At 42.2% G+C, this 57,671-nt stretch carries 52 protein-coding genes and 2 riboswitches (1 of these 54 running past the window's edge); of the genes, 14 read left to right on the top strand and 38 right to left on the bottom strand.

Annotation, left to right across the window (positions count from 1 at the left end):
- From ACI35L_RS10255 to ACI35L_RS10230, 6 genes are all read right to left on the bottom strand, one after another.
- Positions 1-827: the 5' portion of an anti-sigma-I factor RsgI family protein gene (locus tag ACI35L_RS10255; RefSeq protein WP_439802838.1), read on the bottom strand. It extends 418 nt beyond the left edge of the window; 827 of the gene's 1,245 nt are visible here — the first part of the coding sequence; the start codon lies at positions 825-827; its stop codon lies beyond the left edge, outside the window.
- Positions 824-1,579: an RNA polymerase sigma factor SigI gene (gene sigI, locus ACI35L_RS10250; protein WP_439802837.1), complete on the bottom strand. Its 756-nt coding sequence runs from the start codon at positions 1,577-1,579 to the stop codon at positions 824-826. The genes ACI35L_RS10255 and sigI overlap by 4 nt, the downstream gene beginning before the upstream one ends.
- A gap of 262 nt (positions 1,580-1,841) precedes the next feature.
- A complete protein-coding gene (locus tag ACI35L_RS10245; RefSeq protein ID WP_049671599.1) occupies positions 1,842-2,621 on the bottom strand; it encodes a TerC family protein in 780 nt (259 codons plus the stop codon).
- Positions 2,622-2,703: 82 nt separating this feature from the next.
- Positions 2,704-2,807: riboswitch (yybP-ykoY riboswitch) on the bottom strand.
- 94 nt (positions 2,808-2,901) lie between these two features.
- Positions 2,902-4,467, bottom strand: coding sequence for an aldehyde dehydrogenase family protein (locus tag ACI35L_RS10240; RefSeq protein ID WP_053103764.1), 1,566 nt, complete (start codon positions 4,465-4,467; stop codon positions 2,902-2,904).
- A 6-nt stretch (positions 4,468-4,473) separates the two neighbouring features.
- Positions 4,474-5,571 carry an SDR family oxidoreductase gene (locus tag ACI35L_RS10235; protein ID WP_049671600.1) on the bottom strand — a complete coding sequence of 366 codons (1,098 nt, stop codon included), beginning with the start codon at positions 5,569-5,571 and terminating at the stop codon, positions 4,474-4,476.
- 112 nt (positions 5,572-5,683) lie between these two features.
- Positions 5,684-7,267, bottom strand: a complete 1,584-nt coding sequence (locus ACI35L_RS10230) for a peptide chain release factor 3 (RefSeq protein WP_049671601.1) — start codon at positions 7,265-7,267, stop codon at positions 5,684-5,686.
- A 511-nt stretch (positions 7,268-7,778) separates the two neighbouring features.
- On the opposite strand from ACI35L_RS10230, the gene ACI35L_RS10225 reads away from it, so the two are divergent.
- Positions 7,779-8,609, top strand: a complete 831-nt coding sequence (locus ACI35L_RS10225; protein WP_439802836.1) for a formate/nitrite transporter family protein — start codon at positions 7,779-7,781, stop codon at positions 8,607-8,609.
- Positions 8,610-8,649: 40 nt separating this feature from the next.
- Here the strand turns inward: ACI35L_RS10225 and ACI35L_RS10220 are convergent, their stop codons facing one another.
- Positions 8,650-12,180 carry an AAA family ATPase gene (locus tag ACI35L_RS10220; protein ID WP_439802835.1) on the bottom strand — a complete coding sequence of 1,177 codons (3,531 nt, stop codon included), beginning with the start codon at positions 12,178-12,180 and terminating at the stop codon, positions 8,650-8,652.
- A complete protein-coding gene (locus ACI35L_RS10215; RefSeq protein ID WP_049671604.1) occupies positions 12,177-13,445 on the bottom strand; it encodes a metallophosphoesterase family protein in 1,269 nt (422 codons plus the stop codon). The genes ACI35L_RS10220 and ACI35L_RS10215 overlap by 4 nt, the downstream gene beginning before the upstream one ends.
- A 341-nt stretch (positions 13,446-13,786) precedes the next feature.
- Between ACI35L_RS10215 and ACI35L_RS10210 the strand changes: the two genes are divergently transcribed.
- From ACI35L_RS10210 to ACI35L_RS10200, 3 genes are all read left to right on the top strand, one after another.
- The gene (locus tag ACI35L_RS10210) at positions 13,787-14,428 is read left to right on the top strand and encodes a Bax inhibitor-1/YccA family protein (RefSeq protein ID WP_049671605.1); all 642 of its coding nucleotides are present in this window, start codon (positions 13,787-13,789) and stop codon (positions 14,426-14,428) included.
- A gap of 137 nt (positions 14,429-14,565) precedes the next feature.
- Positions 14,566-15,780, top strand: coding sequence for an MFS transporter (locus tag ACI35L_RS10205; protein WP_439802834.1), 1,215 nt, complete (start codon positions 14,566-14,568; stop codon positions 15,778-15,780).
- 225 nt (positions 15,781-16,005) lie between these two features.
- The gene (locus tag ACI35L_RS10200) at positions 16,006-16,941 is read left to right on the top strand and encodes an NADP-dependent oxidoreductase (protein WP_049672976.1); all 936 of its coding nucleotides are present in this window, start codon (positions 16,006-16,008) and stop codon (positions 16,939-16,941) included.
- Between the two features lie 76 nt (positions 16,942-17,017).
- On the opposite strand, the gene ACI35L_RS10195 is transcribed toward ACI35L_RS10200, so the two are convergent.
- From ACI35L_RS10195 to ACI35L_RS10185, 3 genes are all read right to left on the bottom strand, one after another.
- Positions 17,018-18,559 (bottom strand): solute symporter family protein, encoded by a 1,542-nt coding sequence (locus tag ACI35L_RS10195; protein WP_049671607.1) that lies wholly within the window; start codon positions 18,557-18,559, stop codon positions 17,018-17,020.
- Complete coding sequence (locus tag ACI35L_RS10190; RefSeq protein WP_049671608.1) at positions 18,556-18,900, bottom strand: DUF485 domain-containing protein; 345 nt, start codon at positions 18,898-18,900, stop codon at positions 18,556-18,558. Before ACI35L_RS10190 ends, ACI35L_RS10195 begins: the two co-directional genes overlap by 4 nt.
- Before the next feature lie 187 nt (positions 18,901-19,087).
- A complete protein-coding gene (locus ACI35L_RS10185; protein ID WP_439802833.1) occupies positions 19,088-20,488 on the bottom strand; it encodes a murein hydrolase activator EnvC family protein in 1,401 nt (466 codons plus the stop codon).
- A 704-nt stretch (positions 20,489-21,192) separates the two neighbouring features.
- Here ACI35L_RS10185 and ACI35L_RS10180 point away from each other — a divergent pair.
- Positions 21,193-22,191: an NADPH:quinone oxidoreductase family protein gene (locus tag ACI35L_RS10180; RefSeq protein ID WP_439802832.1), complete on the top strand. Its 999-nt coding sequence runs from the start codon at positions 21,193-21,195 to the stop codon at positions 22,189-22,191.
- A gap of 46 nt (positions 22,192-22,237) precedes the next feature.
- Here ACI35L_RS10180 and ACI35L_RS10175 read toward each other — a convergent pair whose 3' ends face one another.
- Genes ACI35L_RS10175 through ACI35L_RS10165 form a run of 3 tightly spaced genes read right to left on the bottom strand, consistent with a single transcriptional unit; the run spans position 22,238 to position 25,261 of the window.
- On the bottom strand, positions 22,238-23,065 hold the full coding sequence (locus ACI35L_RS10175; RefSeq protein ID WP_439802831.1) for a Ku protein: 828 nt from the start codon (positions 23,063-23,065) through the stop codon (positions 22,238-22,240).
- A gap of 46 nt (positions 23,066-23,111) precedes the next feature.
- Positions 23,112-24,317, bottom strand: a complete 1,206-nt coding sequence (ligD, locus tag ACI35L_RS10170; RefSeq protein ID WP_049671610.1) for a non-homologous end-joining DNA ligase — start codon at positions 24,315-24,317, stop codon at positions 23,112-23,114.
- Positions 24,314-25,261 carry an ATP-dependent DNA ligase gene (locus ACI35L_RS10165; RefSeq protein WP_049671611.1) on the bottom strand — a complete coding sequence of 316 codons (948 nt, stop codon included), beginning with the start codon at positions 25,259-25,261 and terminating at the stop codon, positions 24,314-24,316. Before ACI35L_RS10165 ends, ligD begins: the two co-directional genes overlap by 4 nt.
- Positions 25,262-25,387: 126 nt before the next feature.
- Here ACI35L_RS10165 and ACI35L_RS10160 point away from each other — a divergent pair, with 126 nt between their 5' ends.
- Positions 25,388-25,648 carry a hypothetical protein gene (locus ACI35L_RS10160; RefSeq protein ID WP_049671612.1) on the top strand — a complete coding sequence of 87 codons (261 nt, stop codon included), beginning with the start codon at positions 25,388-25,390 and terminating at the stop codon, positions 25,646-25,648.
- Between the two features lie 80 nt (positions 25,649-25,728).
- Here the strand turns inward: ACI35L_RS10160 and ACI35L_RS10155 are convergent, their stop codons facing one another.
- Positions 25,729-26,520 (bottom strand): SDR family oxidoreductase, encoded by a 792-nt coding sequence (locus tag ACI35L_RS10155; protein ID WP_049671613.1) that lies wholly within the window; start codon positions 26,518-26,520, stop codon positions 25,729-25,731.
- Positions 26,521-26,708: 188 nt separating this feature from the next.
- Here ACI35L_RS10155 and ACI35L_RS10150 point away from each other — a divergent pair, with 188 nt between their 5' ends.
- Positions 26,709-27,770 (top strand): AI-2E family transporter, encoded by a 1,062-nt coding sequence (locus ACI35L_RS10150; protein WP_049671614.1) that lies wholly within the window; start codon positions 26,709-26,711, stop codon positions 27,768-27,770.
- Positions 27,771-27,831: 61 nt separating this feature from the next.
- Here ACI35L_RS10150 and ACI35L_RS10145 read toward each other — a convergent pair whose 3' ends face one another.
- Positions 27,832-28,818 (bottom strand): aldo/keto reductase, encoded by a 987-nt coding sequence (locus ACI35L_RS10145; protein ID WP_049671615.1) that lies wholly within the window; start codon positions 28,816-28,818, stop codon positions 27,832-27,834.
- A gap of 184 nt (positions 28,819-29,002) precedes the next feature.
- Between ACI35L_RS10145 and ACI35L_RS10140 the strand changes: the two genes are divergently transcribed.
- Positions 29,003-29,902, top strand: a complete 900-nt coding sequence (locus ACI35L_RS10140; RefSeq protein ID WP_049671616.1) for an AraC family transcriptional regulator — start codon at positions 29,003-29,005, stop codon at positions 29,900-29,902.
- A 175-nt stretch (positions 29,903-30,077) separates the two neighbouring features.
- On the opposite strand, the gene ACI35L_RS10135 is transcribed toward ACI35L_RS10140, so the two are convergent.
- From ACI35L_RS10135 to ACI35L_RS10105, 7 genes are all read right to left on the bottom strand, one after another.
- On the bottom strand, positions 30,078-30,575 hold the full coding sequence (locus tag ACI35L_RS10135) for a hypothetical protein (protein ID WP_049671618.1): 498 nt from the start codon (positions 30,573-30,575) through the stop codon (positions 30,078-30,080).
- Between the two features lie 228 nt (positions 30,576-30,803).
- On the bottom strand, positions 30,804-31,253 hold the full coding sequence (locus tag ACI35L_RS10130; protein ID WP_231589537.1) for a hypothetical protein: 450 nt from the start codon (positions 31,251-31,253) through the stop codon (positions 30,804-30,806).
- A 37-nt stretch (positions 31,254-31,290) separates the two neighbouring features.
- Complete coding sequence (locus ACI35L_RS10125) at positions 31,291-31,740, bottom strand: (2Fe-2S)-binding protein (RefSeq protein ID WP_049672980.1); 450 nt, start codon at positions 31,738-31,740, stop codon at positions 31,291-31,293.
- Positions 31,741-31,782: 42 nt separating this feature from the next.
- A complete protein-coding gene (locus tag ACI35L_RS10120) occupies positions 31,783-32,616 on the bottom strand; it encodes an FAD binding domain-containing protein (protein WP_439802830.1) in 834 nt (277 codons plus the stop codon).
- Complete coding sequence (locus tag ACI35L_RS10115) at positions 32,613-34,937, bottom strand: xanthine dehydrogenase family protein molybdopterin-binding subunit (RefSeq protein WP_439802829.1); 2,325 nt, start codon at positions 34,935-34,937, stop codon at positions 32,613-32,615. Before ACI35L_RS10115 ends, ACI35L_RS10120 begins: the two co-directional genes overlap by 4 nt.
- Positions 34,938-34,948: 11 nt before the next feature.
- A complete protein-coding gene (locus tag ACI35L_RS10110; protein ID WP_049671621.1) occupies positions 34,949-35,572 on the bottom strand; it encodes a nucleotidyltransferase family protein in 624 nt (207 codons plus the stop codon).
- Positions 35,569-36,528, bottom strand: a complete 960-nt coding sequence (locus tag ACI35L_RS10105; RefSeq protein WP_439802828.1) for an XdhC family protein — start codon at positions 36,526-36,528, stop codon at positions 35,569-35,571. The genes ACI35L_RS10110 and ACI35L_RS10105 overlap by 4 nt, the downstream gene beginning before the upstream one ends.
- A gap of 381 nt (positions 36,529-36,909) precedes the next feature.
- Here ACI35L_RS10105 and ACI35L_RS10100 point away from each other — a divergent pair, with 381 nt between their 5' ends.
- Together ACI35L_RS10100 and ACI35L_RS10095 are read left to right on the top strand one after the other, a co-directional pair.
- Positions 36,910-37,470: a cysteine hydrolase family protein gene (locus tag ACI35L_RS10100; protein WP_049671623.1), complete on the top strand. Its 561-nt coding sequence runs from the start codon at positions 36,910-36,912 to the stop codon at positions 37,468-37,470.
- 39 nt (positions 37,471-37,509) lie between these two features.
- Complete coding sequence (locus ACI35L_RS10095; RefSeq protein ID WP_439802827.1) at positions 37,510-37,683, top strand: DUF1272 domain-containing protein; 174 nt, start codon at positions 37,510-37,512, stop codon at positions 37,681-37,683.
- 163 nt (positions 37,684-37,846) lie between these two features.
- On the opposite strand, the gene ACI35L_RS10090 is transcribed toward ACI35L_RS10095, so the two are convergent.
- The 6 genes from ACI35L_RS10090 to ACI35L_RS10065 all read right to left on the bottom strand — a co-directional run bounded on the left by ACI35L_RS10090 (position 37,847) and on the right by ACI35L_RS10065 (position 42,645).
- Complete coding sequence (locus ACI35L_RS10090) at positions 37,847-38,578, bottom strand: ABC transporter ATP-binding protein (protein WP_439802826.1); 732 nt, start codon at positions 38,576-38,578, stop codon at positions 37,847-37,849.
- Positions 38,548-39,360, bottom strand: coding sequence for an ABC transporter permease (locus tag ACI35L_RS10085; protein ID WP_049671625.1), 813 nt, complete (start codon positions 39,358-39,360; stop codon positions 38,548-38,550). Before ACI35L_RS10085 ends, ACI35L_RS10090 begins: the two co-directional genes overlap by 31 nt.
- A 68-nt stretch (positions 39,361-39,428) precedes the next feature.
- The gene (locus ACI35L_RS10080) at positions 39,429-39,926 is read right to left on the bottom strand and encodes a nitrous oxide reductase accessory protein NosL (RefSeq protein WP_439802825.1); all 498 of its coding nucleotides are present in this window, start codon (positions 39,924-39,926) and stop codon (positions 39,429-39,431) included.
- Positions 39,923-41,194 carry a right-handed parallel beta-helix repeat-containing protein gene (locus ACI35L_RS10075; RefSeq protein ID WP_439802824.1) on the bottom strand — a complete coding sequence of 424 codons (1,272 nt, stop codon included), beginning with the start codon at positions 41,192-41,194 and terminating at the stop codon, positions 39,923-39,925. The genes ACI35L_RS10080 and ACI35L_RS10075 overlap by 4 nt, the downstream gene beginning before the upstream one ends.
- 1 nt (position 41,195) lies before the next feature.
- Positions 41,196-41,444, bottom strand: a complete 249-nt coding sequence (locus ACI35L_RS10070) for a hypothetical protein (protein ID WP_049671628.1) — start codon at positions 41,442-41,444, stop codon at positions 41,196-41,198.
- The gene (locus tag ACI35L_RS10065) at positions 41,437-42,645 is read right to left on the bottom strand and encodes a helix-turn-helix domain-containing protein (protein ID WP_439802823.1); all 1,209 of its coding nucleotides are present in this window, start codon (positions 42,643-42,645) and stop codon (positions 41,437-41,439) included. The genes ACI35L_RS10070 and ACI35L_RS10065 overlap by 8 nt, the downstream gene beginning before the upstream one ends.
- A 155-nt stretch (positions 42,646-42,800) precedes the next feature.
- On the opposite strand from ACI35L_RS10065, the gene ACI35L_RS10060 reads away from it, so the two are divergent.
- Positions 42,801-44,069: an MFS transporter gene (locus ACI35L_RS10060; protein WP_439802822.1), complete on the top strand. Its 1,269-nt coding sequence runs from the start codon at positions 42,801-42,803 to the stop codon at positions 44,067-44,069.
- Between the two features lie 63 nt (positions 44,070-44,132).
- Positions 44,133-45,056: a serine aminopeptidase domain-containing protein gene (locus tag ACI35L_RS10055; protein ID WP_439802821.1), complete on the top strand. Its 924-nt coding sequence runs from the start codon at positions 44,133-44,135 to the stop codon at positions 45,054-45,056.
- Positions 45,057-45,097: 41 nt separating this feature from the next.
- Here ACI35L_RS10055 and cdr read toward each other — a convergent pair whose 3' ends face one another.
- The 3 genes from cdr to gntK all read right to left on the bottom strand — a co-directional run bounded on the left by cdr (position 45,098) and on the right by gntK (position 50,453).
- Entirely contained in the window at positions 45,098-46,738 is a 1,641-nt protein-coding gene (gene cdr, locus ACI35L_RS10050; protein WP_439802820.1) for a CoA-disulfide reductase, read from the bottom strand.
- Positions 46,739-46,950: 212 nt separating this feature from the next.
- A complete protein-coding gene (locus tag ACI35L_RS10045; protein ID WP_439802819.1) occupies positions 46,951-48,408 on the bottom strand; it encodes an amino acid permease in 1,458 nt (485 codons plus the stop codon).
- Positions 48,409-48,610: 202 nt separating this feature from the next.
- Positions 48,611-48,803: riboswitch (Lysine riboswitch) on the bottom strand.
- 102 nt (positions 48,804-48,905) lie between these two features.
- Complete coding sequence (gntK, locus tag ACI35L_RS10040) at positions 48,906-50,453, bottom strand: gluconokinase (RefSeq protein WP_049671634.1); 1,548 nt, start codon at positions 50,451-50,453, stop codon at positions 48,906-48,908.
- Between the two features lie 96 nt (positions 50,454-50,549).
- On the opposite strand from gntK, the gene ACI35L_RS10035 reads away from it, so the two are divergent.
- Positions 50,550-51,089 carry a peroxiredoxin family protein gene (locus tag ACI35L_RS10035; RefSeq protein WP_053103765.1) on the top strand — a complete coding sequence of 180 codons (540 nt, stop codon included), beginning with the start codon at positions 50,550-50,552 and terminating at the stop codon, positions 51,087-51,089.
- A gap of 125 nt (positions 51,090-51,214) precedes the next feature.
- Complete coding sequence (locus ACI35L_RS10030; protein WP_439802818.1) at positions 51,215-51,397, top strand: hypothetical protein; 183 nt, start codon at positions 51,215-51,217, stop codon at positions 51,395-51,397.
- A 39-nt stretch (positions 51,398-51,436) separates the two neighbouring features.
- On the opposite strand, the gene ACI35L_RS10025 is transcribed toward ACI35L_RS10030, so the two are convergent.
- From ACI35L_RS10025 to ACI35L_RS10000, 6 genes are all read right to left on the bottom strand, one after another.
- Positions 51,437-51,592 carry a hypothetical protein gene (locus tag ACI35L_RS10025; protein WP_156185634.1) on the bottom strand — a complete coding sequence of 52 codons (156 nt, stop codon included), beginning with the start codon at positions 51,590-51,592 and terminating at the stop codon, positions 51,437-51,439.
- Positions 51,593-51,716: 124 nt separating this feature from the next.
- Positions 51,717-53,387 carry a glycerol-3-phosphate dehydrogenase/oxidase gene (locus ACI35L_RS10020; RefSeq protein ID WP_049671636.1) on the bottom strand — a complete coding sequence of 557 codons (1,671 nt, stop codon included), beginning with the start codon at positions 53,385-53,387 and terminating at the stop codon, positions 51,717-51,719.
- A 158-nt stretch (positions 53,388-53,545) separates the two neighbouring features.
- Positions 53,546-55,036: a glycerol kinase GlpK gene (gene glpK, locus ACI35L_RS10015; protein ID WP_049671637.1), complete on the bottom strand. Its 1,491-nt coding sequence runs from the start codon at positions 55,034-55,036 to the stop codon at positions 53,546-53,548.
- A 51-nt stretch (positions 55,037-55,087) separates the two neighbouring features.
- Positions 55,088-55,927: an MIP/aquaporin family protein gene (locus ACI35L_RS10010; protein ID WP_049671638.1), complete on the bottom strand. Its 840-nt coding sequence runs from the start codon at positions 55,925-55,927 to the stop codon at positions 55,088-55,090.
- Positions 55,928-56,113: 186 nt separating this feature from the next.
- Complete coding sequence (locus ACI35L_RS10005; protein WP_439802817.1) at positions 56,114-56,668, bottom strand: glycerol-3-phosphate responsive antiterminator; 555 nt, start codon at positions 56,666-56,668, stop codon at positions 56,114-56,116.
- A 139-nt stretch (positions 56,669-56,807) separates the two neighbouring features.
- The coding region (locus tag ACI35L_RS10000) for a YhgE/Pip family protein (RefSeq protein WP_439802816.1) at positions 56,808-57,671 on the bottom strand (864 nt) is incomplete at its 5' end.

Genomic DNA, 57,671 nt, shown 5'->3' with positions numbered 1-57,671 from the left:
GTTTTGGGAGAAGCTTTCTTTTCATCAGTTGGATGTTCATTTTGTCGCTCTATTTGTCCCGATGACTTCTTATCGCTTGAAGCTTTATCCTCTTTTTTTGAAGGTGTCTCTGGACTTTCCTCTTTTGGAACAGCTTCTTTCTTGTCCACTTGTTTCTCTCGTTCTTTATCTGTTTGATCCTCTATATACGAGTCAGTTGAAACATCTTCATTTTTCGTCTTTTTCCTGTCATCAACCGTTGCTTTTTGAGTCTCTATAACCACAGATTTTATCCCTTTTTCTTCAACAGTGGACAGCTTTCTTTCAAGATGTTCTTCCAGGTTCTTGTCTTTATCAAGGACTACTGTCGAGAATACGATTTCATTGTTCTCTCCTAGCTTTCCTTCCTTTTGCATGAGCAAGAGTATTTGAGCGACCACAATAGCAATATCTTGATTCCGCCATCCCTCTAGAGCAGAGAGCATCTCTTCCCCTTCTTCATCAATACCTTCTATATCCAATACTTCCATCTCATCTGAAACGCTTAATTCAATGCTTGAGTCTACATCCATGCTGACATATGCATAAACCGTCGAGTCATTCATAGCCATTGGTAATAGGCTGAAAATCAATAAAATAGATACAGCCAATGCGAGCATTGCTTTAGCTGTTATTCCCTTCCTGGATGAGAGGTTATTTTTAAGGTTGGTTGCAGCTTGAGGTTCAAAGTAGACGAGGTCCCCAATTTGATTAAATTCATTGTCATTTTTGATTTCTAAAAAATCGCCATCAGGTGTCAATACCTTCAGCTTGTTTCCGGAAATATCCATAATGACCCCTTGCTTCAATCCTTAAGCACCCCCTTTAAGTAGTCACTCAAAAACTGGTAATCACCTGTAAGAATCAGCACCATTGCCACAATATAAATCCGGTTCCTTTCAATCGTCTTACGGGAAACATTCACCTTGTCTTCTAATTTTTTCAGCGGCAGCTTCTTCTTATGAAAGAGATACTCAAGCATGAGCGGATCCTCTGCCACAATTCTGGCAATGGAGACAGCATTCTTTCTCGCATCCGCATGCTTGGGCGACGCTTGAACCAATTGGCTGAAGGTAATCCCGAAAGATGTCAATATATTGGTAAAGCGTAATATTTCATCTCTTCTTTGCTCCGCATCGAGCTCTTCCTTATGGAATTCAATCGATCTTTCTGCTTCAAGAGGACTTTGTGCATATCCTTCCTCTGAATAAACTCCGAACTCTATCGATAGTTCTTGGTTTTTTCTTGATTGTGATCTAAGATGATCGATGACTCTACGCTTAATCATCGTATCAGCAAATGCCAATAACGCCGTCCCCTTTTCATAGGAGAATCGGTCTATTGCATCATTAAAAGCAATTAACCCTATGCTAAATTCATCATCTGTTTCTGTTATGTATCGTTTGCATACGGAGGAGACTGATTTTTTTATAAACGGTTTGTATTGTTCTATGAGGTCATTGCGTAGATCAAAATCCCCATTTTGTATTGAATGCATCATTTCTTCCAGACACTGACGTTTCCTCAGACTTGGAAAGAACATTCCTAACATAGAATTCACCCCACCCTGCACAAATTATACCACAGGATGTAAAAATAGGTTATAGAGGGAATAGATACATTTTTAAAAACCATGCACTTTTCTATAACTTTTTTCTGTACCCTATCTGGATGTTAGATTAGCTGCCCTCCTTTACTGATCATTATCAGCCTCCCTATATGATTCGATTGTCCTATTTAGTTAAAGGGGGTAGAGAGAAAATTTAGGTAATATTTCCTCATAAAAAAATCCGTATGCATAATAGCATACGGATTTTTTCCTATTAATCGATTTTGGAATCTTCGCCAACTTGTCTTTCTACTGATTTACCGGACACAAACCAGCCTACGACTACAATGGCTACTAAGACTGTCCAGAAGATTGCTTTCCACACAGTTGAATGCGGGAAGTGTTCATTTAGAATACCAACACTTGGGTGCGCGAGAGTAACGACTGCCAATTTCACACCGACCCAGCCGACAACTAAGAAGGCTGCTGTTTCAAGTGAAGGACGTTTGTTTAACAATACAACGAATTTCGTTGCAGCGAACCTCATAATAATCAATCCAACGAATCCGCCTAAGAACATGACAATAAATTGTCCGCCGTTAATACCGCCAATATGGAAGTTACCCACTTCAGGAAGAGTCACTGCAAGCGCAACTGCCGCAAGCATTGAATCAATTGCGAAGGCGAGGTCAGCAATTTCGACCTTCACAACAGTCATCCAGAAGCCGGATTGTTTTCTTTCCTTGACCTTGCCATTATCCGACTTAATCATATAATGCTTGATTAGATAGTTAATCATGATATAGAGTAAGTACGCCGCACCAATCGCTTGTATCTGCCATACATTTACGAGGAAGGAAATCAGGAATAATGAACCAATCCTCAATACAAAAGCTCCGACCAATCCATAGAATAAGGCTTTACGCTGCTGTTCCTTCGGTAAATGCTTGACCATAACAGCCATAACCACCGCATTATCAGCCGCTAGAATTCCCTCTAATCCAATTAGTACTAATAAAACCCATGCATACTCTAGTATTAATGCTGCATCCATCTAAATAATTACCTCCTTTATTTTCCAATCCAACAAAAAAGACCCCTGCCTAGTAATTAAACTTACTGGCAAAGGTCTTGCTAAGCATTTTTAAATCAATAAATGCCAACAAAGCCGATGGATACGATCCATGTAATGACGACTTTGTTTTAGGTTTCCCTAACGCTACTCCCCTTTGAATTGGGTTCATATTGGTTTGTATGTTTCATTATAGGTGGTATGCTCAACTTCTGCAAGTATAATATTTTTACAGTCTAGCAATCTGCAGGATAAGATAGAATTAAGATTTTGATTTAGTCATTCTAATTAATTTTAGATATTCCTTCAATACGTCATTAAAGGATCGAGACTTTCCAAAATTAGCAACAAGAAGATTACGGAATGACTCATATTTCTCTTTATAAGGGTACCATTGTATTTCCGATTTTTTGTATCCCAAATCCTCCATCACAGCTTTCTCATGACAGAACATTCGGATTCCATTCTCTCCATGATATCTTCCAATTCCGCTGTCCTTTACTCCGCCAAATGGCAGATTATTATTAGCAACCGTAATTAGCACATCATTAATCAAAACAGCCCCTGATTGAAGCCTCGATGAAATTCTCCGAGCCTTCTCCTTATCTCTAGACCATACACTCGCATTCAGTCCATACCGAGTCCCGTTAGCTATCCTCACAGCGTCCTCTTCATCCTCTGCAGAAATAATAGGCAATACAGGACCAAAGGTTTCCTCCTGCATAATCATCATATCCTCTGTCACCTGGGAGAGGATAAGGGGTTTTATGAACATGGAGTCAAGATCCCACTTGGATGGATGTTCCCCTGCAAGAAGGACAGCCCCTTTTTCAAGTGCATCCTCAACCTGTTGTTTAACGATGTCAATCTGCATGCGCGAGGTCATCGAACCGATATCATCATCCGCTCCGGACCCTTGCTTTAATTGATTCACGAGAGGCAGAAGCTCCTCTAAGAATGGCTCCATCACCATTTCTTCTATAATCAGCCGTTCTACGCTCATACATACTTGACCGCTGTTCGTAAAGGCACCCCAGGCAGCTCCCTCTGCCGCACGTTTCAGGTCAGCATCCTGCAAGACAATCATTGGGTCCTTGCCGCCAAGCTCTAAAGTGGTTGGAATTAAGTCTCTCGCAGCTGCTTGCTGAATAATCTTCCCTGTAGCGACAGAGCCAGTGAAGAAGATATAATCTGGCTTAGCATTTGTCAGGCTTGCCCCGAGCTCTTTTCCGCCATGAGCAACCTGAACGACATTCGGCGGGAATTTTGCTTTCTCAAAAAGGGATTCGATTAATATTCCCACCGCTGGTGTAACCTCTGATGGTTTCAATATCACCGTATTACCTGCAGCCAGTGCAGACAACATCGGGGATAATGATAGTAAGAATGGATAATTCCACGGTGAAATAACAAGCACCGTACCCATTGGCATGTACTCAACCATGGATTTCTTGCCCATCAATAGAAAGGGCGTTTTCACCTTTTGGCTTCTGAGGGTCTTTTCTGCATGCTTCTCAACATGAAGCATGGCATCAAGTGACGGCATAATATCAGCGACAAGGGCATCTGTCCTTACCTTTCCTACATCCTTGGCGATTAGTTCTGCAATAGCATCGATATCCTCTACTACTGCCTCTCGTAAATTTTTGATATAGGAAACACGCTCACGGACAGATAACGCACTCCATCCCCAGAAGGCCGATTTGGCCCTTTCCATCATATCAGCGGCTTGTATAGCAGGCGTTTCCTCGTATTCCATGATGAGCTCTCCAGTAGCTGGCGCATATACTTTCGTCTTTTCTTTATTCACAGCCTGCATACCTTTCATTCCTCCTTATGTAATCTCAATATGGTATTCTGTACGCTTCTTATTAGCCCTATAGTAATCAATCATAGGCATAACCCCGTCTTTAAAATCAGGGCAGCTGATCCCGCTCCCTTCAAGGTCACGCTTGGCATTGCTGCAGTCAAAGTACCCCTTCCAGGTGAAATAATCAAGTGATTCCACTTCCACACCAAAATATTTCCGAACGGGTTTGATCTTTAGCATCGCTTTCGTCAGTATGAAAGGAATATAGCCTTTCGGTTCCTTTCCATTATACATGGTGGAAAACATCCGATAAACTTCGGTAACTGTATACGGTTTTGGATCGGTTAAATGATAGGTTTTCCCTTTTCCTTTATCATTCAAGCTTAAGTAAGCGGTTGCCTGAATGATATAATCAACTGGAACTAGATTAATGACACAAACCGACTTTGTAATAGAAGGAATGATTGGCATGAAACGAATCTTATCAAGAAAGTTCAAGATAAAATATGGACCGTCAAATTTGATGGTTTCCCCTGTCGTCGTACTCCCCTTTACAATTCCGGGACGAATAATCGTAACTGGCAATTCAGGCATCAATGACCGAACAAGCACCTCTGCCTCATATTTTGTCTCTTCATAATAATTCTTAAATGCTTCTGGCCTGACCAGTTCATCCTCATAAAGATTCCCTTCCCGCCGGCCGGCCACATATGCCGTACTGAAGTATGTATAGCGCTTAAGATTGGATAAGGACCTGACGAATTCATTCATGTTTCTTGTTCCATCCACATTGACTGAATAGGCAATCTCTCTCGGCACAGCCAAATCATAAATGGCAGCTAAATGGAAGACATGGGTAATATCCTCTCTGTTGAAACCGATTTCATTTCCGGTCATATTTAAATTCGGTTTAGAGATATCACCCGCTACAAGCTGAAATTGTTCTTCCCCTAAATGAAATTCCTGCATAATTTGGTATCTTTCATTCTGCGCTTTTTCGACCTGGGAGGGAAGAACAATTGCCACAAGTTTATTGAAGCTCTTATCCGTATCCAGCAACTCCCGTATAAGCTGATTTGAAATAAAACCAGGAAACCCTGTAAAAAAATATACATGATCCATCTCCTAAACCACTCCCTTAAGACTTTACACCATTGTAAGAACATTCGGAAAAATATGTCAACTGTTTTTCACCATGAAAAAACTGCCTCTTTATAAAGAGGCAGCAATGTAATTATCTTTCATGCTGATCCATTGGATTATATAATTCAATATCTGGATTCTTCTCCTGGAACCAACGCAAGGCGAAATCATTTTCAAACAAGAAGGCATACTGGTCATAACGATCACGGACCAGCAAGCTTCTTGAGCTAGAAAGCTTCTCATCAACCTTCTCATTTGTCGTCCACCGTGCAATCTTATCTCCCATGCGCTCCATTATAACTTCAGTATTATATTCATTCTTCATCCGATGCTCAAATACTTCAAACTGAAGCTGACCTACCGCACCAAGGATATATGATTCAATCCCCACTGTTTTGAAGAGCTGAATAGCGCCTTCCTGGACAAGCTGGTTAATCCCTTTATGGAAGTGCTTCTGCTTAAGTACGTTTTTCGCACTAACTCTCACGAACATCTCAGGCGTAAACTGCGGCAGCTTCTCAAAGGAGAAGGCCTCCTTGCCAGATGTTAGCGTGTCTCCGATTTGGTAGGTTCCTGTATCGTATAGACCGATAATATCACCAGCAACTGCCTCTGAAACATTATTTCGCTCCTCCGCCAGGAACTGAGTAGAATTGTTGAGCTTCATCGGCTTTCCTGTCCGGCTTAACGTCACATTCATGCCTCTTTCAAACTTACCGGAGCAAATACGGAAGAACGCAATGCGGTCACGGTGCATTGGGTTCATATTTGCCTGAATCTTAAAGATAAAGCCAGAGAACATTTCCTGAACAGGCTCTATCGGTCCAACAGAGGATTCCCTTGGACTAGGCATTGGAGCAAATTCTAAATACGTATCCAAGAATGTTTGAACGCCAAAATTCGTCAAGGCACTTCCAAAGAATACAGGAATGAGTTCACCTTCTAATACCTTATCACGGGAGAATTCATTCCCCGCTTCATTTAGGAGCATCACTTCTTCAAGCGTTTCCTCATACAAAGCTTCATCCAGGCCTGGGTGGTGGTTTCCTTCTACTTCTCCGTCCTCGTTAAGCGGGATGAAACGATCCTCTTCTTCTGCCTTGAACATTTCGATTCGATTGTAGAAGCGGTCATAAATCCCAAAGAAATCTTTCCCCATGCCCATTGGCCAGTTCATCGGATAAGATTCAATACCAAGCACCTCTTCAAGCTCAGCAAGCAGCTCAAGCGGGGTTTTCCCTTGGCGGTCCATTTTATTAATAAAGGTAAAGATAGGGATTCCTCTCATGCGGCAAACCTTGAAAAGCTTCAAGGTCTGCGCCTCAATCCCTTTCGCTGCATCAATAATCATGACGGCACTGTCGACTGCCATCAATGTACGATACGTATCTTCACTGAAGTCTTGGTGACCTGGGGTATCGAGAATATTGACCCGAGTTCCCTTATAGTCAAATTGCATAACACTGGAGGTTACGGAGATTCCACGCTGCTTTTCAATCTCCATCCAGTCACTTGTTGCGTATTTTCCTGTTTTCCGTCCTTTAACTGTCCCAGCATCACGGATTGCACCGCCGAACAACAACAGTTTCTCTGTTAATGTTGTTTTCCCCGCATCCGGGTGGGAAATAATCGCAAAGGTTCGTCTAGATTCTATTTGCTCTTTTAAATTTGTCATATATGCCATCCTTTATATAAAAGTCCATCTTTCCACTATACCATGCAGGAAATCATTATGTGAATAATTGCCTCAATAAATCCTTGGTCAAACAGACATATTTTCTCACATCAAGTTAAATATAGTCAATTGGCTAAATCAATAGTAAAGGACTATTTTCCGGGCAAATTATGTTTAGGGCAAAAAGGCATTAAAAAAAACGGGCCGATAGCCCGTCATTAATCTTTATGCTACTCGCTTCTTTTTCCCAAAAAAACGTTTAGACAAATAGCCAATAACAGCTGGTGCTGCTGCGACTAGAATTCTTTTCATGACTCTATTCTTCATCAGTATCACCATCCTTTAAGGAACATTACCCGTAATCAAGAATTGGTAATCATACCATTTAAAAGGATAAGAAGAATTTACTATTAATTTTTTACCTTAAATAGAATTGATAATTTAGGACATGTATAGTAGGTTAATTAATGCTTACTAAATATCTAATTATCTACACCAGGAGGACTACATTATGGAAGAACAAGGTCTGAAGTATTTTGTGGCGCTTGCCCACAAGAAGAAAAGACTATTGGATCATTATCCACTTCATTATTTTATTCGAGCTATGCTGGCAGGTATCTTTGTCGGATTCCTAATTGTCACATGCTTCCGTACAGGTGAATACTTCCGTGTGGCTGATTCGCCATTCGCTTACCTTTTCCCGGCATTATTCTTTGGTATCGCCTTGATTTTGATTACATATGGCGGCGCTGAATTATTTACGGGCAATACTTCCTATTTCACGGTTGCTTATATGCGTAATGAGGTTCAATTACGTGATATTGGACGAAACTGGATTGCTTGTTATTTAGGGAATGCGGCTGGAGCTATTTTCTTAGCCATTCTCTTTTATTTCACCGGTATTTTCAGCCATATTCCAAACGATCATTTATTACATGAGATTGTTTCTTATAAAATGCACGGATCCGTTACGGCCCTTTTCTTCAAAGGAATTCTTTGTAACTGGCTCGTATGTTTAGCGGTATTCTTGCCAACGCAAGTGAAAGGCGATGGAGCAAAAATGGCGATGATGGTTCTTGTCGTATTCTTGTTCTTCAGCTCCGGTTTTGAGCACAGTATCGCAAACCTTTCTTTATTCTCTATCGCGTTGATTTCTCCACACCCTGATACAATCTCCATTGGGGCAGCCATTTATAATCTGATTCCAGTAACAATCGGCAACATTGTCGGCGGCGCTGTCTTCGTTGGTATGCTGTATCAATTCTTAAGCAAATCTGCTACAAAATTAAGCTTAGAGGATAATCTTAATCGCGTAGATGAAATCGCAGAAAAAGCAAAATAATAATCACCAAAAAACGAGCAGACATAATCTGCTCGTTTTTTTATCCTTGCATGACAGCTTCCTTATTAATTTCTATGAACTGATAATCTGTTTCGTTTAAAGTATCTTCTATCAGTTCGACTAAATGGGCATGATGAGTAAAGAAGATGATTTGTGTTGCTTTTGATAATTCTGCCAGGACCTCGAGTGTAACCTTAGAGCGTTTATTGTCAAAATGAACGAGAATATCATCCACAATAAACGGAACCGGTTCGTTGTCCTCACAATATTTCTCGATGCTCGCAACACGCAAAGCCAGGTACAGCTGATCCATTGTACCATCGCTCATTGCATCAATCCCAATTTTCTCTCCATTCCTGATTCCAAGAAGAACTTCCTCATCCTTCTCATTATAATCAACGGTAAGTCCTTCAAAGCTATACTCTGTCAGGCGGGCAAACAATGTTGAAGCCCTCGTTAAAATAGGATTTTGATTCTGTGCTCGATAATATTCTATTCCCTTTTGCAAGATCATAACAGCTAGTCTCTTTTCGACGTATTGCTCACAAAGGGCTGAAAGGTCTGCTATCACTGATTCCCTTTCTTCAGTCGCCATAACAGACGTAACTGAACTTCCGTGAATCTTCTCTTCATACTCTTTCTTACAAACCCCAAATGATTGGTAGGCAGCAGAACAGTTTTCATCGAGCTCCTTTTGCTCAAGCTCCAATTCTGTCAAGTGCCCTTCAAGATGCTCCATATCTTGCTCTGCAATCTCCTGCTCAAGTTCATCAATGGACCCGCTTCCTGCTATTTCCTGAAGAACGAGATCGAGCTCATTGATCCTTCTCGTTAAATCTTGCTTAGCTGCATATTGCTCCTCCACAGCCTGTAATTCATCCACTGTCTGAACACCGGCAAGTGAGAGTAGGCCACATAGCGATTCTTCAGCTGCTTGCTGCTTCTGAGAGGCTGTTTCATACCCAGCCAAGCACTCCTCTAACTGACGATTCCAATCCTCTTTATCACGTTTATTCTGCAGCTGCTTCTTTAATTCATCCGCCAGCTTATAAACCAACGATTGAATATTGCCTTGTTTCGGCCAGTTTACCTGATCAAGAAGATAGCCGATTTTCTGTTCAAAATCTTGGACAAACATTCTGCTCGCATTCATTCTCGCACTCAGTTCAATCCATTCATCATAAAGCTTTACACACCGGTCATAACGTTCGACTCTTTCAAGAGCCGTATCCGTTGGACACGTCCCATCAAGCTGAATGGGACATACCGCTTCCGCCCACTCATCCTTCCAGTCTACGTATTGGCGATTCTTCTCTTTCAATTCATTCTCCATCTCGAGAAGAGCTATTCGCTTATTCTTCCAATCAGATTCCAATGCCTGTTTTTCAAGGCTGCGGGCTGATTCTTTATCCTTAAAGACAGTCGCTTCCTTTATCCAGCGGGCCAATGAGTAATCTTGATAGGATACATTCAACTTAGTAACAGATGCCAACGCATCATACAGCCTTTTCTTCAGCAGTTGACTCTGCTCGTTCAGCTTGCTGCAGGCATGCTCTTTCTTTTGGCATTGTGAAAGCAAATACTTTATTTCTCTATACTTAGACATCCATGCCTTCATTTCTTGCGGAGAAAGGGGCGTAATCCCATTCTCTTGCCAAAGTGCATTCCATTTGCCATATAATTGACGGCCCACATCATCTAGGTGTTCCAGCTTACGTTTGTACCCTTCCATACGGTTTACTGCTTCATCTATATCATTCAAGTATTTCTGCTTCATGCCCACCTTCGCAGACTCATGTCTCATAACATCTGCCAATTCATCCGCTTTTTCTAATTGGGATTCATAAATGTCGGTAAGCTTGTTTTCTCCTGCATAACGGGCAATTTCCGCTTCCGTCAACTTCTGACCATCTAATGTACGGCGAACCAGTTTCCAACTCTCATCCCGATTTCGTCTTGCTTTCTTTAGGTTTTCCTCTGTTGGGATAACTGTACTCGCTTCAAGATCACGGAGAGCAGCACGGGCGGAGGAAAGCAATTCTTCCTCCGTAACAAACTTTTGTTTCCAAGCAAGAACATCTTCCTTGTATGTCTTCTCTTCTTTCATGAATTGCTCAATCGTCTCTTCTAAGATTGGTATATGAAGTCCGGCAAATTCCGTCCTTCCTCCGTTCCAGAGCGGCAAAGTCTTTAATTGCTCATCAATGGAATCCTGCATATCTTTTAATTCAGCTTGCAATTCAGCAATCCTATCCTCAAGTTTCCCTTCATCATGAGCAGCCGCTAATGCAGCTTGTAAATCATCAAGTGAATGAAGCTCGCCATAATTCTCCCATTCCTGTTTCTTCAAAGAAACAACTTCTTCCATTGCCGTAATCCGCAGGCGCAGCTCAGAAATAGAACTTTTTAGGATTCGATGGTTTTCATGCAGGGAACGAATTTTCTCTTTACGTGCAGGCTGAATTCGAAGATTTTCCATTTCTACAACCTCCATGCTCATAAAGCCCATATTCTGAAGGAGATCATCTAATTGTTTTCGGCAGACTTCAGCCCGCTCTTTCAGATTCTCATAATCACGTTTTTCTTTCTCATAGGCACCAATATCACCGTTTAAGGATTGGATAACGGATTCTTCTTTCAATATGTTCTCATCAACTGAAAGCTGGGCCAGCTTTTCCTTTAGCTTGTCCGCTTCTGCCCTTGCTGTTTGTGCCGTTTCTGCACAAGAGCGAATGATTTTGGATAGTTCTCTCCTTTGGAGGGAACAATCATGAGGAAGAGTTGGAATCGATTCATAGGGGGCTAATTTGTCCAATAATAGCTTTCTTTCAGCAAGCTTAGGTGAAGCTTTGCGCAGCTTCTCAAGCTTATTAATTCGAGCGGAAACTTGAGCCTGTTTCTCCCTCAATTCTGAAATAACAGCCTTTCCATCTGTGTATTCCTTCTCCAATTCCTTCCATCGCCTTGCCAGCATGAGAGATTCATTGGCTTTCTTCGTTAATTCCTTTTCCTTACGAATTAGTTCATTAATCGGCGGTTTTGACCCACCTGCCTTATAAAGTTCCTTGCTGGCTGAGTCTAGCTGCCCCATAACTTGTTTAATTGCATTGATGCCGGATGCAGCAGCAAAAAGACTCTCACCAACATGCCCATTACTCGCAAGCAAGGCTTCTCCGCCTTCACGCAAGGTTTCATGATTCAAGGCGAACATAGAACGAAAGGTATCTTCTGATAAGACATTGATATACGGTACCAATGAGTTATCTGGAATTGCTTCTCCATTCTCATCTAGAAGGGTCTTTGTCTTCCCTTTTCTCCGATAGAACTTGATCGTATCCCCTGCTGCATTCGAAATGGTTCCTCCTATACGAAGCTTTGTATTCGGGTGCAGGAAAGAATCCTTAGAATTGTGAGGAATGCCGTATAAAAGCTGGGTAATCGAGCGCAGCAAGGTACTTTTCCCTGCTTCATTATTGCCGTATAACACATGAAAGGAATGTCCTTGATCAAACGGGATCGAATAATTCGTAAAATGCCCAAAGGCCTCAATTTCTAGCCTGTCAAACCTCATGAATGTTTCCCCCTGTCCATAAGCAATCCTTCATTAATGATATCTTTAGCTGCTTGAATTTTTTCTCTCAAAGCATCTGCCGTATCTGGTATAACGGGCTCATCGCCGCGTTTCAGGTCCATAGGAAGCGCATTATGAAGCGATTGAAATTCCTCCTTGATTTCTTGAAGCATCTCTTCATATGACATGTCATCAAGCCACTCCAATATTCCTGTAACCGGAGTTGAATTGGACGCTTCTGATAATGAATTCAACGCAGTTGTCTTGAGCTTGACCTTTTCTATCCATATATCTCCGTTTCCAATTGAAAAAGCCATTGAACGCAAATCATTCAGAACCCTGTCCCTATCACTTGCCAGCTCAAAATGGAGAGGGGTTTGTCCATTCAGAATAAAGCGGAGAGCGAGCATCCTTCCATCCGCCAAATCATAGGCCTTTTCGATTTCTTGCTCGATTTGTGCCATCCACTCTTCATACTGAGTGACTCCAGTTAAATCCGCATCAATTACCTCCCATCTGAGAACATCAAGAGGCATATGAGTCATATCTTTTAATGTACCGCCCTCGACCTCAACAAGTGTACAGCCTTTCGGACCCGTTTCTTTACTATGTCGGCTTTGAATATTACCAGGAAATAAGATAACTGGCTCTTTCTCACTCAGATATTCTCTCTTATGAATATGGCCAAGTGCCCAATAATCGTACCCTTTTCCTTTCATATCCTCAATCGAGCAGGGAGCATAGTTTTCATGCCCTTCCCGGCCGCCGGCAGAAGTATGAAGAATGCCGATATTGTAATAGCCATCCACACTATTGGGATATCCTTTGACCAAATTATCAAGAACCGCTCTCGTGCTGAATCCTTGACCATGGATGACCACGCCGATATCATCCAGCTTCACGCTTCCGCATTTCTTCACATCAAACATATGAACATTGTCAGGCAGCTTAATTTCCTTCGTGATTACACTTGCCGCATCATGGTTTCCTTTGATCATGAACACGGGAATCTGCTCTTTTTGAAGCCGTGCCATTTCACTGGCAAAGTATAATCCCGTATTATAGTCCTTCCAATCACCATCATACAGATCTCCTGCAATGATGATAAAATCCACTTGCCTTTCAATGGCTAAATCAACGAGATTGGTAAAGGCTTCACGGGTGGCGCTTCGTAATCGTCCAACCGGAGCGCCTTCATATCGAGACAACCCTTTTAATGGACTGTCCAAATGAATATCGGCGGCATGAATAAATGTGAAATCCATTATTCCTTTTCCTCCTTATAAGCAATCATCAAGTTCTCTTCACTCTTAGTGATAGAATAACATAGATTTTAGTCCAATTATCTATCTGGAAACAAAAGACAGAACATATGTTCCCATCTATCTCGTAGTATACCCTCTTTTATCTGTTTATGCATCACGTTCATCCAAAATATTCTCCTTCATTTTCCAAGAAGCAGGTTATACTTGATTGAAACTTTTATTGATAGCCCTTCGTATATACTCTTACATAGGTAAAATATCGTGGCAATACGTGCTTATCTATAAGAATTTAACTATGGTGTAAGATAAACAGAACCAATCATCATAAGGAGTGAAAGAAAATGAGTACATATATTGAATCAAATCGGTATACTCTTCCAAAAGTACTTCGTACATTTACACTGTCATTGGCTGTTTCTTTGTTAGGATTTATCGTCGGGAATTTTGTTCCGCCCGCCTTATTCCTGCCAATCATGATTTTAGAGTTCGTTATGCTAATCGCGGCTTTCTTTGTCCGAAGAAGAAAAATGCTTTCATACGGATTTTTATATGCCTTTACCTTTATTTCAGGAATCACCCTGTTTCCGATCGTCACTAGCTATTTAATCACGATTGGAGCAAAGCCTGTTCTCATGAGTCTTGCTGCTACTGTTGCCATTTTCGGAGGACTTTCCTTATATGCTTCAACAACAAAACGGGATTTCTCCTTTTTGGGAGGCTTTCTAACTGCTGCTTTGCTAGCACTTATTGTTATCGGCATTTTCAACTTGTTTTCACCCTTATCCTCAACAGCGACTCTTGTTTATTCCTTTATCGGCATTCTTGTGTTCAGCGGTTATGTCATTTTTGACGTAAACAGGATGAAGCAATATGGGGTATCAGATGAGGCTGTGCCATTAATGGCGTTAAATCTATATCTGGACTTCGTCAACTTGTTTATATACATCCTTCAGTTTATTGGAGTGCTCTCTTCAAGAGATTAAGAATATCCACCTGTTTTCCGCCGCTTTTGCGGCGTTTTTTTATTTGCCCAGTTTTGCCTGCATATCGTTGTACATACTTTTTATCATTCTACGCAAATTATTAAAGCAGTGAATGAAAGTGAAATGAGGGTGCAATTATGAGTTCTAATTCTGATCAGTCAAAAGTGAGCATATGGTGCCTGGCCAGCATTGCTGCTGTTCCGCTCATTATGACACTAGGTAATTCCATGCTAATTCCTGTTCTGCCCATATTGGAGAAAAAGGTTTCCATATCCTCCTTCCAATCGAGCCTGATCATCACAAGTTATTCGGTGGCCTCAATATTGCTTATCCCGATTGCAGGATACTTATCGGATCGATTTGGGCGTAAGATGATTTTACTTCCCAGCCTTGCCATCACATTTATCGGAGGACTCGTATCCGGTTTTGCCTCCTGGAAAATGAGTGATCCCTATATGGTGATTATCATCGGCAGAATCATCCAAGGAATTGGTTCAGCCGGCGCTTTTCCAATCATCCTTCCACTTGTGGGTGATTTGTATAAGGACGATGATGAAGCAAGCGCCTGCTTAGGAATTGTGGAGACATCCAATACATTTGGCAAAGTATTGAGCCCGATTCTTGGCGCAGCCCTTGCCCTGTGGATATGGTATATCCCCTTCTTTTCTATTTCTGTCTTCAGTTTAATTAGTTTTTTGATGGTTCTATTCTTTATTAAAGTTCCAAAAAAGAAGGATGAGCCTCCTAAGCTCAAAGATTTTTTACAGCAGGTTAAAAAGATTTTTCATACCGATGGAAGATGGCTCTATAGTGTGTTCATTACCGGTGCCTTTATCATGTTGATTTTGTTTGCAGTACAGTTCTATTTATCAAATATCCTTGAATCTAAATATGATATCCATAACATTAAAAAGGGATTTATTTTAGCCATTCCTTTGTTCTTTTTATGTATAGCCTCATTTATCACAGGAAAGAAGATCAAGGATAATATTAAAGCCATGAAGATATTGATTATCATTTCCTTGGTGATTTCCTGTGTTTCCATTTGTTTCACCTCTCATATCGATAATCTCTATTTACTTATAGGCGTTTTATCCATATTTGGAGCAGGGCTTGGAGCGATTCTTCCCTCATTGGATGCCCTTATTACCGAAAATATTGAAAAGGAACAAAGGGGAACGATTACTTCCTTCTATAGTTCCGCCCGTTTTTTCGGGGTTGCTGCTGGACCTCCCCTTATGTCCTATTTCTTGAAAGAAAATGAATCCTATCTTTTCTATTCATTCAGTATCCTATCTGTTCTGCTTATCATTCTTATCGCCAAATGCATTAATGCAGAATCACCTGCATAAATCATTTGCTGTCTAATATGGGCTGACTCGATCATCAGGGTCAGCTTTTTATTGGGCAGGAAACCTCCACATCCCAAGTAATTTGCCGCCTCAGCATAAACATGTGAATTTCCGCTATTCATGTCCTAAATCTCATGATTACTCTCCTTATAAAAGGGAATGAAGAAACAAGAGGATTTAATTACCTCATCACATACGAGGAGGGTATGCATGCATAAGAATAATATGAAAGCCGTTGTAATCGAGGAATACGGCGGATTAAACGAACTGAAGGAAAAAGTCATTGATAAACCAATCCCCCTAGATAATCAAGTTCTTGTGGAAGTAAAAGCTGCTTCAGTTAACCCTATTGACTGGAAACTCAGAGAAGGCTATCTGCAGGACCGTTATGATTTTGAATTTCCCATCATACTTGGCTGGGATGTTGCAGGTGTAGTAGCCGATGTTGGAAAGCATGTTCAAGGCTTTGAAATAGGCGACCGTGTTTTTGCACGGCCAGAGCTGACCCGTCTCGGTACATATGCCGAATATACCGTAGTGGATGACTTATTGCTCGCAAAGATTCCCGATAATCTATCCTTTGACGAGGCTGCCTCTATTCCTTTAGCCGGTTTGACAGCCTATCAGGCTTTATTTGATGCGCTCGAAATCATGGAGGGACAAAAAGTCTTGATTCACGCTGGGGCGGGCGGTGTCGGCACCTACGCCATCCAACTGGCGAAACTAAAAGGAGCTTATGTCGCCACAACAGCGAGCAAGAAAAATCATGGCTACTTAACCTCATTAGGGGCTGACCAATGCATTGACTATAAGACAGAATCATTCGAAGAAATCTTAAGTGAGTATGACGCTGTATTTGATACGGTAGGTGGGCAGACCCTTCTAAATAGCATGAAAGTTCTCCGTAAAGGCGGAAAAATTGTTTCCATCGTGGAACCTCCCTCTGAACAAAAGGCTGGCCAATATGGGATTAGAGAGCAATTCCTCTGGCTTATCCCGAGAGGAGACCAGTTGCAGGAGCTTGCCTCCCTTTTAGGGGAAGGACGATTGAAGCCCGCTCCGCTTGAAACCTTTCCTTTCTCCGAAAAAGGAGTCAGAAATGCCCAAGAGCTCAGTGAATCCGGCCATACAAGGGGCAAGATTGTCATCAAGATGGGCTAGACTATTTCTTGGGAAATCAAAGAAAGGAGGAGAAACATTATCTGTTTCTCCTCCTTTCTATTATTTAGGCTGTTTCTCACATGCGGTGAATGGTATCCATTCCCGTATTGGATTTAACCAAAATTTCATCATACTTCGCTTCATCCACCTTCTGCCTTGATAAGATTGTTCCAATATAGCCAGCAATAAATCCTAGCGGAATGGATACAAGTCCAGGCGTCGTCAATGGAAATAGTGCTTCCCCAGTCAGAATAGCTGAACCATCCGGACTAAAGACGTTCGGACTGATCAGCACCAGTCCTACGGAGGAAATTAACCCGACAACCATGGCACTGATTGCACCAGTTGTGTTGAACTTCTTCCAGTAGATCGTAAAGAGGATGACCGGCAAATTAGCACTCGCTGCGACAGCGAAGGCAAGAGAGACAAGGAAAGCAACATTCAAGTTTTGAGCTACTAAAGCCAGCAAAATGGAAATGACAGATACCCCAATAGATGCATAGCGCGCCATCTTGACTTGTTCCTTTTCGTTCGCTTTACCTTTACGAAGGATTTCATTATAGAAATCATGGGCAAACGCTGATGCACCGGTTAGAACCAATCCAGCTACAACAGCAAGGATTGTTGCAAAGGCAACAGCAGAGACGAAGGCAAATAGCATATTTCCGCCCAATGCCTGTGCGAGAAGCGGCGCAGCCATATTACCTGCTGCATTCGCTGCAACGATATCAGTCGTGCCAACAAAGGCGGCTGCCCCAAAGCCCAAGAATATGGTCATGACATAAAAGGCTCCAATAATCCAAGTTGCCACAACGACTGAGCTTCTCGCTGCCTTGGCATCCTTCACCGTGAAGAATCGGACCAAAATGTGCGGGAGCCCAGCTGTACCTAATACAAGGCCCATTGTTAGCGAGAGTGTATCAAGCCCCTCCGTATATTTAACTCCAGGATTTAAGAAAGCCTCCTTCAGCGGAGTCGCTGATCTCATGGATTCAAACATATAAGGGATGCTGTAATTAAACTTTGCCAGGACGATAATCGAAATGATAAATGTCCCCGTCATCAAGAGAAGTGCCTTGACGATTTGGACCCAGCTTGTCGCATGCATACCGCCAAAGATAACATATATAGTCATCAAGGTGCCGACAATTAAAACGGAGGTTGTATATTCAATCCCTAATAATAATTTTATAAGTGCTCCTGCGCCAACCAATTGAGCGATCATATAAAAAATAGAAATTGCCATTGTATTAAAGGCTGCAAACCCTCTAATTTTCTTCGTATCAAAGCGTGCTGCCAGCATATCTGCCAACGTATATTTACCAAGATTTCGAAGAGGCTCCGCCACTAAATATAGAACAACTAGATAAGCAACCAAAAAGCCAATGCTGTAAAAGAACCCATCAAACCCAGCAAGAGCAATTGAACCGGCAATTCCTAGGAATGATGCTGCTGACATATAATCCCCAGCAATGGCCAGACCATTCTGCCAACCGGTCAGACCACTTCCTGCTGTATAAAATTCGCTTGCATTGCTCGTTCGTTTGGATGCCCAATAAGTGATCAATAGTGTAATGAAAACAATCCCAAGAAACATTGTAAAGGCAGCTACATTCATTTGGACGTCTCTCCTTTTCTCATCTGAAGAATCTTATCCGTAAGTATGTCAAATTGTCCAGCCTTTTTGGAGTAAATCATACATAAAGCCCATGTCATGATAAATTGTCCAAAAGCAAATACCCACGCCCACGTAATACTTCCATAAAACGATTGATTAAGAACAGTGGAATAAGAGGTCATAAGCGGCAATGCGAAGTAAAAGACTAAGAAAAACAATGTGAAAGGAATGATGAACCGTTTTTTAATTTGCAGCAGTTTCTGGAAATCAGCTGATTGAACAATAGCCGAATAATTCGTTCGGCTGCCCTCCTCCTTATAAGTCGGTTTCTTTTCTCCCATATATCCGTCTCCTTTCCGGCTCCCTTTAGGGAAGCGCTTCCAAATTTACGGAATATTTATACTATTTAGTACAAGCAAATTATACATCACTGGGATAATTAGGTAAATAAGAAATTTATCATATACACGCATCTTTTCTTGCTGAGAATAAACAAAAAAGGAATCCGGAGCGGATTCCCTTTTCATCTTAGAAGTATTTACGCGGATTAACCGCATTTGATTTATTGATATTCCAAGGTCCTTCATGAATTTCAAAATGTAAATGCTGGCCATAGGATTGTCCTGTATTCCCCATCAAGCCAATTTGCTGACCTTTCTTGACGGTTTGTCCATTACTAACCATACGTGAACTTAAATGCGCATACACAGTGGTATATTGCTTGCCATTAATGTAATGCGTAATGAAAATCGCATTTCCATAGGAAGATGAGAAATAAGATCTTGAAACAACCCCATCTGCCGCCGCCATAATCGATACAGAACCAGATGCAGCAATATCAATACCGTTATGGTTTGTACCCCATCTACCGCCGAAGCCAGAAGAGAAATACCCTGCAGCTGGTTTCATGAATATGCCGGATGCTGCGCTGCTGGATGGTGCTGGTGCAGCAGTATGACTAGAACTTGAAGTGGAACTAGAACTTGATTTAGAGCTTGTACTTGACTTAGAGCTTGCGCTTGATGAACCAGCATTCGTGCTTTTGCTTGAACTTGAGCTTTGGGAAGATTTCTTCTTCGCTTCTGCTGCTCGCTGTTTAGCCAGCTCAGCTTGGCGTTTTTCCTCCGCGGCCTTTTGTTTCGCAATCTCAGCTTGACGTGCTTCCTCTTGCTTAATAGCCTTCTTGATAGCCGCCTTTTGGCCTGCTAGAATGTCTGCCTCTTCTTCCATGCCAATTTTCTCTTTCTCAAGCTTTTTCTGCTCGGCTTTCAGCTTCTTCATAAGTTGATTTTTCTCTTTTTTCTGCTGTTCTTGCTTGGCTTTCATTTCTTTCACTTCAGCCATCATAGATTCAAGATCGCTTAGTTTCTGCTCAACAGATTTCTTCTTATCTTCCAATGCTTTCTTATCTCGCTCTTGTTCAGCGATCAAATCTTGGTCTGCATCCATAATAGTTGATACAGCACTTAACCGCTCAACAAATTCGCCGAAGTCACTTGCTCCAAGCACGACCTCGAGATAGTTCATGTTTCCGCCTGTTGCTTGATAAGAACGGGCACGTTCCTTCAGCAGTTCATTACGCTTTTCAATCTTATCTTCGAGTACCTTGATTTCTTTTTTCAATGTTTCGATTTGTTCTTTCGTTTTAGCAATCTTTGCCGTTAACTTATCAATTTTGTTCTCGGTTTCTTTCATTTGCTTTTCAAGCTTTTCGAGCTGTGATGCTAAATCTGCTTGTTTACCTTTTACATGATCAATCGATTTCTCGGCATCCTTAATATTGGAATGAACCTTAGAACGATTCTCTTCAATCTGGCTTTCCTTCTTCTTCAATTCAGAAATGGATTCAGCTGATGCAAATCCTGCTGAGAACAATGAACCGGCTCCAACAACTACAGCCATGTTCAAAGCAATTAATGACTTCTTCAAATGATGATCCCCTTTCAATAAAGAGCCGCCTCTAAGACCCTTTCTCTCTATCTAACTCAAAAACTCTTCTGTGCTTGATGGTTTTAATAGACTCTCAGACCTATATAGAGTCCATCTGCTAAACCAATCTCACCCATTAAAGCTTCTTTCAACAATCGACAAATATCAACAACATATTCCAATAAGTCCAATGTTTGGTACGGTCCTTATTATATCAATCTATAATTTCATTTCCACCATATAAACATTACAGTTATATTTCATGGAATCTTTTGTCTGTAAAAAAATTAATATAATGTTGAATTTTGAGGATTTATTACTACTTATTTTATACTTTGAGGAAAAACTTACTATAATGAAAGGAATATAAGACTAAGTCTATCGAATCAAAAAGGGGAACTCAAATTATCAGCTCGACAAAAATAAATAAATTCTGACAAATTGCATCTGTCATTTTTCTTCTTATTCTCCTCCTATTCAGGTGAATTACGCTTCTAGCACATCCTATCACACTCTATATTTTCCGATAAATTGCATGCACCTAGATGTAAGATAATCAGTATTTTATTTACTTCAGAAAAATAGGTGAATCATCTACTCTATAAGTGAAATATTTCCTGTATATATTTGACATTACTTATAGTGAAATAAGGGTATCTTCTATATACTAGGAATACAATAAATATAGGAAGGGAGTCATCTAGTTGACTACTAAATTTAACGCCCTTGTCGTAAACAAAGAGAACGAACATTTCTCGATAGATGTTCAAAAGCTGTCACTTGACGATCTGCCTCAAGGAGAAGTGCTCATCCGCACCCATTATTCGAGTGTAAACTATAAGGACAGCCTGGCGACTATTCCAAATGGAAACATCGTTAGCCATTATCCATTCGTCCCAGGCATCGATCTTGCAGGAGTGGTGGTTTCTTCTAATGATTCACGTTTTAAGGAAGGGGACGAGGTTATTGCCACCAGCTATGAAATCGGCGTTTCTCATTTTGGCGGATATAGTGAGTATGCCCGCATTCCTGCCAAATGGATTGTACCCGTTCCGGAAGGCTTGACATTAAAGGAAGCGATGGTCATCGGGACAGCCGGCTTCACGGCAGCTCTTTCTGTTCAACGGCTGCTTGATAATGGAATTACGCCTGAAAGCGGGAAGGTTCTCGTTACCGGTGCAACAGGCGGGGTTGGAAGCTTTGCCGTATCCATTCTTTCCACCCTTGGATTCACGGTAGAGGCAAGCACAGGCAAAGAGACTGAAGCTGAATTCCTTACCAGCCTTGGCGCCTCTTCCATTGTCCCGCGAAATGAAGTGTTTGATGGAAAGGTACGAGCATTAGGGAAACAGAAATGGGCGGCAGGCGTGGATCCGGTCGGCGGAGAGCCGCTGGCTGCTTTGTTAAGCCAAATTCAATATGGAGGCTCTGTTGCGGTCAGCGGCTTGACTGCCGGAACGAAGCTCCCTGCAACTGTCTTCCCATTTATCCTGCGCGGAGTTAACCTGCTGGGTATTGATTCCGTTTATTGTCCAATGGAAAAGAGACTTGCCATTTGGAACCGTCTGGCAAATGACTTTAGACCAGCAAGCTTTGATGTATTCATTCAAGAAGAGATAACTCTGCAAGAGCTGCCAAAGAAAGTCTCTATACCACTGCAAGGTCAGGCAAAAGGACGAATTATTGTCAATTGCCAAGCATAAGAAAAAGCAAAAGGGAAGCCTGTCTTTATGGACGGGCTTCCCTTTCTTATGATGTCTCTCTTTTCTTTCGCGGCGTACGTTTTCTTGCCGGCTTTGTCTGCGGCTTTGTTTGGTCTATGGAAGCTTGAAGAGCTGCCATCAAATCCACTACATTCGATTTCGGTGCATTCGATGCTGCCGGTGTGACCGTTTGCTCTGCCTTTTTGCGCTCGATCAATTCAAGGAGGGCTGAGCGATACTCATCATGATATTTACTAGGGTCAAACTCAGTCGTTAATTGGTCAATCAACAGGATAGCCGTATCCAGCTCCTTAGGGACGACCTCCTCCACCATCGGGATATTCGGAACATCTGATGCCTTTCTGACCTCACTCGGGAAATGGATGGTTTCCATCAATAATGTCTGCTCATATACCCGAACGACAGCCATTGACTCCTTTGCCCGTATAGTGATTTTGGCAAGGCCTACTTTTCCTGAATCCTTAAGGGCTCTTCTCAGCAAAGTATAAGCCTTAACCCCTCCTTCATTTGGAGAAATATAATAGCTCTTCTCAAAATAAATGGGATCTATTTCTTCAATCTTTACAAAATCGATGATTTCAACAGCCTTCTCCTCTAATTCCTTCTTGATGGCCTGCAGCTCTTCCTCATCAAGAACCACGAACTTCCCCTTTACATATTCATATGCCTTCACAATATCCTCCTGCGGGACTTCCTCCCCGCACACAGAGCATACCTTCTTGTACTTAATTGGAGCATGGCACTTTTCATGCAGAGTGCGCAGCGGCAGATCTTGATTCTCGGTTGCAGCATGAAGCTTAATGGGAATGCTGACAAGACCAAAGCTGATGGTCCCTTTCCAGATTGTATGCATAAGAACACCTTCTCTTTTTTTCTTATGATATCCAAAACCTGCAGATTCATGATGAGGTTGATTGAAGGACTTCAATCAATTCCTTGATCTGTACTCCTTGATTGACCGTAAAATATTCAGCAAAAGGATCTATCCCCCTTATCACCCTTTTTTGGACTTCCTCCAGCAAATAATCACCCGTCTTCATTCCTTGTCGTACCTCCTCCCAATATAGGGGAACAGCAATCCCAGGCTCCTCCGTTTCCCGTGGTGAGTAAGGGCAAATGATGGTCTTCTTAACATCATGCTGGATGTAATCTACATATAAGCGGCCCCTTCGATTTTTTTTGAGCCGCTCCACAGTAAATTGCTCGGGGAATTGCTCAACAAGATAGGAGGCAATAAATTCAGTAAATATCCTCGTTTCACTGTACGTGAGGATTCCATCATTAAGAGGTAAATGAACTTGAATTCCCTTACGGCCGGATAATTTCACGAAGGATAAGAGGTTGAAGTTATCGAACAGCCTTTTCATCTCAAGGGCTGCCTTGATAGCAAGTGTCAAATCTCCAAGCGCGGGCGGGTCAAGGTCAAAAACAATCTCACATGGATAGAGTGAATCCACGGTATTGAATGGAATGTGAAACTCAATAGCTGCCTGGTTCCCAAGCCATAACAGTGTTTGTGCGTTCCCGCAGATTATATGGGAATCATCCTCCACTATCACCTTCTGAACAAATGCTGGTGCATGCTCTGGGGCGGCTTTCTGATAGAACCCGCTCGCCCCCACTCCTTCCGGGTATCGCTTAACCGTAAGCAGCCTTCCAGATAGGAACGGAAGCATCCTGTCTTTCACAGCCAGCAAATATTCCATATACCGCTCCTTTGTGACAGAATGACATGGCCAGATTTCCTTTTGCGCATTTGTCAGCTGAACGGGTTCATATTGAGCTAGGAGAAGATGAACCCACGTACATGCATGCCAGTCATGAGTGAATAGCAGCCGCTCAAAGCGCGGTTCGTGCAGTTTCCCATTCTTTACAGTCTTGAAGCTGATTTCTACACAAATGCCAGGCGGCACAGAAAATCCTTCTGCCTCTTCCCTGCACCCTCTCTCCAACAGAAGCTTGATAAGGGCATCCTTTTCCTCCTGCTTGAATCTCTCCTTCACAACTGCTATCGTTTCCGTTTTTTGATGTTTTAGGACAGCCACAGAGATAAGCCCATTTACCCGGTCAAAAGTCTGCAGAAAAGCTGCTGCATGGTATCTCATTGACTCCCCTCTTTCTCAAACCGGCAATCAAGCGGATTTCTTTCGACAAAGGAATCTAAGACAGGCTGACGCAATGTTCTGGACTCGGACCATTCAAGAAATTGTACCTTTACCGTAAAAATTGGACTTACCCATTGACAATCCTTTGCTTCATGAATGGCCTTAACAAAAGGAGAAAAAGCCTGTTTGCTTTTTTCAAGATAATGCTGGATGGTTTTCCAATCCTGTGCATTATAACGACCCCTGCCTGCCTTGCCTATATAATGAAGCTGACCGTCAGAGTCATATAAACCGAGCAAAAGGGAGCGAAGTCCGCTTCCCTTTTGGATATAACCGCACACAACAGCAATCACGTCCTGGTAGTTCTTGATCTTTTGCCAGCGAGCATCCTTGCCCCCTGGTAAATAGCAGGCATGCAAGTCTTTGCAAAGGATTCCTTCAAGGCCTTGCTCCTTCACAGCGTGGAGCAAGCCTTCACCTTCCTCGAAATTCTCGGTCAATCGGATATGCTCTGTTTCCTTAACGATAGACCGGAGCATTTTCTGCCTCTCATATAGGGGCTTATCCATCATGGATACCCCATTCATATAAAGACAATCAAACACCATATAAATAATCGGAATCTCTTTCTTTTTAATCTCTATCTCTGCACCGCCTCTCAATCGATCACGTTTCATAACCTCATGAAAGGACGGTTTCCCGTCCACAAGGGCAATCACTTCACCATCTAGAATAAAGCTATCAGCCTTAGAATAGCTTTCAGTGTCCAGCAATTCAGGGTATTGAATGGTACGATTGTTTAAATGGCGATTAATAACCTCTGTCCCAGAAATGGACTTATAAACGAGAATTCTCACACCATCCCATTTCACCTGAAATACCCAATCTCCACTTAAGGGTATTTCAGCAGCTGCGATAGGTTCAAAAGGGATGATTGGTTTCATAGCTGTCCCTCCTTTGTCTCGTAATACCGTTAGTATGGAGCTTTAATGAACGGATTATTTTATAGGTTTACAAATCAGGCAGATTTGTCCTATTATGGCAAAAAGAGAGTCGGGAAGTGATCATTCATGAAAACTGTACTTATGTCTATGTTTTTATCTATCCTGATCAATATCCTGTATATGGCAGGCGTTCTAACCTTGGCATATGTTCAAACAGTCCGCTATCAGCCTGATATAACGGAATATGAGAATGTCCATTTCCTCGACAGCTCAGTCGCTTTCGGCTATTCTGGCGGTTTCTTCTCAACTTTCATCCTCATGACCATTATTGGGACATTCATCGTATGGTGCATCCTAAAACTTGTTATCAAACTGCGAGCTGAATGAAAATCAACGTAAAAAAGGACTTCAGAAAATTGAAGTCCTTACATATCCTATTAAAATAAGTCCTGTTCATGCCAGATAGTTTAGAGCAAGGATTCTGTACCGTCCACATATATCTCCGTTCCGGATATATGGCTTGCTTCATCTGAAGCGAGAAAGGCTACCAAGCTTGCGACTTGCTCCGGCTGTCCCGGACCGTTTGCCAGCGGCTGCATACCTTCTGGGTATTCAATTGGAATCTCGATTTCCTTCACACTTTCGGATTTATCGGTAGAATCATCAATATTTGTTTCAATCGCCCCTGGACAGATGGCATTTACGCGGATTTTATAACGAGCAAGCTCCAGTGCCGCCATCTTCATGAAGCCAATTTGGGCTGCTTTTGAGGTACTGTAGGCTGCCATCCCAAAGCCGGCAAACCGCCTGTTTCCATTAATTGAGCTTGTAATGATGATACTGCCTCCGCCGCTCTCTTTCATATGAGGAATGGAATATTTCACAAATAGGAACGTGCTTCTAAGATTCGTTTCAATCGTCCTGTCCCAATCAGCGACATCGAGGTGTTCAATAGAGGATAAGGTTCCATTAATTCCTGCGTTGCAAAAGAGGATATCCAATCTGCCATACTTCTCCACGATATCATTGACTGCCTCTTTAATTTGATTCTCATCCCTTACATCTACCTCATAAATACAAGCGCCGCCGCCGCTCTGTTCAATGGATGAACGAACGGAAGCAGCCCCGGAATAATTGATATCCAACAGGCATACATGAACGCCGCTGTCCGCTAATTTTTTTGCTGCAGCGGCTCCAATACCAGATCCGCCGCCAGTCACAATCGCAACTTTCTCACTTCTTTGCTCTACATTACCCATTTAAACATTCCCCCCATCAGTGTATACACTTATTTATCCAATTAGCATAAATCTAAAACGTGCCACATATTTGTTTTACTGAGAATGTTATCTGCCTAAATAATTTTGCTCGCCCTCTTATAAAGCAAGCATCTTACAGGTATAATTGAATTATTCAGGAGTGAGCCGAAAGGAGTACCAGCCGTCAAATGTATTCAGTCAACCAACTAGTTAAAAGCAGAGGATTTATTCGCTTTCTAACTTTTTTAATTCTCATTATACTCTTTTATACATTAAGAGACATGATTAATTTGATTCTATTTACCTTTATTTTCATCTTTTTAATGGGCGGATTAGAACGGTTTATCTCCTCTACATTAAGGAAAACGCTTCAGTTTAGGGTACGTCCTCAATTGATTATCCTAATTCTCTATTCCGTTTTAATCACTTCCATGGTCATGGTTATTTATAAATACATACCCATTATCACCATGCAGCTGACGGAATTAGTGCAAGCCTTAATAGCCTTCTATAAGGACCCGCCGGATAACCGTGCCATTGAAGTGATTATCAGCGCGATGAACAAGCTGATTTCTCCAACCGATATTGAACAGAACGCCAGTGCCATATACACATATGCTGCTGATATCGGCAAAGTCAGCCTTCAATTATTTATCTCAATCCTATTAAGCTTGTTCTTCTTATTGGAGAAAGAGAAAATCGGCCGTTTCACCAGCACATTCAAAAACAGTAAGCTGGGGACCATTTTTAAGGAGCTTGAGCATTTAGGCACTGTGTTTGTCAATTCCTTTGGGAAAGTGATCGAAGTTCAATTCTTGATTGCTTCCGTTAATGCTGTCTTATCACTGATTATTTTGTACTTCCTTGGTTTCCCGCAGCTGCTTGGCCTAGGCATTATGATATTCCTGCTTGGCTTAATCCCTGTTGCAGGTGTCATTATCTCATTAGTTCCCTTATGCACGATTGCTTATCAAATTGGCGAGGGTATGCATGTCCTGTATGTGATTGTCTTAATTGCTGCCATTCATGCGCTTGAAAGCTATATTCTTAATCCAAAATTCATGTCAGCCAAAACCCATTTGCCGACGTTTTACACATTCCTTGTCCTTGTTCTGGCTGAGCATTTCCTTGGAATCTGGGGATTGATTCTTGGTATTCCGATCTTCATCTTTATTCTTGATATGCTTGAAGTTCCCAATATCAGCAGCTCCGAAACGAAGAAGGAAGAGAACAAACCCGTCATTGAATGAATATGTCCATAGAAAGAGGGAGATAGGATGCATCACACATTCTATCTCCCTCTTCGTTTAATCATTTTAAGGCAAATCCACTTACCGGATGCGGAAGATACGATTCCTCCAAGAAAGACATTTCCTCATCTGTCAGCTTAATAGACAAGGCTCCTTTGGCATCTTCAAGATGGCGAAGCTTTGTGGCACCTATGATTGGGGCTGTGACAGGCTGCTTTTGAAGCAGCCAGGCTAATGCGACCTGCATGCGCAGGACACCTCTTCTTTCCGCGATTGATGCTACACGAGTAATAATCTCATTATCAGAGTCTTCCATCGTGCCATACTTTGCCTTTTGCACTTGGTCGGTCTGCGAGCGATAGGTTGTTTCTCCGACAGCCCTTGTCAACCTGCCAGAAGCAAGCGGGCTGTATGGGGTTACCCCGATTCCCTCACTTTCACACATAGGCATCATCTCCCGCTCCTCTTCCCTGTATAAGAGATTGTAATGATTTTGCATGGAAACGAATTTCGTCCAACCATTGGATTCAGCTACATGGTTTGCCTTTAAGAATTGCCACGCCTGCATGGATGAGGCGCCAATGTATCTGGCCTTCCCTGCCTTTACAACATCATGAAGTGTCTCCATCGTCTCCTCAATCGGAGTTTGGTCATCCCAGCGATGAATGATATAAAGATCCACATAATCGGTACCAAGCCGTTTGAGACTGTGATCCAGTTCATTTATGATAGACTTTCTGGACAGTCCGCCTCGGTTTGGTCCCTTCTGCATAGGGAAAAACACCTTCGTCGCAAGAACCACCTCATCACGTGTTGCATAATCCCTTATCGCCCGCCCTAGTATTTCTTCACTCACGCCTCCTGAATAGGAGTTTGCCGTATCAAAGAAATTAATCCCCATCTCTAAGGCTTTCTTGATGATCTGACGGCTTTCTGCTTCATCCAGCAGCCACTTATGTATCCAATTCTCTTTATCTCCAAAGCTCATGCATCCAAGGCAAAGCCGGGAAACATCAAGTCCTGTACGGCCCAGTTTTACATAATCCATTTCTATTACCTCCGCTCTCTAAGAAGATACCATTAATCCTTGTTCTATTATGTACCATTCATATTGAAGAGCAGTAGCATATTTCTCTCAAATGCTTGCCTATTCCTCTCATCTTCTCTTTACAGAATGAATCAACCGCAGATAGAATTAAACCATAACTTATATATAAACAAGGAGAAAAAAGATGCTTGTACATCCTGCATGTGAACTACAGCTTGCCCAATACTTATCAAATCATCTCAACGAAGACGGTGTCTTCCAAACCATTGTACCGACCATGACATTCATTCGAGAATCGTTGCCATCTGAGCCCATTTACCGAGTGAATGAGCCTTCTATTTGTATCGTTGCACAAGGAGAAAAGCAGGTGTTCCTTGGTACTGAAAAATATCGCTATGGGCCTTCCTCCTATATTGTCTCATCCATTGACTTACCCTTATCAGGGAATGTCGTCAAAGCATCTGCCGAGAAACCATATCTAGCGATGAAGCTAGAGCTCAGTCATCAAGACCTCTTTGATATAGCGGATATGCCGCATACAAATCAGTCCCAAAACTTAGATCAGAAGCAGGCTCTGTACATTGGACGCGCGGACAGATTCCTCCTTGATGCTGCCATCAGAATGGCCAAGCTTACCGAGACACCTGAGGATATTGCTATGCTCTCACCTCTTTACAAGAAGGAAATCATTTATCGGGTCTTACAGGGACCTCATGGTGTAAACCTGAGGCAGCTTGCCAAGGCGGGCACACACATCCGTCATATTCAGGAGGTTATTTCCTATCTGCTCGACCATTATACTGAGCCTATAAAGGTTGAAGAGCTTGCTGGAAGCGTGAATATGAGTACAGCTACCTTCCATCGCCATTTCAAGGAACTGACGACCATGAGCCCTCTCCAATTCCAAAAACAGCTTCGCCTGCAGGAAGCCAGACGGCTGTTGTTTACCGAAAGAGCTGATGCGAAGGAAGCAGCCTATCAGGTGGGATACGAAAGCCCAACACAATTTAGCCGGGAATATGCCCGCCTGTTCGGAGTACCGCCGAAGGAGGATGCCAGGCGGTTTAAAGAAATGGAAGCATAAAGAAAAGAGGGAAGATGCCCTATCCCTCTTTCCTTCTATATCCTTGCCGCATGATAAACGATAAAATGCCACATCCAAACAGAGTGTGACTGAACTTATTGATATGCTTAACTCTCCTCATAAAAAGATTCCGTCCCTATTTTTGCTCCAATTAAAAATACGTGACATGATAACTTCATAGAGGAATTACAATCGTTTTATAACCGCCTGTCGCCATAAAAAAGAGCTCGAGATTTTCAAATGAATCCAGAGGGATTTCAATCTGTTGATTATTCAAAATGGCGGCAATATTCATTAAGGCTACCTCACCTTTTTCTATAACAACAAAATCATCGCTGTTGAGACTATTGGAATGAATCATTAGGCTATCAGCAGCCATTCTTTGTTTTTTACGTTCATTGATAAAGAAGGCTTTAATATCATAGACCGTTAATCGGTCGCCTACATTTTCTATTAGTAAGGTGATATTAACCTTTAAACCGGTTCTTTTACCGAATATATTTGTAAGTATGCTTGTTGTCGCCTTTTCCTTCTCAAATATATCCCATTTATTTATATAGAATGACTGATTAGCCGATGCCGATAATGTATCTATAATGGCTAAAAAATCAGCTAACGTAATCGTTTTTTCAATTTCATTTGAATTGGACTCCCTTTTATGTGACACAGTCATTGTCCTTCCATCCTAGTAATTCTCTTTGCTCCATATAGGACAATTAAAAATAACTATATAGTAATTGAATTACATGAATCGTTAAAAAATGCCTACAAAACTCCTAGAGCAATTCACCTGATTCTTGCTTGGTAAAAAAGAATATAAAGAGAATAATTGGCAAAGCAATTAAAAATCTCCCCGATAGAACCGTTTTTTCTTTTTCCTGCTGATTATGGTCCATTTCAATCACTCCCACAATGTATTGGATAATAATTCCGGCGGGACTGTATAATGTTCTTTGACTACCGAATGGAAGAGCTTATAATTATCAAGCATAAGTGTGGATGGGGTAACTTTCGGATAGCCAAATAGAGGGCCGGAAACATTTATCGTAAATTCGCCTGACGAAATAAATAAACCTGTTATCGTGATTTGATCTGAAAGTAAAAGAATAGCCAATAGGATGTCAAGTATATCTACAATACCTTGCTCTATTGCCAGATTATTTTTTGTCAAAATTCTAGAACTGCCAAATATAGGACCGCCGACAGATATCGCAAATCTGCCCGGTTTCACAAATACACCTATAATCGTAATTTGCTTCGTCAACAATAAAATGGCGGTTATAATGTCCATCACTCGATGAAGGGCCATTATTGCTTTACTGTTCTCATCATTCATATTCTCGTTATTCAAGATGAATCACACCCTGTAATCCATCGTATTCACGCTTTTACCTATTGCTACTCCTTTCATCACGATGGATCACCGATTTGATTGCTTTTTCAATTTCAGCATAACCCGTACATCGACATATATTGGAGGAGAGCCATGTTTTTATTTTTTCATCTGCAGGGTTCGGGTCATCCATCAATAATGCTTGGCAATTCATAATAAAACCAGGGGTGCAATATCCGCACTGAAAAGCAAAATGTGTAACAAATGCTTCTTGAATCGGTGTATGATTCAGTCCTTCAATCGTGATAATTTCCTTATCTTTTGCTTCAACAGCAAGCATTAAGCATGATTTGGTTGGTCGTTTATCAACCATTACCGTACAGGCACCACAATCACCATTAAGGCAGCCTGGCTTAGCACCGGTTAAGCCAATTTTGCGGCGCAATACTTCCAGTAATAGTTCTGTTGGTTCAACTTCTTTATAATAAGGCTGCTGATTCACCATTAATTTCACAATATGCTTCTGGCTGTTTCGTTTATCGTCCACTTATTCACCACCAAGCTTTTTAAAAATTGTGGTCAATGTATTTTCCAAAACGAATAATCTGTAATCTTCAGAACCCTCAATATCATTTAACAACGGACCAGGGATTTTTTGCAGGGCGGCTTTTATTCGTTCTCTTAAAGAACGGCTGCGGTCATTAAGAATCTGTTCCATTGTTTCAGAACGAAACGGAAAAGAACAAACTCCACTAAAGGCAATCCTGATAAAACCTTCTATTTTTAGAGCTGCAACGGTGACTAGCGGATATCCTGTATTCCATTGTTGTCTTACTTTAATGCTAATTGACTTTGCTTCTACATAGTCTTTTTTGGTAGCTAAGCTTACTAAAAGCTCCCCTTCCTCCAGCAGTAAATGCTTATTAAACATATCGTTTATCTTTCTCTTTTGTAATCCAGATTCTCGGGCTGTAATACAAATACTATCAGCAAGCAAGAACGGAAGAACAGCTTCGCGATAATAGATTTGGCCGCATATATTACCGCCAAGGGTAATGGTGTTATTCGAGGTATGATCGGCTATTTCTTTTGTAACACTTGATAATAAAGGGAATGAACGGTTTTTTTCAAATTCATTTAAACGTAATGCCGCACCAATGAAGAGATGTTCTTGATCATAACGAAACAGATTACATTCCGGTATTTTTTTGATATCAATGACGGCATCTGGTTTGACTAAGTTCAATCTGCCTAAAGTGATAATTTCTGTTCCACCACTAAAATAATAAGGGTTTTTGCCTTCTTTTTTTAGATTTCGATATAATTCAACGGCTTCCTCTATCTTTACGGGTTCATAGTAATCAAAATCATAGGCGATCATTCCCCCAGCTCCTTTGCCACACTTCTCCAAATCAATTCAGGCAGTAAGGGCAATTTATTCAAAGAGGTAGATGCAGCGGTGGATAAGCCATTCGCTAATGCAGCTGGCATCCCAAGCAAACCATGTTCTCCCAGCCCTCTGGCTCCATAAGAGGCTTCTACGTGAGGAGTTTCTAGAAACCGACAAATATACTGTGGGTGCTCTCCATACCTTAATGGTCTATACGTTCTCAGCTGAGGATTTTGAACTCTCCCCCATAAATCAAAATAAAAGGTTTCCCGCCCTGCAAAGGCTATCCCCATACTCATGGCGCCCATCACTTGCCCTTCTGCCATTTTTTGATTCAATACTTTTCCAGCATCAATCACCGAAATCGCTTTTCGTATTTTATATCGATGATTGAGGGGATTGTATTCGATTTCTATCCCTTGAGCACCAACCGTCCATTCTGGTCCTGGTTTCCCAGCCCCTGTTTCCTTATCTAAAGTGGTAATGCCCGGAATGATATAACTCCCTCTCCCAATAATTTGCCCCCCAATGGCATTCCCTCCCGGATAAGAATAGCCATAGGCCAACTCTTTATAGGATAAGGCTTTAGAAGGCTCTTCCCTCCAATAAACCGTTTCATTTCCAATCTCCATATCTTCAACAGGAGCCTTCAATACAATGGAAGCAATCCTTTTCAATTGATTGATGACATCCTGACAAGCATGACTGACCGCTCTGCCTGCCATTAATGTTCCTCTGCTTGCAACGGTCTTCCAATGCTCCGGTGTGCTTTTGGTTAAGACGTCCATTTGAACAAACACTCGGGAGATATCCATTTTCAATTGATCAGCAACCATTTGTGCTAAGATTGTCTTTGTCCCTGTCCCAATCTCAACAACGCCAGAGATCACATTTACGCTCCCGTCCGGATTAAAGATAAGGATAGCGCCGGAGCTTGCATTCGGATCAATGGTGGAGTTTTTCCATATGCAGCAAATCCCTTTCGCCCTTATTTGTGTTTCACTGATTCTTTTATAATTTCCTTCCTCCCAGTTCATTAATTTCTTCAGTTCTTTTATACAACCAGGAAGATTGCCAACTGTACTTGAATTCAATTTCACTTGAGTAGGTGTCTCATCACCTGGCTTGATGGCATTTATTTGCCTCAGTTCTAGGGGGTCTATCTTTAATTTAAGGGCTAAGATATCCATTGTCCGTTCAAATGCAAATAACACCTCTGAGTGAGCAAATCCACGATAAGGTGCCGCATATGGGTGATTTGTATACATACAAAGGGAATCACAATACACATTGTCAATACGATAAGGACCAGTACAATCGACTGCACCGGCACGGCTTAAATCTGTTGCTTTATCAGAGTATGCTCCCCCGTCCCACAAATAGGTGATTTCAGCCACCTTAAGCAGTCCATTGCGGTTAGCTCCCAGCTTAACTCTCGCTTCAAGACCGATATGTCCAGGGGAAGTCAGCATATCTTCTTCACGGCTATTGATCACCTTAACTTTCCTACCGCCAACTGCTCTTGACGCAATATACGCTAATAGTTCCAACTGGATGGATGCTTTTCCTCCATATGCACCGCCAACCAATGGGGTATGCACGGTAACTTTGCCTATTTCCACTTGAAAGTACTCACTGATTAATCGTTTAATCATAAATGGCGCCTGTGAAGAGGAATGAATGATTATTTCACCTTCGCCTGTAATTTCTGCGAGTGAGCATCTCGTTTCCATAGCCGCATGGTCGGATGGTTTAAAGGAAAAAACTTGTTCAACCGTCACTTCACTTTCCATCCACCCTTGATCTTTATTTCCCTTTCTGATTTTCGAATGGTTAGCGATATTTGTTCCTGGTATAGGGATGACATCAGGTATTTTCTTATACTCCCCTAACCGTTCGTGAAGGATTGGAGCATTATTTTCAAGTGCCTCGGTTGGAGAATTGACAACCGGCAGCGGCTTATAAATAACATGTATGAGGTCAGCAGCCGCTTTGGCAATTTTCTTAGTTTCAGCAATGACTAATGCCACAACTTCCCCGTGGTAACGAACTTTCTTAAACGCTATGGGATACCGGTCTCTTATTTCTTCCCCGGTTAAGGGTAAATCCTGACCTGTTACAATGTTGTGCACCCCAGGAACAAGCATAGCCTGACTAATGTCCACATCCTCTATCCATGCATGCGCATAGGGACTGATTACCTTTTGGACATAAAGAATATTTCCTGTATCTAAATCTGCGGTATACAGCGCTTTTCCAGTCACTTTATTCCAGGCCTCTTTGCGAATGACGCTTTGACCAATCGTATCCATGGAAGTCTCCTTTATTCATTTGATTCTTCTAGGCTCATTGATTGTATATTTTGTGTCCAAAATAAATATTCATCTATCGTGTCAATATCAACAAATATCTTTCTATCCAAAAAAGGCACTAACACTCCTTCTTGCCTTTTTTCCATTAGGATTTGCTTAGCACCTTGATCTCCCTCAAGTTTATATAAATCCTTAAATAATGTTTTTGATAGCAAAATCGGCGGTCTCATAGATTCATCCATTAATGGAGCAACAAATGACCTGGTATGATCTTGTTTATAAATATTGATTAATTGATTAATTATCTTAGTAGAAATAAAGGGCTGATCGGCGAGTAGAATCATAATGGCGTCTGACTGATATTCAATAGCCTTATCCAAGCCAGCTTTAATTGAATCAGATTGATTGGGCCCCTCTCCCTCTATCATGGTGACCATACATATCTCATCTTCAGCCGTTTTATATGGTAAGGCATTCACCTGATTAGAGATGATAATAATCTCATCAAGCTGTGAGTGAATTGCTTTTTCCAAGGCCCACATTCCCAATAAATGATCTCCAAATGGCAAGGATAATTTATTCATACCCATGCGCAGACTGTGACCGGCAGCTAAATAAAGCCCAGTGATCTTCATTTCGTTTTTCTCTTTTCGTTTCGAATATGAATCAGTTCTGCAAGAATGCTAACAGCAATTTCGTATGGACCTTCAGCACCTATGGACAACCCGACTGGTGTATACACATTACTTGGTATGTTTGAATCCAGCAGCTTTTTCGAGCGTTCTTTCGTCCCCATAATTCCGATGTAATCTAGGCTCTGTCCTATCAGTTTTTGAAGGATGTTTTTATCATGTAAGAAATGATGAGTCATAAGCACAATATAATCATTTCTTTTAAGGTTTATTTTTTTTATAGCCTCCAGGGGATGCGCAGTAATATATTGATCTGCCCCCGGGATGTTTTGCTTATTACATAGTGATACTCTAGAATCAATCAGTATCACGTGAAAATCACAATGGCGAGCCATGTCCACCAATGGCCTGGCATCTATTCCTGCTCCAAAGATAATCAGTCGTGTTTTAGGTTCAATCATATGTGTAAATACATATCCGGAGCCATTGGATAGCAGTTTTTGTTCTTGAAAAGCTTCTGGCTGATGATTTGAAGCCTTAAAAACAGTCTGTTCCAATTCATATTGGCCGTTTAAGTACTTTTGATGGATGGTATATAATCCATCATTCAAATTGGCGAGGATTTCAGTTAATCGTTGCTTCAATTCTTCATCGATGTATTCAAGAGTGAGATAGAGAATGCCATTACACCCGTTCCCAATACCCCAACCTTCAGCGTCAGCCATATCATAAATAAGAGTCAGGGATTTTTTATCCTGGAATACATTTTCTGCCTGAAGCATCACATCTTCTTCCAAACAACCCGGACTAATGATTCCGACAGAGGAGCCATCATTCTTAATTAACATCGTAGTGCCTTCGCCTAAATAGGCGGATCCTTTAACATGTATGACCGTTACCAAAACGCATTCCCTATCTGTTTGACTTAATTCTTTTAGAATCAGAGCAAATTGATTCATTCACTCTCTCCATTCATCCGCTTATTTTATACATTATATTTATGACTACCGAAGCATTTCATGACTTTCATTCCTGAAGACTGTTTTCGTGTTAAGTTTACCTGTGATATTCATCAATCTATCGCCAAAAGGACGTGACTGGCTCATTATCTCGACCACGTCATGGAAGGATGGAAAAATTTACGAATTGTTGAAGATTAATAATGAAAACATGATATGATTTAATCGTCTGATCATTCACTCAGTATCAGTCAAACTTCGTTTAGGGGGTAGGTATTATGACAATCAATAGAAATGTTCACTTCAAAATTCACAAGGGGATTACGACTAAATAGCCAGTATGATTAGCGTTTCCCCACCTAATCGAAAGGGGATAATGATTTGAATCAACTATTATTAATCATTGATGCTCAACAAGAATTAATAGATGGAAATCAAGAAGAAAGTGAAGTCTTTAATAAAGAATCACTCATTAAGAATATTAACTTACTGATTAAAGAAGCCATAACATTGAACGTTCCCATTGTATTTGTCAGGGATTTAGATGTTGCTGAGGGTAAAGGTAAAGGGTTTCAGGTTCACGATGAAATCAATCTGCCTGCAGATTTAAGGTTTTTTGATAAAACGGCAACGAATTCCTTCCATGGAACAGGCTTATTAGATCACTTAAAATCTCAAGAGATAAAACATATTATTATTGCAGGTTGTAAAACACAGCATTGTATAGATAGCGCAGTCAGAACAGCCACTATTAATGGTTTTGATGTTACATTGGCCGGCGATGCCCATTCAACAACAGACAGTGACTTTTTAAGCGCAAAACAAATTATCAATCATCATAATGACACTCTTCATGGACATGACAATAATGAGCACTTTTCCATTGTTAGGAATTCAGCCGAAGACTTGTTTAGTCCAACTCATGACTCATACAGGGACTAGATAAATCGCGCTATTTACCTTGCGAGAGAACAGAGAAAAGTGAGTGTTGCGATAACATCATTAAGCGAAAACTCAACTGCTTATATTTGCGTTTACGAATGTACATTTTGCAAGCCCTGTACTGAAGTGATGAAACAAATACGCACTGATTGTGGCAGTGAACTTGTTAAGACCAAAATAAAAAGAATATATCTGAACTATTTTTTTAGATAAGCAGGGCAAGTACCCTGCTTATCTTTGCTTTGAATAATCAATCTTTTTATCTGCTTTATTCGTTAGAAAACTGCCTGTCCTTCATAATCAACACCCTTTGATCATCTAGAAGAACATTCATCATAATCAATAAAACCATGGCATACCGCCATGGCCTCACCTATCAATTCAACCGATACAACTCTAATAACCGCCTTGTGAATCCGGGGATGTCCTTCGCATCATTGACAAGGGACTGGGCCAGCTTCCCTTCGTGGATAAACATGATTCGGTCACCAACCTCTGCTGCGACATCCATCATATGAGTGGAGAAAACAATCATCATGCCCTTCTTCTTCAAGGTATGAACCAATTCGACGAATTCATTTATCCAGAAAGGGTCCAGTCCATTTGTCGGTTCATCCATGATGAGCAAGTCCGGATCAGCAAGGATTGCTTGCCCAAGCAGCAAGCGCTGACGCATCCCCTTAGATAAAGCCTTAACCTGCTCGCTCCTTTTCTCTTCCAACCCTATTTGCCCCAGGACTTGTTCGATTCTGTCATCAGCCACCATACGCAAAGAGGCATAGAAACGAAGGAATTCCCAGACACTCATCTCTCCTTGCGCTAGAAATTCATCTGGCATATAGCCAATATCAGCTACATAGGCCATCTTCTCCTTCATCATCTCAATGCCATTCAATGCGACAGAGCCTGCGGTTGGCCGTGATATTCCAGCCAGAATATTCAGGATCGTGCTTTTGCCGGCTCCGTTCCCTCCGCAGAGGACAACGCATTCTCCCTCTCTCATTTGCATGGAAAAAGGATGAAGGGCATATGTTCGTTTATATTGTTTGGAAACACCGTTCACCATTAGCTTTCCGCTTAATTGGCTCTCCTTTTCTTCAGCTTCCATATAGCAAGACCTCCTAACAGCGCAATCACTGCAAACCCATAAAGAAAAATCACTCCCCAGACAATGCCTTGTTCAAATAATGGAACAAGGGAATCATAGGCAACCCCGAAGATAGAGCCCGCATTCAGCTTCGATGCGAGGAAAAAACGGGTGAATTCAGCTGGATTGAGAAACATAGCTGTCTTCATGAATGTTCCAATCATGGGATAGGGCAGTACACTCGTTATGGCAATCAGCAGAGTTGGCCATATCATGATGAGTACGAACCAAACCCCGACAGAATGGGTTAAAGCCTGCCATCTCGTTTTGACAAAGGAGCCAAGGAATAATCCAATACAAAGAAAAAAGAGAATAAGCTGGAGTGAAAATAGATAGAGTACGATCATCCATTTCAACGAGATGGAAATGCCTGTAATCAAGCCCAACAGCATACTGAGCCAATAGGCAAGCGAAAAACCAACAGCCTGAGCAGTAAACTGTCCCCCCAGCTTCCCAAAAAAGTATGAAGACATCTCAAGCGGATAGGTGCATAATAAACGCCACTGCCCATTCTCCATTTCATTGGCAATGGAAAATGACCCATAAATAAGCATAAAGAGCGGCAATATATACAGCATGATATTAACAATCGTACCCGTAATATTCGTGTAGCCAGATATGGACCCATTGGACCTTTCTAATGCAATTAAAAGGCTGATGACAAACAGCCAAAGAATGAGAATGCTGTAATAGGATTTCTGTCTTGATGTTGTTTTCCATTCAGAGCCCCAGATTGTCCACATGGATGAACCACCTCCTAAACAAACAGGCAACCAGCATTTGGCTGCCTGCATTATTACATTCAAGCTCTTTACATGTTATGATCGCCAGATTTCATTTCCTTGACCCATTTATGGTTTTCAAGGTCAGAATAGGACATTACTTTCGCAGAGTGACTGTCTGCATAATCCTTTGCATCATCTGCATCTTCAAACGAGATAACATGGAATGACATTGGTGTCTCTATCTCCATTCCATACACATATGTGGCATCCTCTTCGTCTACCCATTCCTTCGAATTGAAATCACGTACAAAGCCTTGTTCGATATTCTCATCTGGATTTTTTTCCATCCATTTGTACATACAGCCAATATCATCGAATTTCATATATTTACCATCAGCCAAGACAAGCTCAGTGGCATATTGGTCATCAGGCACTGACATATTACAGTTCACACATATGTCTGTTTCCGGATCGATTGCTTGCGGCTCAACCTCATCTTTGCTGCAGCCTCCTAGAAACAGCAATACCCCAATCGAACAAACTGATAGTATAGATAAACCAATTCCAATCCATGTTTTTTTCATGATTTCTTCCTCCCTATCAGAAATAAACTGGCACTTACTCCAAACATTGCTGTCGCTATGGCCCATACCTGCCAAGGGCTTCCTCCCCTTGTCACTTCCATGGCTTGCGGTTTCATCAGCGGGTCCTTATCCATCAGCAAATCCCCGCTAGTGCTCTTAAGCATCTTCTGCAAAATCAACATACCGGGTGATTGAAAGAATAATTGATATTCCGGTACTTCGTCAGTCAAGGATAAGAAATATGGATCGGCTTCATAAGGCAGATCACTGTATTGATCCCCATTTACATCCACCTTCACGGCTGAATCCCAGTAATTTCCATTCACCTCATTTTGGCTGCTTTTGATGGCTTGTGCCTCGTTTAAATTCAATCGAAAATCATTTTCTGAAATAATATTATTCGCAGACTCTAGAAACTGAACCGCTATATAATTCGATAAGAAGAGATTGTCCTTCACTTCATTGGCATCAGCTTGTTCAATAAATAAGCCAATTCGGTTATTAATCAGCTGATTTTCCGCAATACGCACACCTGTAGAATCATATAACAGTAAGCCTTGTGCATGAACATTCTCATTGTTATTCTTGAACTCATTCCCTTCAATAATTCCCCCGCTTGCCCCCATTACCATTGCACCAGTAAAGCTATCAGCCACTTTATTATCTATAAGCGCAGCTTCTTCTGAATACATGATATGGAAGCCGTAATGTGACTCGCTGACCTGATTACCCGTAAAGGTGTTTCGGTCACTGTCCTCAACGTAGAATCCATCCTCCACACGTTTAATGCTATTTTCCGCAAAGACATTATCATTGGATTCGTTCAAGTCAATGGCATGCTCCCCGAACTGTCCGGTAATCGTTGTCCCTTCTATCTGTACTTGACTTGCTTGATCCATCCTGATGGCTGTCGCGCCTGTCACAATGTCCAAATCAAGCAGCTTATGTCCATCACCGGTCAGTTGAACCGCTGCAACAGCTTTATCTGACGACGTCTTGATAGTCAGATTACGTACTGAAACATCTTGCCCGCTTATGGACACAGCTGTTTCTCTGCCGCTGTATTGAATGACCGCTCCTTTCTCGGCCTCAATCGCAATAGGCTTGGACAATTCAATTGGTCCTTCATATGTCCCGCTTGGAATGATCAGCTTCCCCCCGCTGGGTGTTTCATTAATTTGTTCCTGAAGGCTTGTCTCAGCGGACATTATTTCTGCCGGCAGCAGCCATAAGCCCGCCATTAAAAAGAGGATCCGCAAATAGTTCATATTACAACCCTTCCTTTTCAAAGCCATCGTTCCATACTGAAATCCCATGCACACACAAACCTCTTATCCCTACTAACCTTATATTTATTTTACTAAAATAATATTTAGACAATCCAATATAATGACTTATAGAACGTATAAATTCCCAGAAGAGAAAATCACCACAAAAGACCCAGAGCCATTTAGCCCATTCTGCCTTTTTAACAGCTTCCCCTTTTCCATTAAAATAAAAGGGAACTGATTCAGTCATCAGTTCCCTTTTTTTCAGCAAGGCGTTTCTTTACCTTTACTGCATGTTGATAATAAATTGATTTCGGCATTCTTCTCAATTGCTTTTCTGCATGGTCAATCTCCTTTAATGCCTCTTCCTCTCGTCCCATCTGTTCATAGCAAAGGGCACGATAGATTCCGGCAGATTGCAGCATGGCAATATCAATTGGATGAATAAGGTAATCAACTAATTTAACTTGGCTTAAAGAAATAAGCGCTTCTTCAATCCTGCCAAGACCAAACAAGGTTCTGCCCATTTCTAAATGATAAAGCGGCTCTAGGAACATCCCTTCAGCTGAATATAGCTCCAGCTCTGCCATTGCGCTAGAAGGGTCATGCTTAATCATATTGTGGTACATCGCTCGCAGCAAAGGCATTATTTTAATCGAAGCCTCATTTTCTGTAAAGACGGCATACTGTTCTGATTTCTTAAGGAGCCGTAAGTACTCCTCCCCATCATTGTTTCGGAGTGCCTCATTTGCTGCAATCCGGTAAATATTATCCATTTGATAGTAAATATTCGTCTTATTTGCCAGTTTAATCGCACTTTTCAGCTTTTGATGTGCAGTTGTATATTCTTCAAGTGCCATAAGATCAATCGCTTCATCCAACAGCAGCTTCAATTGAAAAACCGTATCCTCTTCAAGTCCGTTTCCCGTGTATTCCTTTCGAATTCGCTCTAATGTATGATAAGACTCTTTCCAATCAAGCCATTCATCGCGGCAATATTCATGATAAGCCCAAAGGATTTTCGCGCTGTTTACATATAATCCGTTCGCCTGATAAAATTCAGCAGCCAGGTCCGCATATCTCTTTCGGTCTTTCTTTCTCAGCTTATAACCGGCTTCAGCATACAAACCGTATAGCTTTGCCAAGACCAAATCAACATCCATATTCACAGGCAATGTATCGGCAAGCCTTTGGTCAATTGTTTCATAATTGCCTTCCTCTTTCAGTGCTTCCATTTCAGATAGCAGGCCTGTGTAATCTTTCTTCTTATCTACTAAATCTGAGACTTCACATCCAAGACGGCCGGCCAAATACTCGAGTGCTGCCATAGAGGGAGCAGCTTTTCCATTTTCAATCTGGCTAAGCATTCCTTTTGTCAGGCGTTCTCCAGCCAGTTCACTTTGCGTCATTCCACGTGCCTTACGAAATTGAAGGATTTTCTCACCAAGCATTCTGCCACCTCCTTATATGGAAAATTATATAAGATAAGTTAGTTGCCAACAACGAAAAGTTTAATAATTTTAAACTTTTCGTTGACTTCCTTAATTTAGCAATCTTATAATTAGTTTAATCCAATTAAACTTCAATGGATGAAGGAGGAACAAAAGTGAATCTCGCCCTCTCTGCCGAGAAAAAGGAACGATTAGCCCAAAGAAATATCTTGTTATTTGTCATTGGAAAATTCATTTCACTATCCGGCGCCAGCATTTATTCATTTGTCATCGGGCTTTATATCTTAAAGGTCACCGGTCTTGGCACGAGTTTTGCCCTTGCCTTGGTCTGTGCCTCATTGCCGCGGATTCTATTCGGCCCGATTGCCGGCACTATTGCGGATAAGGTGAACCGAAAGATGATCATCATCGTATCTGAGGTCACTAGCGGACTATTGATGGTGTTTATTTTAATCTATGGACATTTTTTTGGACTGCCGCTCGTTTTGCTTTATTTATCCGAAGCCATTTTAGCCATCACCTCGACCTTCTTCTCAGTAACAGCCTCTTCTACGCTTGCATCTATGGCAGGTGAGCACAACATCCAAAAGGCCGGCTCTTTAAATCAATCTGCCTCTTCTCTGGCAGGGATTGTCGGGCCTCTTATTGCTGGTATTCTGTATGCATTCCTGCCAATCGACCTCATCGTATTATTAACAGCAATCACCTTTTTTGGTGCCGGCATCATCGAATACTTTATCAAGTTTAATCTCTTTGAGAACAAATCAGCTCCTGTCCAGAAGGAACGCTTTTTTCACAGCCTGGCTGGAGGACTTCGCTACCTCAAGGAAAACAATCTTCTGTTCAGCCTGCTGAAGATGGCTTTCTGGATTAACTTTTTCTTTGCCGGAATTAATGTCGCAATCCCTTATATCTTGAATACAACCTTGAATTTTTCCTCGCAGGCATATGGCACAACGGCAGCTATGGTTTCAGTCGGTGCCCTGGTTTCCTCTTTGATTATCTCGAGGCAGAAGGAACACAATCAAAAAATACGAATGATTCGTAACGGCTTCCTGCTGCTATCACTGCTGGTCATCCTGATTGGAATCCCGCCAATGCTTGGATCCGATTCTTCCATGTTTAATATCAGCTACTACCTTATCCTGCTTGGACTAATTGGTGCGTCCATCATGATAATCAATATCCCAATCATGGTTCTGATCCAGCGCACGACGCCAAACGAAATGCGCGGCCGTATCTTTGGACTTGTTGAAACGATTTCAGCGGCCATTGCCCCCCTTGGGATGATTCTATTTGGGCTATTGCTTGACTATATTCCCTCCTTTTATGTCCCATACATTACGGGCGGTGCGTTTCTTTTCATTGCTGTATTCAGTCTCAGCAAGCTCTCTGAACCAGCGGAGGCAAAACTTGCCGGATAAGCAGGAATATCAACCTTACTAACCGAAATCCTTACTAGCACCATAATCAAAGGAGGTCATTCCTTGCCGACATATACTGATTTTTCAAACAAGCAGCAGGAAATCATTACATTGTTCACGAAGGGGGCACACGCTGAATGTTCTCAATTGCTCCATCAAATGGAACACGAATTTCCACTTATGCTAGATAAGCTTGCCTTTTGGAAGGCAAGTCTCCAGCTGGCGGAAGGGAAGAAAAAAGAGGCTATCATGACCTTGCAGCAAGCTTTTGACAAAGGATATTGGATTAATCCTGATATGTTTCATATGGATGATGAATTTAAAGCTCTCGAGCACTCGGCCGATTTCAAAGAATTAATTCGTCAATTTGATGAGGCACTCGCCAGAAAGAAAGCATCCTCAAGAGCGCTTATATTGGAGAAAGGAAATCCGGAGGCTAAAACAGGAATCTATGCCTTACATATGAGATACTCGAATGCTGAGATTTTTTCGGAAGTGTTTCTGACTCCTGAAACCGCAAAACAATACGCCTTTGGGTTTGCCCAATCCTCTCAAGCGACAGGCAGTCATGCTTATGTATGGGATGATGAAAAACAGGCGAAAGCAGATATCGAAGAAACGTTAAGCCTGTTTCAAAAAAATCATCCAATTAACGATTTGATTATTGCAGGCGGCTCACAAGGAGGAAAGCTCGCAGTTGAACTTGGATTAACCCATCCTTCTGTCAAAGGATTTATTGCTGTCATCCCTTACATAAAAGAAATGACTGTGATGGAAAAACTAGCAAAGGCCCACGTAAATGATGCAAAAGGTGTAATCATCGCTGGTGAGCAGGATGCTGCCTATGGGCAAACCGTAAAGCTTGTACAGCTATTAGAAGATCATCACATCCCGCATAAATTCATTTCTATTAAAGGAATGGGACACACAATTCCAGAGGATTTCACCAAATATCTTAAGGAAGCAGTCGACTATATCTTAAAATAATGAAAAAAGGAGCAGAGTGATAACTGCTCCTTTTCTTTCTCTTATCGATGGACGATGGAATACAAATGATAGCCCCCGTCTAGATTCTTCACGCTTATTCCATTGCCTTCAAGGATACGTGCAGCTAAGTAGCCGCGCATGCCCACTTGGCAGGTAACATACAAGTCTTTATCCTGTGGAATTTCATCGAGGCGGCCGCGGAGTTCATCAATCGGGATGTTCACTGAGCCTTTAATAGCGCCCTTGGCTACTTCTCCTGGAGAACGAACATCTAGTAAATATCCTCCGTTAGCGACAATCTCGTCGATTTCATGCCATTGAACCGTTTCAGCCATACCTTCCATAATATTGGTGGCGGCATATCCAGCCATATTGACTGGATCTTTTGCTGAAGAATAAGGCGGCGCATAGGCAATCTCGATATCCGTCAAGTCAAGAACCGTCATATTGCCCTTAATAGCTGTCGCGATAACATCAATTCGCTTATCAACCCCATCTTTACCAACAGCTTGTGCGCCGTAAATCCGCCCGCTCTCCTTGTCGAAGATCAGCTTTAAATTAATTTGGGCTGCACCTGGATAATAGCCCGCATGACTGTTTGGCGTCACATGAACGACCTCATACGGCACTCCCTGTCTTTTCAACATCTTTTCATTGCTGCCGGTTGAAGCGACAGATAGGTCGAACACTTTGGCAATGGATGTTCCGAGAGTTCCATTGTAGACCGCTTCTTTCCCATGAATATGGTCAGCAACCAATCGTCCTTGACGGTTAGCCGGCCAAGCCAGCGGGATATAAGTATCGGTACCATGGATATAATCCTTCACTTCAATCACGTCACCGACAGCATAAATGGATGGGTCAGAGGTTTGCATATGCTCATTGACTTTAATCGCGCCATTTCTCCCAACCTCAAGACCTGCTTCCTTGGCAATCATGCTTTCCGGTTTCACGCCGATAGCAAGCAAGATCATATCGGCATCGAGTTCTTTTCCACTATCTAAACGAACCTTCTTTCCTCCATCCAAAATGGCGGATACATTCTCTTCAAGAAGGAGATGAACGCCCTTTTCACGCAGGTGAGCATGGACAATTTGAGCCATTTCATAATCAATCGGAGCCATCACTTGGCTGCTCTTATCAACAATGGTCACGTCTACTCCGCGCTCATGCAGGTTCTCCGCAATCTCAAGGCCAATGAAGCCTCCGCCAATGACAACCGCCTTCTCAGGTTTCTCCCTATCAACCTTCTCTTTAATTCGATCGGTATCAGGAATATTCCTCAACGTGTAAACATTATTCGCATCACTAATCCCTTCAATTGGGGGCTTGATTGGACTAGCACCTGGAGAAAGGATTAATACATCATAGGACTCTGTATATTCTTCGCCTGTAGCAACTTTTCTTGCCGTAACGGTTTTATCCTCGCGATTGATCTGAATAATCTCTGTCCAATTACGGATATCAAGATTAAAGCGAGTACCCATACCCTCCACCGTTTGGACGAGCAATTTATTACGATTTTGGATGACTTCCCCGACATAATACGGCAGGCCGCAGTTGGCGAATGAAATGTATTCTCCTTTTTCAAACATGATGATTTCATCTTTCTCACTAAGACGGCGTAAACGTGCTGCTGCAGATGCACCGCCTGCCACCCCTCCGACAATTAGGATCTTCATCTCGTTTCCTCCTCATGATAGGTCTATAGCTAGAAGTTTAATATACCCCCATAGGTATGTCAATTGAAGTTTTATGTCTATTTTATGTCCACCAAAATTATATCATTGTATCCCGCAAAACATAAAATATTGACTGAATTGTCTTTCAAAAGAAGTCAAAAAAAATCATGAAGAACCAGATGATCATCTGATTCTTCATGACAATTGATTCATTATTCTGTGTCAACGGCAACAGCCGCTTCCCGATAGGAATGCTGGATTCTCGCTGCTTCCTTTTGGTTCTTAGGTACGTGGCGGTAGAATAAGATTCCACTTGCAAGCAGGATGACCCCAAATAGGAAGGTTGTCAAGTCAGCCGTTCCTTTCACGATGACCCAGATGGAGTATCCCGTTGCCAGAAGCCCGATTAATCCATCGATAATTCGTGAACGGTTGTCATTGGCTTTATACGTATCCCCTGTCCAAACTAATTTCAACTGGAAGGTAGAAGAGATTAAATAAGGCACCAAGTAAGACAAGGTTGCAATATAGATAATGAAATCAAAGGCAGAGGCAATAGAGTTTGATATGGTCGAGAAGATGAACAACTGACCTAGTCCATTTGAAACCAGCATTGAAAATGCCGGTACCCCATTTTTATTTTCCTTCATGAAAGCCGGGATAAAAAGACCCTGCTTCGCTGCTTGATGCGGAATCTCAGCGCTTAAGAGCACCCAGCCAATTGTTGAACCGAAGAGGCTGATCAAGCCAATGGCTGCGAGTGCCTTTCCGCCGATTGGCCCGAGTACTCCTGTAATTGCATCGATCAATGGCTTATCAGAGGCAAGCAAAGCATCCTGTGTGAGCATACCCATTACGAGTGTGCTGATGCCCATGTAGATGGCAAGAGCAATCAAAAGACCGACAATGGTCGCTGCCTTCACGTCAGATTTCCGTTTTGCCCGATTGGCAAAAACAATGGCAGATTCAACCCCGACAAATGCCCAAAGGGTCGAAACAGCCGCCAAATTCACTTGGCCTAGAAGCCCATGGCTGACGCCGCTGCTATCTGCCTTCATTTCGACAAACGGCAGGATATTCGCTTTCTCAAAGGCAAATAAGCCGATGATGATAAATAAGCCAAAGCCAATCACTTTTCCGGCTGTTGCAATGAAGTTCAGTTTACCAGCATGATTAATGCCTGTCATGATGATGTAGTGAACGCCCCATAGCATAATTGTACAAACAAGGAATGTAAGAGCGTTTCCGACCCTAAGCGTAAAGTCCCCGACTGTCAACAAGACAGCCTGACTGGTCAAAATCGGGAAAAACGTAGATAAGTATCCTGCAAATGTTGTTATAATGGCAATATTCCCCGCAAAGTTACCTATCCAATAGCCCCATGTGGCCATGAAGCCGGATAGCTTCGACGCAGTTGAATCCTCTTTAAAGAGCTCCTTCGCATAAATTTGCGGTCCTCCGGTTAAATGCGGCTTCCGGATTGCTAAATTCCCGAAGACAAGCGCAATCGTCAAGACACCAAGTCCCGTTAAGCCCCAAGCCATAATGACGCCGGCAGGACTTGCAACCTCTGCCAAGGTACGAGGAAGCATAAAGATTCCTGAGCCTACCATATTCCCGACCACAAAGGCCGTTAAAATCCAAAATCCAAGCTGTTTATTCTGTGTCACTGGTCATTCCCCTTCCAAAACTGATGTTCTCCAATTCAGATTATCCATGTTTTGGCCCAAATGAGATGTGAACTTTCTTTAGTCGGCAAGCTATGTATGAAGACAATCGTAATCTAGCAATCTTTCCATTCATAGCGTCAAATAAAACAAAAAACACACCCTTTTGGAGCAGGTGTGCTTAAAAAAAGATTCACACCAGACAAAAACGGATAGTTCTCCATGGGAGCATGAAGTATGTATTCCCATGACAGTCCTGCACCTATTCGGCTGCAGTCCCAGCTGCCATTCTCGGAAAAGAACAGCGCTTCGGCGATAGTTCCTTTCCGCTAGCGTCATCAAGCTTTCCGGCTCTTGTTACTAGCGTACTGATAAATATCGCGACCTCTACCTCATCTTTTCTGATGAGGATTTGTATAATTATTCACTTGTGTAGGTAAAGGATACTATTTAGCAACATAGACTGTCAACAGAAGTCTTTCAAAAAGGAAATAGAAAGACTATTCAATCAGTTTGTTTGCCCATTTATTCTGAAATTCGGTAATGCTTGTGTACTCCTCCTCCAGCTTGCGATAGATACTGATGTAGATAGGAATTAAATCCTCATAGATTTGCACATGCTGCTCAATCGGTTTATGAACATGGGTTGTTCCGACAAGACTTTTCACAACAGCGAAATCCTCAATCTCTCCGAGGGCGTAGCGGCCAAGCACAACCGCGCCGAGGCAGGAGCTCTCAAAGCTTTCTGGCACTTCGACCTCCTGATTAAAGATATCGGCGAGCATTTGCCTCCATAAAGGAGAGCGGGCAAAGCCTCCTGTTGCTCTTATCTTCTCAGGCACTCCTATCAATTCCTGTAAGGCTAATAAAACCGTATACAGATTAAGGATTACTCCTTCGAGTACCGCACGGACCATATGCTCCTTCTTATGATGCATACCAAGACCAAAGAATGATCCGCGGGCATCTGGATTCCAAAGCGGAGCCCTTTCCCCAGCCAAATATGGATGGAAAAGAAGCCCTTCAGCTCCCGGGGCCACTCTTTCGGCAATCTTGGTCAAAACCTCGTAGGAGTCTATCCCAAGCCGTCTCGCTGTTTCTACCTCTGCTGAAGCAAGCTCATCCCGAAGCCAGCGGAAGGTCATTCCCCCATTATTCACGGGTCCCCCAATCACCCAGTGCTTGTCTGTCAAAGCATAGCAGAATATACGTCCTTTCTCATCTGTCACCGGCCGGTCTGTCACCGTACGAATTGCCCCGCTTGTGCCAATAGTCACGGCGACAATACCCGGGTCAATCGCATTCACGCCAAGATTAGAGAGTACACCATCACTCGCGCCAATCACAAAAGTCGTATGAACCGAGAGCCCCATTTCCTCCGCATATTGAGGCTTCATCCCAGCTGCATACCAAGTAGTCGGAACAGGGTGTGACAAATGTTCTCTCGTGATTCCTGCCACACGCAAGGCCTCCTCATCCCAATCTAAATCTGCTAATGAGAATAGACCCGTTGCGGAAGCAACAGAATGATCAATCACAAACTGAGAGAATAATTTATGGAACACATATTCCTTGATGGAAATATATTTATGCGCCCCTGCCGCAATATCTGGGCAATCATGCGTCAGCCAAGCAATCTTCGCAAGAGGGGACATCGGATGAACCGGGGTGCCTGTCCTCCTATAGATCTCATGTCCATTCCATTCATTCTTAATCTTATCTGACCACGTCTTTGCACGGCTGTCTGCCCATGTAATACAGGCCGTTATAGGTAGTCCTCTCTCATCAACTGCAATAATACTATGCATGGCTGAGCTAAAGCTGACAAAACGGATTTCTTCAGCCCTTGCTCCACTCTTATCGACAACACCTTTGATTGCCTTAACCACTGCCTGGAAGATCTCTTCGGGGTCCTGCTCAGCAATCATTGGTGAAGGACTATGTAGCGGATATTCTACATGACAAATACAATGAACCTTTGTCTCTTTGGTGAATAGAACAGCCTTAGTAGAAGTTGTCCCAATATCGACCCCAATATAAAACATCATGAATCCCCTCATTTCCACTAATAATCACTCTCGTAATAGAGAATATTGTATATGGTAATACTGCTGATAGACAATGTAATTTTGGAGGCTCAACCAATGAAGAAACAGCTGCTGACCAGCTTTGCATCCATTTTTCTCTTAACCCCTCTCTCAGGGGCAAATATGCCTTTAGAGCATACACAAATCATTCACGCGGCAGCCCTTACCCAAGCAGTGAAGGTCGGACAGCCCGCTCCGGACATTTCCCTTCTAACCATCTCTGGTAAACAGGTCCGCCTGTCCGATTATCTCGGACAAAAGGTCGTAGTCAACTTTTGGGCCTCATGGTGCCCTCCGTGCCGCGAAGAAATGCCCGCATTGGAAGATTATTTTAAATCCAACAAACAAAATGCCAGCCTTTTAAGCATTAATATGACCAACGCAGAGAAAAGCGTTGATGATGTCCACAATTTTATCAAGAGAGATAAGCTGACCTTTCCCATTCTCTTAGATACGAAAGGAAAAACGGGTGAAGCTTATCAAATCCTCACCCTGCCAACAAGTTTTTTTATTGATTCGAGCGGAATAATCCGAAAGAAATGGATTGGCCCGTTAGATAAGAATACCCTTGAATCCATCCTGGCAACGATTAAGTAAGTTTGCTCCATACCCCCATCTTACAAAAAAAAACATAAAATAGACATTTTTTTACTTATATTCTCTCTAAATTCATAGTACAATAGAGAACAAAATCAGTTTGATATTTTTAAGGGGTGTTACAAATGAGAACTTACCAGCTGTTAATCTCTGTCATGCTTATTATGATTAGCGTCTTTTCCATCAAGAATCTCATTACTGGCCAATGGGACATCCAATATGCCATGCTAAACGGCGGGATGGCCATCATCGTTCTCGGTATCTATACAGGATACATGAAATATTTACAAGAACAAGAATCCAATTAAACCTTTTATGCTGATTTGACTAGGTCAAATCAGCTTTTTTTAACCTCCACACATGCAGGTACCGGTATTGAAATAACGCTTGCTGTATACCTCGGAATTCCGCTTATCTAAGCCGCTGACATTTGAAAGTGTTGTAACAGCCATATCTTTCTTCTTGTTAGTCATATCAATATGATTGGCTTCCATTTCCTCCAATCTGTAATCTCCAACGATGATTCCCTATTCCCTTTTTGTTCAATGTTCAATCAAATAGTATAAAGCGATGACCGATCATGGACAAAAAAACCCTTGAACAGATAAGTTCAAGGGTTCAGCTATCTTATTTATTCATTTCTGCAGGCATAGGAATTGTCGCCTTTTTCATCTCTTCTTCAAGTTCTTTTGTATAAGATGCTTTCTCTTTATCTGACCAGTGGAGAACCTTCGCCATTTCTTCGATGACGGCATCCTTCCACTTATAAACAGAAGCGATATCAAACAAGAGCTTTCCGGTTCTTCGGTTAAAGAAATCAAGCGGTGTGACGACCATTTCTTGTTCGATTGAATAACGGAGTGCCACAAAGAGATCAAGAGGGAGCCCTGATAGCTTCGCTTCTTCCTTATAAGCCTTTGCCAGTTCGAACATGACAGGAGCATTTGATCCATATTTTCTAAGCATGGCAACAGCCTCTTCTTTTGACAATCCTGCTTGAAGACCTTTGTCTGCATGCTTAGCGATATATTTCTCAAATTGACTGGATCCGCCTACATGTCCGCCTGAAATTGGCATTTTATCCGTGGAACAGCTGGAATATAGCTTATAGCCCTCATCGCGGAATTGTTTAGCTACAAGATTGACGACGGTTTCCGCCATCTTCCGGTACCCAGTTAATTTTCCTCCTGCGATTGTGATCAAGCCACTGTCGGAAATCCATGTCTCATCCTTCCTTGAGATCTCAGAAGCACCCTTGCCTTCCTGGCTGATCAACGGCCTTACACCTGCCCAGCTTGACTCGACATCCTCTTTTGTGACGGAGACTGTCGGGAACATATAATTAATCGCATCAAGGATATAATCTCTGTCTTGATCGGTCATTTGTGGACTCTTAGGATCCGTATCATAAAATGTATCTGTTGTACCAACATAAGCTTTCCCATCTCGAGGAATCGCAAAGACCATGCGCCCATCAGGCGTATCAAAATAGACCGCTTGCTGCAACGGGAATTTTGATTGATCAATGACAATATGAACACCCTTGGTCAATTGAAGGACCTTGCCTTTCTTCGAGTGATCCATTTCACGAATCGTATCAACCCATGGGCCGGAAGCATTGATGACTTTGCGTGAATGAATGGTGATTTCCTCGCCGTCAATTAAATCCTTGCCGATAATACCTGTAATTTTGCCATTATGATAAACAAGCTGATCAGCTTTCATATAGTTCATGACAACAGCACCTTGTGCAGCTGCTTCCTTCATCACTTCAATGGTCAAGCGGGCATCATCGGTACGATACTCAACATAGTACCCTCCGCCTTTCAGTCCATCCTTCTTCACAAGCGGCGCTCTCTCAAGCGTCTCTTGCACAGTGAGCATTTTCCTGCGCTCCTTCTTCTTAACACCTGCCAAGAAGTCATATACCCGAAGGCCCATTGAAGTAGAGAATTTGCCAAATGTTCCTCCCTCATGGAAAGGAAGCAGCATCCATTCCGGTGTGGTAACATGGGGGCCGTTCTCATACACAATCGCGCGTTCCTTCCCAACCTCAGCCACAACGCCTACTTGCAGCTGTTTTAAGTAACGCAGTCCGCCATGAACGAGTTTCGTGGAGCGGCTGGATGTACCTGCAGCAAAGTCCTGCATTTCAACTAAAGCGACCTTCATTCCGCGTGAAGCGGCATCAAGTGCTATTCCGGCCCCAGTTATTCCTCCCCCAATCACCAATACATCAAATGTTGTATGTTTAAGCTCGTTTTTAAACTCACTTCTATGCAAACTATTTAGCTCCATTGTTTGTACCTCCTCAATTTTCTTGCCAAATTATGAAAAAAGAGACCACAAAATACATTACCCTAAGCAGGAGAATGTATTCGTGGTCTCTCGAAATCTCTAACCAATTATTAACTTATTTTTAGTATATCACCATTCTTGATCAAATGGCAGTAAAATTACTTAAATGTCCGAGTGCTTGCTACCGCTTTCTCCCAGCCTTTAACCAACTCTTCACGAACATTCTCTTCCATAGACGGCTCAAATGATTTCTTCACTGCCCACTGGGAAGCGATCTCCTCTTGTGAATCCCAGAAGCCAACCGCAAGTCCAGCTAAATAAGCAGAACCTAAGGCAGTTGTTTCATTAATCGTTGGAATCTCAACAGGTACATTTAAAATGTCACTTTGGAATTCCATCAAGAAGTTATTCTTCACAGCTCCACCGTCTGCTCGCAACGTTTTCAGAGCAATGCCTGAGTCTTTTTCCATTGCATCTAGGACTGCTTTTGTTTGGTATGCAAGTGATTCAACTGTTGCACGGACAAAATGATCCTTTGTCGTACCGCGCGTCAAACCGAATACAGCTCCTCTTGCATCACTATCCCAATATGGAGTACCAAGGCCGACAAATGCAGGTACAACATAGACACCATCAGTGGAATCTACCCGTCTGCAATAGGCTTCGCTGTCCGCCGCATCCTTAAACATACGCAAGCCGTCTCTGAGCCATTGAATCGCAGATCCAGCTACAAAGATACTTCCCTCTAATGCATACTGGACTTTCCCGTCAATTCCCCAAGCAAGTGTCGTAAGAAGCCCTTGCTCGGATTTCACTGGTTTTTCGCCAGTGTTCATCAACATGAAGCAGCCTGTACCATACGTGTTTTTCGCCATTCCTGTTTCAAAACATGCTTGACCGAATAAGGCAGCCTGCTGGTCGCCTGCTACTCCGGCAATTGGAATATTCTGACCAAAGAAATGGTATTCGATTGTCTCTCCGTATACTTCAGAGGATGGACGTACTTCTGGGAGCATAGATTTCGGTACATCCAAGATCTCAAGAAGCTCATCATCCCATTTCAAGTCATAGATATTGTACATAAGGGTACGGGAAGCATTAGAATAATCCGTCACATGGGCTTTTCCGCCTGAAAGCTTCCAAATAAGCCATGTATCAATAGTTCCGAATAAGAGCTTGCCCTCATTAGCTTTTTCACGCGCACCTTCAACATTATCAAGAATCCACTTCACTTTCGTTCCAGAGAAGTAAGCATCAATTAACAAGCCAGTTTTGGAGCGTACTAAATCATCATAGCCCTTTTCTTTCAATTCTTCACAAATATCATTCGTTTGACGTGACTGCCATACGATTGCATTGTAAACTGGTTTGCCTGTCTCTTTATCCCAGACTACAGCGGTTTCACGCTGATTCGTAATACCGATACCGGCAATTTGAGAAGCGGAGATACCCGATTCAGATAGACAGCCTGCAATGACCGCTAAGACAGAGCCCCAAATTTCATTGGCATTATGCTCTACCCAGCCTGGTTTCGGAAAGTATTGCGTAAATTCCTTTTGGGATGTATGAACAATTTCTCCTGCTTTATTGAAGAGAATTGCCCTAGAACTAGTCGTTCCCTGATCGATTGATAAAATATATTTCTCCATTTTGTTCTCTCCCATCCTATTAAAAATAGTGTTTATTCATCTATTATAACCTTACAATCTCGCTTTTGTTGGTTCCTCCGCCGCTTGGATAGCCGCATCCTGATTCTTCGGGCTCATCGCTAAAGCAATCAATAGAACAACGACTGTCGCAGCAAGGACGAACCAGAATGTATTGGTCATTTCCCCATTAAAGACTACTTTATGGAATAATGCTCCTAATGAGCCTCCAAGAATTGGACCGACAACCGGTACCCACGCATATCCCCAGTTGGATGGTCCTTTACCTGCTATCGGCAGAATCGCATGGGCAATCCTTGGACCGAGGTCACGGGCTGGATTAATGGCATATCCTGTTGTTCCTCCAAGTGCCATACCGATTGCGACGATCAATAGACCAACTGCAATTGGATTTAAACCTTCCGTAAACTGATTGGCACCGATAAATTGCAATCCTAGCAATAGGACGAATGTTCCAATAATTTCACTCAATAAATTAGAGAATGTATGTGGAATCGCCGGCCCTGTAGCAAAGACACCAAGCTTTGTACCAGGGTCTTCAGTGGCTTTCCAATGTGGTAAATATTGAAGATAGATAATAGCAGCACCTAAGATAGCTCCAATCATTTGAGCAGCTAGATAAGATGGAACTTGATTCCAGTCAAATGCACCTGCAAACGCTAATCCAATTGTAACAGCTGGATTTAAATGAGCGCCACTAATACTTCCAACCGCGAATACACCTAATGTTACCCCTAGTCCCCAAGCAAGCGTGATGACGATCCACCCCGCATCCTTTGCATAAGACTTTGTTAAATTTGCACCAGCACATACCCCTGCCCCGATAATAATCAGGATCATTGTTCCTAGCACTTCACCCCAAAATGGCGTCATGAATACCACTCCCTCATTGAAATATGGTCAAAAAAAGAGCACAGGTATGGGAACCCATTCAATGAGAATTTAGGGCATCACTTACCTGTGTCTCCAAGTCTCGACCAGAATTATTAACTTACTCACAGTATAAAACGAGCTGAAAGCGCTGTCAATGACTTTTCTTTCAAAATCATGACTTTTTTCTCATTTTACGGAAAAATGTTCCCACAAAAGATGATTGGAGCTTGTAATAGAAACCGCCCCTGCCTTAAGAGCCTCCTGTGCCTCCTGTTCAGTCCGGATCAATCCTCCGGCAAACACAGGAATACGGAAACGCTTTGAGACCTCTGTGATCATGGTTGGTAATGAACCTGGCAGCACTTCGATAAAGTCCGGCTGGCATTTCTCTACAAGCCTGAAGCTTCTTTCTATCGCATGACTGTCAATCATAAAGATACGCTGAACCGCTACCACACCATGCTTTTTGGCTTGCTGGATGACACTTGATTTAGTAGATATTAACCCGTAAGGACGGAATTCCTGACATAAATATTGAGTGCCATATTCATCATTCTTCAATCCATGTATTAAATCTATATGAAAAAATAATTTCTTATTTCGAGCATTTGCCATCTTGGTGACATGCTTGATTTGACCAAGATGAATCTCTAGCATGACACCCGCCTCATAAGGTGAATCTAGAAACCTCTCAAAATCCTTCATATTTGATAATGCTGGTAAAATACTTTGCTTCAACATAGTACCTCCTGACCATAAATGGACACAAATCCTTGCCTCAGCTTCTCCATTTTTGTCAAACTAAAGAAAACCCCTATGTGGAAATAATACACCATTAAGGTATATATCACCAACACAAGGGTTTTCTTATGATTTTCTATTACGCTGCCATGTCACTATCCTCAACAGCTCTGTCTTTCTTGAAGTACGATACAGCAATGGCCAATCCCGCAAACAAGGCAAGGAAGATCAATAAAATACCGCCATTTGTTATCATACCGCCGAAATCATTAAGCGAAATCAATGATCGGAAACCGGCAATTGAATAAGACATCGGCAAGAACTGGCTCAAGTTCCTCAAATACTCAGGAAGCATATCAACCGGCAATGCCGAACCTGTTGTGGATAGCTGCAGAATCAAGAAGGCAGCCCCGATCAATAATCCAATATTGCCTAACAGCATAACAAGGAAGAATGCTATTGTCATGAATGTTAAGCTCGCCAAAATCGCATAAGGAATCATGGATATGGTATTCAAGAAGCCTGAATGGACATAGAAGGATGTAAAGACAGTCAGTAAAATGGCCTGACCAGCCACCAATACAGCCATAAATCCATATCTTCTCACATACCAAGCAAGCGGTGACACTTCTTCGCCTGCAGGCCTTCTAACACCAACGGCCATCACCATTAATAAAGCTCCGACAAACAAAGCGAGTGACAAAATATATGGAGCATTTGCATAGCGATAGAATGGATACCCATTAATCTTCTCACCTGCAAGCTGTACTGGATTTGCAAATTGGGATTTATTTTCATCCCCTCTGTTCGTGGCGGCCACTTTTGCAGCCCCATCACCTAAACCAGAAGCCAGCTCCTGCGTTCCATCCTTCACTTGACCGACACCGTCATCCAACTGTTTAACACCGTCAGTCATGGTTGCCCAGCCAGTCTTCACTGTAGCGTTTCCATCCGCCACTTGTCTTGCTCCATTTGCAAGTGTTTGAATATCGCCAGATTTCGC

Origin of the sequence: Pradoshia sp. (genome assembly GCF_051873915.1) — a bacterium.
GTDB lineage: Bacteria > Bacillota > Bacilli > Bacillales > Pradoshiaceae > Pradoshia.
This window is presented reverse-complemented; position numbering and strand designations above follow the sequence as displayed.

Bases quoted from the DNA above. Each gene is read 5' to 3' on its own strand.
- ACI35L_RS10245 (WP_049671599.1), bottom strand. From the start codon at position 2,621: ATGGATGCAGCATTAATACTAGAGTATGCATGGGTTTTATTAGTACTA.
- ACI35L_RS10240 (WP_053103764.1), bottom strand. From the start codon at position 4,467: ATGAAAGGTATGCAGGCTGTGAATAAAGAAAAGACGAAAGTATATGCG.
- ACI35L_RS10235 (WP_049671600.1), bottom strand. From the start codon at position 5,571: ATGGATCATGTATATTTTTTTACAGGGTTTCCTGGTTTTATTTCAAAT.
- ACI35L_RS10230 (WP_049671601.1), bottom strand. From the start codon at position 7,267: ATGACAAATTTAAAAGAGCAAATAGAATCTAGACGAACCTTTGCGATT.
- ACI35L_RS10225 (WP_439802836.1), top strand. From the start codon at position 7,779: ATGGAAGAACAAGGTCTGAAGTATTTTGTGGCGCTTGCCCACAAGAAG.
- ACI35L_RS10220 (WP_439802835.1), bottom strand. From the start codon at position 12,180: ATGAGGTTTGACAGGCTAGAAATTGAGGCCTTTGGGCATTTTACGAAT.
- ACI35L_RS10215 (WP_049671604.1), bottom strand. From the start codon at position 13,445: ATGGATTTCACATTTATTCATGCCGCCGATATTCATTTGGACAGTCCA.
- ACI35L_RS10210 (WP_049671605.1), top strand. From the start codon at position 13,787: ATGAGTACATATATTGAATCAAATCGGTATACTCTTCCAAAAGTACTT.
- ACI35L_RS10205 (WP_439802834.1), top strand. From the start codon at position 14,566: ATGAGTTCTAATTCTGATCAGTCAAAAGTGAGCATATGGTGCCTGGCC.
- ACI35L_RS10200 (WP_049672976.1), top strand. From the start codon at position 16,006: ATGAAAGCCGTTGTAATCGAGGAATACGGCGGATTAAACGAACTGAAG.
- ACI35L_RS10195 (WP_049671607.1), bottom strand. From the start codon at position 18,559: ATGAATGTAGCTGCCTTTACAATGTTTCTTGGGATTGTTTTCATTACA.
- ACI35L_RS10190 (WP_049671608.1), bottom strand. From the start codon at position 18,900: ATGGGAGAAAAGAAACCGACTTATAAGGAGGAGGGCAGCCGAACGAAT.
- ACI35L_RS10175 (WP_439802831.1), bottom strand. From the start codon at position 23,065: ATGCATACAATCTGGAAAGGGACCATCAGCTTTGGTCTTGTCAGCATT.
- ligD (WP_049671610.1), bottom strand. From the start codon at position 24,317: ATGAGATACCATGCAGCAGCTTTTCTGCAGACTTTTGACCGGGTAAAT.
- ACI35L_RS10165 (WP_049671611.1), bottom strand. From the start codon at position 25,261: ATGAAACCAATCATCCCTTTTGAACCTATCGCAGCTGCTGAAATACCC.
- ACI35L_RS10160 (WP_049671612.1), top strand. From the start codon at position 25,388: ATGAAAACTGTACTTATGTCTATGTTTTTATCTATCCTGATCAATATC.
- ACI35L_RS10155 (WP_049671613.1), bottom strand. From the start codon at position 26,520: ATGGGTAATGTAGAGCAAAGAAGTGAGAAAGTTGCGATTGTGACTGGC.
- ACI35L_RS10150 (WP_049671614.1), top strand. From the start codon at position 26,709: ATGTATTCAGTCAACCAACTAGTTAAAAGCAGAGGATTTATTCGCTTT.
- ACI35L_RS10145 (WP_049671615.1), bottom strand. From the start codon at position 28,818: ATGGATTATGTAAAACTGGGCCGTACAGGACTTGATGTTTCCCGGCTT.
- ACI35L_RS10140 (WP_049671616.1), top strand. From the start codon at position 29,003: ATGCTTGTACATCCTGCATGTGAACTACAGCTTGCCCAATACTTATCA.
- ACI35L_RS10135 (WP_049671618.1), bottom strand. From the start codon at position 30,575: ATGACTGTGTCACATAAAAGGGAGTCCAATTCAAATGAAATTGAAAAA.
- ACI35L_RS10125 (WP_049672980.1), bottom strand. From the start codon at position 31,740: ATGGTGAATCAGCAGCCTTATTATAAAGAAGTTGAACCAACAGAACTA.
- ACI35L_RS10120 (WP_439802830.1), bottom strand. From the start codon at position 32,616: ATGATCGCCTATGATTTTGATTACTATGAACCCGTAAAGATAGAGGAA.
- ACI35L_RS10115 (WP_439802829.1), bottom strand. From the start codon at position 34,937: ATGGATACGATTGGTCAAAGCGTCATTCGCAAAGAGGCCTGGAATAAA.
- ACI35L_RS10110 (WP_049671621.1), bottom strand. From the start codon at position 35,572: ATGAAGATCACTGGGCTTTATTTAGCTGCCGGTCACAGTCTGCGCATG.
- ACI35L_RS10105 (WP_439802828.1), bottom strand. From the start codon at position 36,528: ATGAATCAATTTGCTCTGATTCTAAAAGAATTAAGTCAAACAGATAGG.
- ACI35L_RS10090 (WP_439802826.1), bottom strand. From the start codon at position 38,578: ATGGAAGCTGAAGAAAAGGAGAGCCAATTAAGCGGAAAGCTAATGGTG.
- ACI35L_RS10085 (WP_049671625.1), bottom strand. From the start codon at position 39,360: ATGTGGACAATCTGGGGCTCTGAATGGAAAACAACATCAAGACAGAAA.
- ACI35L_RS10080 (WP_439802825.1), bottom strand. From the start codon at position 39,926: ATGAAAAAAACATGGATTGGAATTGGTTTATCTATACTATCAGTTTGT.
- ACI35L_RS10075 (WP_439802824.1), bottom strand. From the start codon at position 41,194: ATGAACTATTTGCGGATCCTCTTTTTAATGGCGGGCTTATGGCTGCTG.
- ACI35L_RS10070 (WP_049671628.1), bottom strand. From the start codon at position 41,444: ATGACTGAATCAGTTCCCTTTTATTTTAATGGAAAAGGGGAAGCTGTT.
- ACI35L_RS10065 (WP_439802823.1), bottom strand. From the start codon at position 42,645: ATGCTTGGTGAGAAAATCCTTCAATTTCGTAAGGCACGTGGAATGACG.
- cdr (WP_439802820.1), bottom strand. From the start codon at position 46,738: ATGAAGATCCTAATTGTCGGAGGGGTGGCAGGCGGTGCATCTGCAGCA.
- gntK (WP_049671634.1), bottom strand. From the start codon at position 50,453: ATGATGTTTTATATTGGGGTCGATATTGGGACAACTTCTACTAAGGCT.
- ACI35L_RS10035 (WP_053103765.1), top strand. From the start codon at position 50,550: ATGAAGAAACAGCTGCTGACCAGCTTTGCATCCATTTTTCTCTTAACC.
- ACI35L_RS10030 (WP_439802818.1), top strand. From the start codon at position 51,215: ATGAGAACTTACCAGCTGTTAATCTCTGTCATGCTTATTATGATTAGC.
- ACI35L_RS10020 (WP_049671636.1), bottom strand. From the start codon at position 53,387: ATGGAGCTAAATAGTTTGCATAGAAGTGAGTTTAAAAACGAGCTTAAA.
- glpK (WP_049671637.1), bottom strand. From the start codon at position 55,036: ATGGAGAAATATATTTTATCAATCGATCAGGGAACGACTAGTTCTAGG.
- ACI35L_RS10010 (WP_049671638.1), bottom strand. From the start codon at position 55,927: ATGACGCCATTTTGGGGTGAAGTGCTAGGAACAATGATCCTGATTATT.
- ACI35L_RS10005 (WP_439802817.1), bottom strand. From the start codon at position 56,668: ATGTTGAAGCAAAGTATTTTACCAGCATTATCAAATATGAAGGATTTT.